Source organism: Streptomyces sp. NPDC048211, from assembly GCF_043202315.1.
In the GTDB taxonomy this organism is placed as follows: Bacteria; Actinomycetota; Actinomycetes; order Streptomycetales; family Streptomycetaceae; genus Streptomyces.
The window spans coordinates 399224-456894 of the sequence record NZ_JBIDAD010000005.1 but is presented as its reverse complement, the minus strand read 5'-3'; the positions used below and the strand labels follow the sequence as shown (position 1 = coordinate 456894).

Genomic DNA, 57671 nt, shown 5'->3' with positions numbered 1-57671 from the left:
TCCGCGTCGGAGCTGTAGCAGACCGACAGGCCGGGAGAGAGGGCGTAGGTGAACTCCACATGCCGCTGGACGGCCCGGTCGGTGAGGTCCTTGATCTGCGCCAACCGGTCGGCCGGGTAGGGGTCGCGCCACTTCTCGCGGAGGTAGGCGTCGTCCTTGGGCGAGTAGACGTAGATGTTCATCTTGTGCTCGCCGTAGTAGTCCAGCTGATCGAGGCGGGCCTCGTGGGACCACGGCGTGCCGTAGAAGCCTTCGATGACGCCGCGCAGCGCGGTGCCGGGCCAGTCACGCACCGCGAGACCGCCGACCTCGGCCCCCGGATGCGCGCGCTGCGGCAGCACCTGGCGCAGGGTCTGCGCCGCGTAGTACGTGCCGGTGGTGTCCTTGCCGGCGAGCACGATGCGGCCCGCCCCGATGCCGAGGACATATCCGTCGGCGGGCAGGGCCGAGGGGTCTTCGAGCTTCTGGGCCGCGAGTGCGGCGGCGTCGCCGACGTGGACGTTGAGCCCGTGCGCGGCGGGCCGTGCGGCACGGACGACCCGCTGCGCACCGGCCTTGCGCAGGGCGGCCGTCACCACGTCGAGCGTCGGCTCGTCGGCCGTCCCGCCGGCGACCAGGGTGACGGTGGGAGTGATGGTGATCCGGTCGGTCCGGTTCTCGACGGACTGCGGGGTGGGGGTGATGGACGGGGTGTCCCGGGCCTTGGCCGGGGTGCCGTCCGGTCTGTGCCCGGCCGCCTGAGCGAGGGGCCCGGTGGTCAGCAGACCGCCGACGAGCAGGGCCGCCGCGGCGGCGATTGCGGTGAGGCGGGGTGGGCGAGGCGTCACAGATCCTCCATCGGTCACTCAAGTCACCAGAGTCGCGCAACACAACGAACCGAATTCAACATCCTGTCGCTTGCATGTCAATGGTCTGGACAACATCAGCGCGTGGACCTGGACTTTTGTCTCGGAGACCTGGATTTTCGTCTCGCCTGAGCACGATCTTTCGCTGGCAAGGCCTAGCCTTGTGAGGGCGGAAGCGGTACTGATGCGTCCATGACCGAGAGCATGCGCACTCCCGGAATCGCCTCTCCTCCCCCGCTGGGCGCAAGCGCCCTGCCGGCCGGCACGTACGACGGCCGCGTGGTCCTGGTGACCGGCGGCGGTTCGGGCCTCGGCAAGGCCGTCGCGGCCGAGTTCGCCCGGCTGGGGGCGGACCTGGTGCTCATCGGCCGGAACGCCGAACGGCTGAGGGCCGCCCGGCAGGAGCTGGCACCCCTGACCGGCGGCCGGGTGCTGGCCGTCCCGGGCGACATCCGTGACCCCGAGAGGATCACGGAGGTGTTCGACACGGTCGAAGCGGAACTGGGGCCGCCCGACGTGCTCGTCAACAACGCGGCGGCCAACTTCCCGTCACCCGCCGAGGACCTGTCCCCGAACGCCTGGCGGGCCGTCCTCGACATCACCCTGACCGGAACCTGGTTCATGACCCGGGAGTTCGGGCGCCGCCACCTCGCCGCCGCGACCGGCGGATCGGTCCTGTGCGTCGGCGCCTCGTACGCCTGGACGGGCGGGCCCGGATACGCGCACTCCGCGGCGGCCAAGGCCGGGGTGAAGAACCTGGTCGAGACCCTTGCCGTGGAGTGGGGACCGTACGGAATCCGCGTCAACGGGCTGGTTCCGGGGCTGATGCCGCACGACGACATGACCGGTGACATCCGCGCCCACCTCGACCGCGACGGGGCGGCAGCGGGGAGCGGAGCCCGGGAGCTCGACGCGCGGCAGCCCGCGCTGCGGGTGGGGCTGCCGCGCGAACTCGGCTGGGCGGCCACGTTCCTGGCCTCGCCGTACGCCGCGTTCGTCTCGGGCCATTCACTGGTGGTCGACGGGGCGAACTGGCAACGGCGGTCACTGGTCGCGCCGCCCGTGGTGCCGGTGCGCGAACAACTGGGACGCGGGCCCTTCACCCTGCCCGGTGGCGAAACAACGTGAACCGGGCCGCGCAGGCACACGGAGACCGGCGGATCAGGTCCCGTCGAAACCCGGCGGGCGGCGGGCCGCCTTCGCGGCATATCCCTCGGCGGCGTCCCGCGAGGTGAGGGTCAGCGCCGCGGCGAGAGCCGTACGGTCCAGCGCCCCCGCGAGGCCGGCGTCCGCGTACGCATCGACGGAGCGCTTGATGTGGCGCACGGCGAGGGGCGCGTTCGCCGCCACGGCCTCGGCCACGGACCACGCGGTGCGCTCCAGCTCGGCGAGGGGCGCGACGGTCTGGAGCAGCCCGATCCGCTCCGCCGTCGCCGCGTCGATCCGGCGGCCGGTGAGCGCGAGGTACTTCGCCCAGCCCGCTCCCGCCTCGCGGGCGATCCGCATGTCGCCTCCGGCGTCGACCGCCACCCCGATACCGGCCTCGGGCAGCGCGAACACGGCGTCGTCGGCGGCGATCCGGATGTCCGCCATGAGGGCGAGTTCGAAGCCGAAGCCGAGGCAGTAGCCCTGCACGGCGGCGATCACCGGCTGCGGAAGACCGGCGAACGCGGCGAAGCGCTCGTGCACCCAGCGGATGCCCTCGTAGTAGCGCTGGGTGCGTTCGGCGGGAGAACGCCCCGTGATGCCGCCGCCGGGCGCGGTCACGTCGATCCCCGCGCAGAAGGCCCGGCCCTCGCCCCGCAGCAGGACGGCCCGGACCGAGTCGTCGAAGCGGATCCGGTCGGCCATGATGCCGAGCTGCCTGCTGGACTCCCAGCTCCAGCCGTTGAGCTGCTCCGGCCTGCACAGTGTCAGCAGGCCGACGCCGTTCTCGATCCGGAGCGACATCCGCTCCTGGCCGTGCGGGATGTCGTGGTCCAGAGTGTCGAGCACGGCCACCCCTCCCCCTTGACTGACACACCGTCATATCCGGTGTCGGGCCCAGCGTACGGCGGCGCGTCCGCAGGAAGCCAGGGCCCGTCCGGGCTCAGCGCGCGAAGAGCTCGAAGGCGACCGCCGGGCGTCCCCCGAAGCGCTCGGCGGTCGCCTGTGCACTACCGGTGAGGAAGGTGCGGCAGTACGCCTCGGGGTCCTCGTCCGTGAGGACCTCGATGTACGTGCGGTGCGCGAGGAGCGACTGCACGGACCGTTCGAGGCCGGGCGTCGCGTCGACGGCATGCGTGGGCGTGGACGATCCGGCCACGGCCACCCAGCGCACGCCGTCCCAGGGCTCGAGCCCCTGCCCGGTCAGCTCGGGAAAGATCCAGCGGTTGCCTGCGTCGGCCACCGCGTCCAGCGTGGCGCGCCCGACGGCACGATGGTCGGGGGTGTTCCAGGCCACGCCTCCCCAGGTGTCACGGTGGTTGAGCGTGATCACCAGTTCCGGCCGGTGCCGGCGGACGGCCGCCGCGATGTCGCGGCGCAGGCCGATGCCGTACTCGATCACCCCGTCGCGGTGGTCGAGGAACTCGACGCGGGAGACCCCGACGACCGCGGCGCTCGCGCGCTGCTCCTGCTCGCGCAGCGGCGCGCACCTCTCCGGTTCGAGCGTGTCGATCCCGGCCTCGCCCCGCGTGGCCAGGAGGTAGGTGATGTCACGCCCGCCGTCGGTCCATCCGGCGACGGCCGCCGCGCAGCCGTACTCCAGATCATCGGGGTGAGCGACGACCGCCAGGGCGCGCTGCCAGTCCGTGGGCATGGGTTCCAGCTGCTCCGTCATGTCGGCAGGCTAACCGGCCCGGCCGCCCCGGGCACCGTGTCGCGTACGCCTCACCCACCCCGTCAATTGCCCCTCGGGTATCAGTGCCGGCCCCGGGAGGAATTACCCCCGGGGGGTAATTCCTCCCTTGCTGCGCAAGAAGCGTGTCGTGTTCGTCGTCGACACCACCGCGACCGCGGGCCTCGGCACCCGCGGCTGTCCGGAAGGAGGGCCCCGGTACGCCGTGGTGGTGGACCCGTCACGCGACATCGGCCAGATCATCGCGGCAGGCGCGGTGCGCGGGGTACGGATCGCCGCGGTGGCCGGGACACATCCGCACAGCGCCTGCGTGCCGGGCGGGCTGGGACCGGCTCGCCTCACCGGCGCCGCCTACGTGGTACACACTGCCGCGGCGGGGCCCTTCGCCCGGACCCCGGTGGCCGACGGCCGCACCGCACCGGTCGACACGGGTCCCGCACTGCGGGCTGTCCGGCGAACCTGTCCGGGACTCCGTCGCACGAACCCGTGCGGGGTGCGCCGCGCCCTCTCAGGCCAGCGAGAGGAAGAGCTTCTCCAGCCGGGCGCGCATCTGGTCGCGGTCCGCCGGCTCGCTGCCCCCATCGGCCATGCAATGCTGAAGTCCCGTGGCGATGATCGCGAAGCCCGCCCGGTCGAGCGCCCGCGAGACGGCCGCCATCTGCGTGATGACGTCCTCGCAGTCGCGCCCTTCCTCGATCATCCTGATGATTCCGGTGAGCTGACCCTGTGCGCGGCGCAGACGATTGAGCACCGATTTGAGTTCATCGGCCGCCATGTCGAGTTCCACACATCCTCCTCTTTCATACCCCGAGGGGTATTCTAGCCCGTCCGGGGCAGGAGAGACCGAGTCTCTGCCTCACACCCGGTGAACGAAAGGAAACACTGCTCGTGACCAGCCCCGTATCCCTCTCCCCCGCCCAGGCCGCCGCCCGTCTCGCGGAGTTCACCGTGATCGATGTGCGCGCCCCGGGCGAGTACGCCTCGGGACACGTCCCCGGTGCCCTGAACATCCCCCTCGACCGTCTCTCCGAGGCGGTGCCCGCCCTCAAGTCGGCCTCTGCCCGCGGTGCCCTCCTGGTCGTGTGCGCCTCAGGCGTACGGTCCACCCGGGCCTGCGACATCCTCTCGGCGGCTGACATCGACGCCGCGACGCTCTCCGGCGGCACCTCCGCCTGGGAGGGTGAGGGCCATGGCCTCGACCGTCCGGAGGGCGGCCGGGGCACCTGGCCGATGGAGCGCCAGGTGCGGCTCGCCGCCGGCTCGCTCGTCGTGGCCGGCCTGCTCGCGGGGGTGCGCCTCCCGGCCGCCCGCTGGCTGTCGGCCGGCGTCGGGGCCGGTCTCGTCTTCTCCGCCGTGACGAACACCTGCGGCATGGCGGCGGTGCTGTCGAGGCTCCCGCACAACCGCGCCCCGCGCTCGGCCGCGAACCTGGACGCCACGCTGGACGCGCTTCAGGGCTGAACCCGGACAGGACAGGAGCCGGTCGCACCCGAGGTGCGACCGGCTCCTGTCGTGCACGGCGGGCGGCTCCCACCCGGACCGGGGAGCGGCTCCCATCCGTACCGGTGGCTTGTGCCCGTACCGGTGGCTTGCGCCCGTGCCGGTGGCTTGTGCACGTACCGGTGGCTTGTGCCCGTGCCGGAACTCAGACCTCGTCCCGGACGAGAGCGAGCAGTCGGTCCAGCACACGAGGACCGCCGGCGCGCAGTCCGTCGTGCTCGAACTCGTCGGTCACCCAGGTGCGCAGCCCGCGGATCGCGCCGGCGGTACGCAGCGCGTGCGCGGTGTCCACGTACATGTCGTCGTGGTAGACCGCGGCGGCCACCGGCACCTCGTTGGCGGCCAGGCGCTCGGCGTCGTACAGCGGCTCCCAGTCGCCACGGGTGGCGAGCAGCTCGGCCGTCTCGCGCAGCGGGCGCAGCGCCGGGTCGACGTCGAAGTGCCAGGGGTGGATGCTCTCGCCCGTGAACAGGACCGGACCGTCGCCCTTGAGCGCGGCGGCCGCGTCGAACTGCGGGAACTCCGCACGGACCCGTTCGGCGGACCAGCCGGTGGGACGCTCGTCCTGTCCGTAGATGCTCTCGTGCAGGAGCGCGTACAGCGGGTGCCCGGCGAACGAGCCGGCCGTACGCATGGCCTCCTGGAAGGTGTCGGAGAGCTCGCGGCCGTACGGGGTGGTGACGAAGGCGTTCTCCAGCAGATAGTGCAGCTGGTGACTGCCGCTGCCCCCGCCGAGCATGATGCCGAGGGACTGGAACCCCTCGGGTGTCAGCCGGTGTCCGGCACTCTCCGGGCGGTGCTCCGCGAGGTGAGCGGTGATCTCGCGGGCGCGCTCGACGTCCTGCGGGTAGCGGGCGTAGTGCGCGGCGACCTTTCGCTCGATCCTCGGATACGCGGCCCGGTAGACGTCGTCCGCGTGGGCGTCGAGCGAGGGCAGGCCGCCGGTGATCAGGGCGGCACCGAGGCCTTCCGGCGCGGCCGAGAGGTAGCGGACGGCGCAGAATCCGCCGAAGGACTGTCCGAGGACCGTCCAGGGCGCGCCGCCCGTCAGCTGCGGGCGGATCAGCTCGCAGTCACGCACGATGCTGTCGGACCGGAAGTGCGCCAGGTAGTCGGCCTGCTCGCGCGGCCCGCCGCGCAGTGGCAGGGTCTGCCGGTTGGCCGGGGTGGACAGCCCGGTGCCGCGCTGGTCCAGGAGCAGCACCCGGAATTCCTTCACCGCCCGCCCCAGCCAGGCCTCCGCACCGGTGAAGCGCCGGGCCCCGAAGCCGGGTCCCCCCTCCAGATAGAGCAGCCACGGCAGTTCCTCGCCGGCCCGGGAGGCGGCCACCACCTCGCGGCCGAACACCTCGATCTGCTCACCGCCGGGGTCGGTGTGGTCGAGCGGCACGGTGAAGTGACGGTCGGTGAGGACGAGGCCGGGCTGACGGTAGCTGTTCAAGAGGGCTCCAGGATCGATGGTTCACGGACAGTTCAGCACATAGCCGTTCCCCGGACGGTCCCGGCCCGTGTGCGGCGGCCCCGTCCGGCTCCTACGGTGCATTCATGATCAGGTTCGAGCAGGTCGGCAAGGTCTACCCGGACGGGACGACCGCGGTCGACGACCTGTCCTTCGAGGTCGCCGAGGGGGAGCTGGTCACCTTGGTCGGCCCCTCGGGCTGCGGCAAGACCACCACGATGATGATGGTGAACCGGCTGATCGAACCGACCTCGGGCCGGATCCTGGTCGACGGCGAGGACATCGCGAAGGTCGACCCGGTGAAGCTGCGCCGCCGGATCGGCTACGTCATCCAGCAGGTGGGGCTCTTTCCGCACCGGACCGTCCTCGACAACACCGCGACGGTCCCCGCCCTGGTCGGCTGGAAGCGGTCCAGGGCCCGGGCCCGCGCGGCCGAACTGCTCGACCTGGTGGGTCTCGACCCCGGTACGTACGGCTCGCGGTATCCCGCCCAGCTCTCCGGGGGCCAGCGTCAGCGAGTGGGCGTGGCACGGGCGCTGGCCGCGGACCCGCCGGTGCTGCTGATGGACGAACCCTTCGGCGCGGTGGACCCGGTGGTGCGGGAGCGGCTGCAGAACGAGTTCCTGAGCCTGCAGGCCACGGTCAGGAAGACGGTGCTGATGGTCACCCATGACATCGAGGAGGCGGTGCGGATGGGCGACCGGATCGCGGTGTACGGGGAAGGACGCATCGAGCAGTTCGACAGCCCGGGGGCGGTGCTCGGGTCGCCCGCCACGCCGTACGTGGCGCGGTTCGTCGGCGCCGACCGCGGGCTGAAGCGGCTGTCGGTCACCACGATCGAACCGCACGACCTGGAGGAACCGCCGGTTGCCCGGCTGGACGAGGGTGCCGCGGTGGCGGCGGCCCGGCTCGGCGCGTCCGGATCACGGTGGGCGGTGGTGCTGAACGGCGCCGGTGAGCTGCACGGCTGGGTATCCGCCGACGTGTTGCGGAGCGCGGGGGAACGGGGGACGGTGGCTCAACTGGCCCGCCGGATGGATGCGTGGGTTCCGGTGGGCGCCCCGCTCAAGCAGGCGTTCAGCGAGATGCTCCAGCACGACGCCGGGTGGGTGGCGGTGCTGGACGGGGCACGCTTCCTCGGTGTGCTGACACCGGCAAAACTGCACGAGGCACTCCGGCGTTCGGTGGACGCGGACGCGCAGGGCGTGCGACGTGACGAGGTGCGCTTCGACTCGGTGGCGGACGCCTGACGTCCGCCACCGGTCTCACGTCGTGCACGCTCCGGCCACATGACGCCAGAAGTCACGCATCGTCAGAGGCGGTCGGGGGCCGGTCATCTCCACCTGGGTGAGCATGACCGCGACCGTGCCGGTGGCCGGGACGATGTGTGCCGTGGTGCCGGTGCCGCCGACCCAGCCGTAGCGGCCCGGTACGTTCCAGGGATCGGTCCTCTCGACGTCCACCGAACCGCCGAACCCCCACCCCTGCCCCTCGGTGAACAGCCCGCTGGCCTTGCGCTGGGCGGGTGTCAGATGGTCGGTCGTCATCTGCCGCACCGATTCGGGCGTCAGCAGAGCGCGGCCGCCCGCGGTCCCGCCGGCCAGCATCATCCGGCCGAAGGCACACCAGTCGCCGACGGTGGAGACCAGGCCGCCGGCCGCGGACGGGAAGTCCGGCATGCTGCCCCACTGTCCGTCGGGAGCATCGACGAGTTCGAGGTCCCCCGCCTCACCGGCCCGGTAGTAGCTGGTGAACCGGTCACGCTTCTGCGCGGGTACCGCGAACCCGGTGTCCGTCATGCCGAGCGGCTCGAAAAGCCGCTCGGCCAGGAACTCCGGCAGCGACAGCCCGGACGCCCGGGCGATCAGGACACCCAGGATGTCCGAGCAGGTGTTGTACAGCCACGCCTCCCCCGGCTGGTACAGCAGCGGGAGTCGCGACAGCGCCGCCATCCAGGCGTCCGGAGCGGGAACGGCCCGTGGCTGCGGTGGAGCCTGCTTCAGCTCGCTGAACAGGGGCACGACGGCGGGAAGCGAGAAGTCGGACGGGAAGCCGTATCCGGCCCGGAAGGTCAGGAGGTCGGACACCGTGATGGGCCTGGCTGCCGGGACCACGTCGTCGACCGGGCTCTCAGGGGTGCGCACGACCATGGGTGATCGCAGTTCGGGCAGCCAGGGCGCGACCGGGTCCTCCAGCCCGACCCGGCCGTCCTGGATCAGCATCATGGCCGCCGCCGCGGTGACCGGTTTGGTGAGGGAGGCGATCCGGAAGATCGAGTCCGGGGCCATCGGAGTACCGCCGCCGGTGTCGGCGGTGCCGACGGCCTGCACGTCCACCCGGTCGCCCCGGGCCACCAGGCCCACGGCTCCCGGCACCGATCCGTCGCGTACGTGCGCCGCCAGTACTTCGCGCAGGGTGCTCATCGCTCCGCCTTCCCGCTTCGAGGGTCAACACCATGACTCACGCGACGCCGCGAACTCATCGGACCGCGCCGGGCGGTCCGCCACTCGTGCCCCGGCAACCCGGACTGCGGACCGCCTCCGGCCTGGAGCGGGATCGCGGCCCGGAGAGTGAACCCTTGACCCGGCCCCTGCGCAAAGCCTAGGTTTCCGCTGGGAGAAAGCGCTTGCTATCCGGTGGGCGCCCCTCACCGTGGAGGTGTTTGTCACGCCCAGCCAGGCTTTCCCCAGCAGGCCGATCCGGGTCGCGATCGTCGGCACCGGCGCCATCGCGCGCGTCAGCCATCTACCTGCCCTGCGTGCGCTGGCTGCCGAACAGCCCCTGGAGATCGTCGCGGCGGTCGACGTCGACGCCGCCTCCGCCGAGGAGTTCTGCGCCGAGGCGGGCGCCGGCCGGCCGTACACGGATCTCGACCGGATGCTCGCCGAGGAGCGCCCCGATCTCGTCACGCTCGGCACCCCGCCCCGCTTCCACCGCGATCAGACCATCGCCGCACTGCGCGCCGGGGCCTGGGTGTGGTGCGAGAAGCCTCCCTGCCCCTCGCTGGAGGACTTCGACGCCATCGAGGCGGCGGAGGGCCCCGACACCGGTGGTCCGTATGCCGCCATCGTGTTCCAGCACCGCTTCGGTTCCGGCTCGGACCATGTCAGGACGCTGCTGGCCGAGCAGGCGATGGGGCGTCCCCTGGTCGCCCACTGCCAGACCACCTGGTACCGCGACGAGGCCTACTACTCCGCGCCCTGGCGCGGGCGTTGGAGCACCGAGGGCGGCGGCCCCGCGATGGGCCACGGCATCCACCAGATGGATCTGCTGCTCGATCTGCTGGGGCCCTGGTCGGAGATCCGCGCGATGGCGGGACGGCTGGTGCACGACGTGGAGACGGAGGACGTCTCCACCGCGCTCGTCCGCTTCGGGAACGGCACCATGGCCACCGTCGTCAACAGCGTGCTCAGTCCGGACGAGGTCAGCCGGATCCGCATCGACTGCGAACGGGCCACGGTCGAGCTCACCCATCTGTACGGCCACCGCAACGCCGACTGGCGGATCACCCCCGCTCCGGGGGTGGCCCCCGAACAGGTCGCTGCCTGGCGGGACTTCGGCGTCGATGTGCCGAGCTCCCACGAGGCGCAGCTGCGCGGCCTGCTGCGCGATCTGCGGGCCGGCCGACGGCCGCGCAGCAGCGGCGCCGACGGGCGTACCAGCCTGGAACTGGTCGCCGCGCTGTACAAGGCCGCCTTCACGGGGAACACCGTCCGGGCCGGCGAGATCCGCCCCGGCGATCCGTACTACAGCGCCCTGCACGGAAACGCCCCCGGCTGGGCGCCGGGGCCGGCGGCGGTGAACGCATGACGGGCCGGCTGCACCTGGTCCACCGGCACGGCGACCACATCGCCGTCTCGGTGGCGGACACCGGGGTCGAACTGCTGCGGTACGTGTACCGGGCGGAAGCGCCCTGGGAGGCGCCGAAGCCGTACATCCATCCGCTGCGCACCCTGCGCGACCGCGTCGTGACGGACTACCGGCCCAACGACCACCGCTGGCACAAGGGTCTCCAGCTGACGGCGTCACACCTGTCGGGGCAGAACCTGTGGGGCGGCAACACCTATGTGCGGGGCGAGGGCTATCAGGCGCTGCCCGAACGGGTGGGATCGATGGCGCACCGCGGGTTCGACGAGGTGTCGGTACGGGAGGACGGGGCCAGGGTCACCGAGCGGCTGAGCTGGCATCCGTACAGCGGCGAGCTGTGGGCCGAGGAGGTGCGCGGGATCGAGGTGCACGACGTCGATCCGGCATCCGGCAGCTGGGTGCTCACGTGGTCGTCCGCCGTCACCAACCGCCGCGACGAACCCCTGCGGTTCGGCAGTCCGGCCACACACGGACGGGACGGCGCGGGCTACACGGGGCTGTTCTGGCGCGGCCCGCGCGCCTTCCGCGACGGCCGGATCCTCACCCCGGACGGTGAGGGCCCGGAGGCGATGGGGCGGCAGGCGCCCTGGCTGGCGTACAGCGGTGAGCACGACGGAGTGGACGGACACGCCACGCTCGTCTTCGCCCACGCCCCGGAGAACGACCACACGGGCGCCGGCGGTGAGCACCCCGCGCACTGGTTCGTCCGCAACGACCCCTTCGCCGCGGTCGCCCCGTCCTTCGCCTTCCACCAGGAACTGGTACTGGAGCCGGGGGCCACGCTGAGCCGGCGCTACCGGGTGGTGGTCGCGGACGGAGCCTGGGACCGCGACCGGATCGGGGCCCGGCTCGCGGAGCTGACCTGGTAAGGGCCCTTCCGCGGCCGGCCACCGCGGTGGTCAGTCGCCGGGGACGAGGCCGTGCGACCGGAGGTAGGCGCGGGCGACGTCCTCGGGGAGCCGACGCCAGCTGTCCACCTGTTCGTTCAGCCGGGCCAGGTCCTTGGTCGTCAGTACGGTGTTCAGCTTGCCGAGCGCCGCTCGGACGCCTTCGCTGCCCGCCCTGGACCGGTTGACGACGGGGACCAGGTAGTCGGCGTTCTGCAGATGCTTGTCGTCGGCGAGCAGGACGAGGCCGAAGTCGTCCAGGGTGGCGTCCGTGGTGGTGGTCAGCACCATCTGGTCCCGGCCGCTCTGCACGGCCTGCTTGGCCTGAGTCGTGCCGACGCCCTTGGGATCGACCCCGGTGATGTCGATGCCGTACGTCTTCTTCAGCCCTGGTGCGCAGTAGGGGCGCTGGACGCATTCGTCGCCCGCTGCCAGGCGGACCGGAAGTCCCGACCTGCCGAGGTCGCTCAGCGACTTCAGGTGGTGCTTCGTCGCGTAGGCGGAGGTGACCGCGAAGGCGTTCTGGTCGACGGCGCGGCCGGGGTCCAGGACGGTGAGGCCGCGGGGTGCGGCCAGGGCGCGCAGGGCCTTCATGGTGGTGGCGAGGTCGGGCGAGCCGACGGGGGCGGCGTCGGCGCCGTTCTTCTTGGCGTTCAGCCAGTCGGCGAAGGTCGCGGCGTACTCGGGGACGACGTCGATCTGGCCGTTCTCCAGCGCGGGTTCGTAGATCTCCCGGTTGGTCACGGAGATGATCTTCGTGGAGTATCCGGCCCGGTCGAGCAGGAGGGCGTACATCTGGGCGAGCAGATCGCTCTCGGTGAATCCGGCCGACCCGATGGTGAGGTGCTTGCTGTCACCCGGCGGGGCGGTGACCTCACCCTGGTTCTCCAGCGTGGGTCCGGTGGTGCAGGCGGAGACCGGTGCCAGCAGCAGGAGCAGGGTCACGGCGACCGTATGCCGGGCTCTCATCCGGTGTTCCCGCCCCGGACCCGGCCGGGGGCGAGCCGCTGTGCCAGTTCGAAGAGACCTTCCACGATCAGGGCGAACGCGGCGACCAGCACGGCCCCGGCGACCACCTGGGCGGTGGAGGCGAGGTTGAAGCCCGCGGTGATGATGCGGCCCAGTCCACCACCGCCGGCCAGCGCGGCGATGGTGGCGGTGGCGACGAGCTGGACCGCCGCGATCCGTACGCCGGTCATGATGAGCGGCAGCGCGAGCGGCACCTCGACCTGGAAGAGCATCTGCCGGCCCGTCATGCCCATGCCCCGGGCCGCCCGTACGACGTCCTGGTCGACCTCCCGCATGCCGACGTACGCGTTGGTGAGCAGGGGTGGCACGGCGAACAGGACGAGCGCGACCACGGTGGGCCCCTCCCCGAACCGCCCGATCGGGGTGAGCAGCAGCAGGACGAGGACGGCGAAGGTGGGGACGGCCCGGCCGACGTTGGAGAGGTTGACGGCCAGGGCGCCTCCCTTGCCGAGGTGGCCGAGGACCAGAGCGATGGGCAGCGCGATGAGGCAGCTGATCAGCAGACAGACGACGGTGAGCACGAGGTGCTGAACGAGCCGGGTCCAGATGCCGTCCGCGCCGTACCAGTGCGCCGAGGTCGTGAGCCAGCTCCAGGCGTCGGAGAGTGTGCTCACGACTGCCTCCGTGTCCAGGGGGTGAGCAGGCGTTGCGCCAGCAGGAGCAGCAGGTCGGCGGCGACGGCGATGACGACGCACAGGACGGAGGCCGTGAGCACCTGGGCCTTGAAGTAGGTGTTCATCCCGGAGTAGATGAGGTTGCCGAGTCCGCCGTAGCCGACGATCGCGCCGATGGTGACGAGGCTGACGGCGGAGACGGTGGCGATGCGCAGTCCCGCCATCGCCGCGGGCAGGGCGAGCGGGAGTTCCACGGCGACGAGCAGCCGCAGGGGGCCGTACCCCATGCCTCGTGCCGCCTGCCGCGTGTCCTCGGGGACGGCGCGCAGCCCGGCCAGGATGTTCCGCACCAGCAGGGTGAGCGAGTACAGCACGAGGCCCGCCACGACGAGCGAGGCGGAGAGTCCGTACACGGGGAGCAGCAGCGAGAACATGGCGAGCGACGGGACGGTGTAGAGGACCGTCGTCACTCCGAGCACGGGGCCCGCGGCCCAGTGCCAGCGGCGGGCGACGAGGGCGAGCGGCACCGCGATGACGAGTCCGATGAGCACGGAGACCGCGGTCAGCTGGAGATGTTGCAGCACGGCGTCCCAGAGGATGTCCCGACGGCTGCTCAGATAGGCGCCGCAGATCCACTCGTTGCGCGCGAGGCAGTCGTCCGGGGGCGCGGTCACCTGTCCATTGCAGCCCGGAGCCGTGCGCGGGCGCCCGTCCGGATCACCCGTCCGGGGGGACGTGCCCCCGGACGGGTGAGGCGGAAGCGGGGCCGGTCAGAGCGCGGCTGTGCCGTTCAGAACGCTGACCAATTCGTCCGGCCGGGAGAACATCGGCCAGTGTCCGGTGTCCATCGTGATCAGCTCCCACCGCTCACCGGTCAGCAACGCCGCCACGTCGTCGCTCGGCTCGGGGCCGTCGAGAAGGCACTTGACGTACGTCGCCGGGAGCTCGTCCAACGGGCCGCGCAGCACCGCCGGGTCGCGGAGCGAGGCGCCCGGGTGCGGCGTGGCGCCGCTCAGCAGCCGTGCGGTCTGCGCGTCCGTGAGGCCCTGGCCCTCGAATTCGGCGGCAGCCGGAGGCGCCCAGGAGCCGCCGTTCCCCGCGAGCTCGGCCTCCATCGCGGCCGGTCCCTGCCACCAGGTGGAGACGAACGACTCGCCGTCCGACGGGACACTGGCGTCCACGAAGACGACGCGCGCCAGCCGGTCACCGATGCGCTCGGCTGCCTGCCCGACGGGAATGCCCGAGTAACTGTGGCCGACCATGACGACGTCCCGCAGACCGAGGCGGTCCACCTCGTCGACGATGTCGGACACATGCGTCTGCCGTCCGACCGGCCTGTCCCTCTTCTCGCCCACACCGGACAACGTCACCGGGTGCACGCCGTGGCCGGCCGCCCGCAGGCCGGGGACCACGTCGTCCCAGGCCCGCGCTCCGAGCCAGGCGCCCGCCACCAATACGAAATCAGTCATGGGGAAAACGTAGCCGCAGGGTCTGACAACGCCCGGCGAACGGCAGGGCCGGGCCATCGGTGCGACGCGGTGCCCGAGCTCCCGGCCGGAGCGGGAGACCTCTGGACACGGAGACATCGATGCGATTAATCTCATCCGCAATTATTCAATTAATTGACTATGGAGCCGGGATGCACCCTTTCCGCAAGGCCGTCGAAGCGCACGACCTCGGCGCGGTCGAGGCACTGCTGGCCGAGGACGTCGTCTTCACCAGCCCGGTGGCCTTCAAGCCCTACCCCGGCAAGGCCCTCACCGCCGCGATCCTGCGCGCGGTCGACCAGGTCTTCACGGACTTCCGCTACGTCCGGGAGACGGAGAGCGAGGACGGCCGCGACCACGCGCTCGTGTTCGAGGCGAAGGTGGGCGACCTGAAGATCACCGGCTGCGACTTCCTGCATCTGAACGAGGCCGGCGAGATCGACGACCTGATGGTCATGGTCCGGCCCCTTTCGGCCGCCCAGGCGCTGGCCGCGGCCATGGGCGCCAGGTTCGAGCAGATCGGCCGCGAGGCGTCCTCGGGCTGAGCCCGGAACGCCAAGCCACCTGAGCCACCACGGCGGTTGACTCGGTTCACATGGAATTTGCGGGAAGTGTGGTTGATAGGGTCACCACCCTATGGACACCAGCACCGAGATTGCCATGGCCGATGTTCCGCCGGGACGGGTGACCCTGTCGGACCGTCGTACGCAGCGCAGTTGGGCGGTCGATCTCGCGCCGTACCGGCTTGCGGCGTTCCCGGTCACCCAGGCGCAGTACGCGCTGGTCACCGGCGAGCGGCCGAGTACGGCACAGGGCGGACTGCTGCCCGTCGAGGGCGTGTCCTGGCTGGACGCCGTCCGCTTCTGCAACGCCCTGTCCCTGCGTGAGGGAGTGACACCCGTCTACCGCCTCCACGACGACGCCGCCCGGGTCGAGTGGGACACGGCGACCGACGGATACCGGCTGCCGGCCGAGGCCGAGTGGGAGCACGCGTGCCGGGCCGGCACGACGACGGCTCGGTACGGGCCGCTCGACGACATCGCCTGGCATCGCGGCAACGCACAGGACCGGCCGCACGAGGTGGGCGGCCGGCAACCCAACGCATGGGGCCTGTACGACACGTTGGGCAACGTGTGGGAGTGGTGCTGGGACGTCTACGACGCCGAGGTGTACGGCACCTACCGGGTGCTGCGCGGCGGCGGCTGGTTCGACGAGCACTGGAGCTGCCGGGCCTCGGTGCGGCGCCGCAGCCATCCGACGTTCCGGATCGACGACACGGGATTCCGTGTCGCACGCTCCGGTCCACGGTGATCCTGCTCCCGGCAGCCCGGTTCGTCAGTCCACGGCCCTCCCCCGCATCGATCGCGCCGCGGTGGCCAGTTCGGCGGTGAAGGGGTGGCGCGGCGCGGTCAGCACGTCGCGCGCCGCCCCGGCCTCGACGATCTCACCGTCCTCCAGCACGGCGACGCGGTCGGCGAGGGCCGCCGTGTCCAGGTCGTGGGTGATCAGGACCAGAGCGGGCACGAGGCCGGACCGGAGCAGCTCCGCGAGCAGGCCGAGGAGGGAGCGCCGGGCGGACGTGTCGAGGCCGGAGGTGATCTCGTCGCAGATCAGGACCCGCGGGCGCGCGAGCAGGGCGCGGGCCAGGGCGGCGCGCTGGAGTTCGCCTCCCGACAGCCGCGCGGGAACACGCAGTGCCCGCGCGGCCGGGAGGTCCAGCGCGCTCAGTACCTCCCGAGCCTCGGCTCTCGCGGCGACCCGGCCCACGCCGCGCAGCCGTACAGCCGTGCGTGCGATCTGGTCGAGGACGGGGCGGTGGGCGCCGAAGGCCGCCTCCGCGTCCTGGAAGACGTACTGGACGGCGGACAATTGCTCGCGGTCGCGGTCCCGCAGGCTGCGCGGCAGCGGCTTCCCGTCCAGGAGCAGTTCGCCGTCGTGATGCGGGTGAAGGCCGCTCAGACAGCGGGCCAGTGTCGTCTTGCCGCTCCCGGAGCGGCCGACCACGGCGAGGCTCTCACCGGTCCGCAGGGTGAGGGCCACGTGGTGGAGCACCGGCGTCCGGCCGTGGCGGGCGGTGAGGGCCCGGACGTCGAGGACGGCGTCGGTACCGGTGTCCGCGCGTCCCGCGCGCGGACGCATGTCCGGCGGCGCTGCGAGGAGTTCGCGGGTCCACGGATGGCCGGGGGCGCGCAGGACCTGCTCGGCCGGCCCCGCTTCGACGGCCTTTCCGTCACGCAGGACGACGACCTCGTCGGCGAGGGCGTGGACGACGTCCAGGTCATGGCTGAGCAGGAGCACGGCGACGCCCTGCCGGGCCACGGCGGCCAGCCGCTCGACGACGCGCCGTTTCGTCAGGGGGTCCTGCCCGGTGGTGGGCTCGTCCGCGACCACGGCGCGGGCGCCGAGCAGCAGCGCCTGGGCCAGGACCACGCGCTGCTGCTGGCCGCCGGAGAGCTGGTGGGGGTAGCGGCGCAGCAAGGCCCCGTCCGCGGGCAACTGGGCACGGGCCAGGGCGTCGATCACCCGCTCCCGCGCCGCCGCCCGGCGCCGGGGGCGCGGCAGGTGCGCCACCCCGCGCCGCGCGATGTCGCCGAGCAGGGCGCCGGTCCGGCGGGCTGGGTTGAGTACGGCGGCCGGGTGCTGCGGGACGTAGCCGATCAGGCCGTCCGCCACGCGCACTTCCCCGGTCACCCGCGCGCCGGGCGGGTACGCGCCCAGCAACGCGCGCCCCGTGGTCGTCTTGCCGCTGCCCGACGCTCCGAGCAGCGCGATGATCCGCCCGGGCAGCACCCGCAGGGTGACGCCGTCGACGATCGCCCGCCCGCCGACCTCCACCCGGAGTTCCTCGATCACGGCGACGGGTTCCGTCCCGGCAGCCGTCCCGTGCCGTGCGACCGTGTTCATTCGCGTGTCTCCTTGCTGCCGCGGCGTACGAGGGCGGCGTCGACGAGCAGGTTCCCGCCCATGGTGAGCGCGACGATCAGCAGGGCCGGGACCACCACCGCCCACGGCTGGACGAACAGTCCTGCGCGGTTGCGGTCCACCATCACCGCCCAGTCGGCGGCGTCCGGGGCCACTCCGACACCGAGGAACGCCGCCGTGGCCACGAGGTACAACGCCCCCGTCAGACGGACGCCCGCGTCGGCGGCGAGGGTCCGGGCCACCGACCTGCCGACATAGCCGAAGGCGATCCGCGCCCAGCTCTCACCCTGCATGCGCAGCGCCTCGACCGCCGGACGCGAGGCGGCTTCCGCCCCGGCGGCGCGGACGATTCTGGCCGCGTCCGGAAGGGTGACGAGTGCCACCAGGAGGGCGAGGCCGGCCGGTCCCGGTGCGACGGCGGCGGCCACCAGGAGAATCAGCAGGAGCGACGGTACGGAGAGCAGCACGTCCAGCGGACGCATCAGCAGTTCCTCCACCCACCTGCGGCGGGTGAGGGCGCAGACCAACCCGGCGGGCAGCGCCACCGCGTAGGCGAGGGCCGTCGAGGCGAGCGCGACAAGGACCACCGACCGGCCGCCCAGCAGTACCTGCCTCCCCACGTCCCGGCCGGTGAAGTCGGTACCGAACCGGCGCCCGTCACCGGTGGTGAGCGACGTTCCTCGCGGTCCGGCGTCCCCGGCGAACAGCGGTCCTGCCAGGGCGAGTACGAGCGGCCCGCCGACGATGAGCAGACCGGGGAGGAAGCTGCGGGCCCGGGTGCGGGTACGCCCCTGTCCCGGCCCGGCGACCAGCGTCTTCAGGCCGCGCCGGGAGCGGGCGAGCGCGAGGGCCATCACGCCGTAGCTCCCGTGCGCGGCGCGAGGCGGTGGGTGACCAGATCCGCCCCGAGGTTGAGCAGTACGGTGACGAGTCCGAAGACGACCGCGAGTCCCTGCACCACGGGGACGTCCCGTTCCGCGACGGCGTTCATCAGGACCGTGCCGAGCCCGGGGATCACGAACAGCGCCTCCACGACGACCACTCCGCACAGCAGCCAGTCCACCGTGCGGGCCAGTTGCTGCGCGGCCGGGGCGAGCGCGTTGGGCAGGGCGTGGGCGTAACGGACGCGGGCGCCAGGCACGCCGCAGCGGAGCGCCTGGGCGACGTACGGCGAGGCGAGCGCGTCGGTCATCCCGGCCCGGACCAGCCGGGCGAGCGAGCACACCGGACGCGCCAGCAGGACCAGGACGGGGAGCACCAGGGCGGCCGGGTGGGCGAGCAGATCGGTGCCGTATCCGACGGCGGTCGGCGGCAGCCAGCCGAGCCGGAGCGCGAAGACAGTGACCAGCAGCACGCCCAGGGCGAACTCCGGTACGGCGTACAGGCCCAGCGTCACCGCGCTGACGATCCGGTCGGCTGCGCGCCCTTCGTGCCGGGCCGCGAGCACGCCGAGGCCGACCGCTGCGGGTACCAGCAGCAGGAGCGTCGGGACGGCGAGCAGGAGGGTCGGGCCGAAGCCGTCCGCGAGGTAGGTGCTGACCGGTCGCCCCGAGGTCAGCGAGACGCCGAGGTCGCCGTGGAGCAGCCCGGCCGACCAGTCGAGCAGGCGCTCGGCGGGCGGACGGTCGAGGTGCAGGGCGGCTCGCACCGCCTCGATCCGTTCCGGGTCGGGCCGGTCGCCTGCGAGGGCCACGGCGGCATCGCCGGGCAGCGCCTCGGTGAGGGCGAAGACGAGCAGCACCACGGCCGCGGTCTGCGCACCTGCCAGCAGCGTCCGCCGGGCCGCCCAGGGCAGGGGCCGGCTCACGCGAGCCACACCCTGTCGAAGCGGGCCCAGTCCAGGGTGTTGGCGGGGGCCTGCCGCTCGACGCCTCCGACGCGGCGGGCGGTGCCGAGTATCCAGTCGGCGAAGCCCCAGACCAGGAAGGGGCCCGCGGTGTGGAGGCGGCGCTGCATGCGGGCGTAGACGGCGGCGCGCTGCTTCGGGTCGCGGGTCGACTGCGCCTGCCGGTAGAGGGCGTCGAAGTCCTGGTGGCGCCATTTGGTCGCGTTGGTGGTCGAGCCCGTGAGCAGGCGCTGGGAGAGGTGCGACTCGATGGGCATGGCGCCCGAGCGGTAGCAGCACAGGGTGCCGGCGTCGAGGATGTCCTTCCAGTAGGTGTCCTTGCTTCCGGTCCTCACCTCGACCGTGATTCCCGCTGCGGCCGCCTGGTCGCGGAAGACGGCGGCGGCCTCGGTGAACCCTGCGGCGACCGGTGAGGTGTCGAGGGTGATCCGCAGGTCCTCGGCGCCCGCCTGCTTCAACAGGGCGCGCGCCCGGCCGAGGTCCTGTTCGCGCTGGGGCAGACTGCCGGCGTAGTACTCGTACCCCTTGCCGAACAGGTCGTTGCCGATCTCCCCGGCGCCGGAGAGGGCCCCCTTGACGAGTTCCTCGCGGTCGGCGACGAGCATCAGGGCCCGGCGGACGCGCGGGTCGTCGAAGGGAGGGCGGTCGGTCTTCATGGCGAAGGACTGCATCGCGCTGTTGCGGAGCCGCACGATCCGGATCCGGCCGCCGTCCTCGTGGGCGCGAGCGGTCGCCGGGTCGAGCTCGTGGGCGTACTCGACCTGGCCGCCCAGCAGGGCGCTGACGCGGGCGGACTCCTCGTTGGCGACGACGAACTCCAGCTCGTCCAGGTACGGGGCACCGTCCCAGTAGTCGTCGTTGCGGCGCAGGACGGTGGACCGGCCGGGGGCGAAGGACACGAATCGGAAGGGACCGCTGCCGACGGGCCGGTGGTCAAAATCGCCGTCGCGGGCCGAGGCGGGGACGATGTACGCGCCGAACGCCGCCATCACATTGGGGAATTCGGCTGTCGGCCGCTTGAGGACGAACTCGACGGTCCGTTCGTCCAGGGCCCGGCTGGCGGCCAGGTCGATCGGTTCGAGTGATGCCCTGGCGCGGAACGCGCCCCGGGGGTCGGCGATCCGCCGGTAGCTGTACAGCACGTCGTTGGCTGTCACGGGCTTCCCGTCGTGGAACACCGCTTCCCGCAGGGAGACCTTCCACCGGCCGAGGCCGCTGTCGGGTTCCCAGGAGGAGGCGAGGCGTGGCTGCGCCGAGAGGTCGGCGCCGCAGTCGGCCAGCTTGTCGTAGAGGGCCTTGGCACGGGCGGCGTCGGCGAAGAGGTTGCTCAGATGCGGGTCCAGCGTCTCGCTCGCCCCGCCTCCGGCGAAGGCGGCCCTCAGCCGGCCGCCGCGCTTGGGCGTGCCGCCCTCCTCGGTGTCGGCGGGGGCGGTGCCCGGAGTGTCCGCGCAGCCGGTCAGCGCCAGGGCGCCGAGACCGGCGGCGCCCGAGGCGGCGAGGAAGCCGCGACGGCGCAGGCCGGAAAAGGGCTCCGTTGTCGTGAAGAGTCTGTCGCTGTGCATGGAGGTGTCCTCGGTCCGGTGAGTGGGAGTGTGCGGGGGGGCGCGGGTCAGCCGTCGGTGAGCCGGGCGATCACATGAAGGCGGTCGGCGTCGGTCGTTCCGGCGGGCGGATCCCCCTCGCGCCAGGGGGGTTCGGTGCGGGGTCCGGGCCCGTCGTGGAGTGCGAGGACGTCGAATCCGTGCGCGGTGAGCGCCTCGCGGAGTTCCGCGGGGAGGAGCAGACGCCAGGCCGAGCGCTGTTCGACCGGCGGCGATCCGTCGTCGGTGGTCCAGGTGCGGACGCGGTGGAGCAGGCGGGCGGCCGGGTCCACCCGCAGCCGGGTGACGGAGCGGTGGACGAGGCCGCGATGGGTGAACGTGTGGACGGCCGGGGCCTCGGCAAGCGTGGCGCGGCCGAGGAGGTACGCACCGTTGCGCATCTCCGCGACGAGCAGGCCGCCGGGGTGCAGGCAGCTTCGGCAGGAGGTCAGGAAGCCGGCTGTCTCGGCGCCGCTCCGGCAGTACAGCAGTGCGCTGTCCAGGCACACGACGGCGTCGAATCTCCGTGGGCCCAGGTCGAACTCCCTGAGATCGGCTCGGAGATACTCCGGCCCCGGATGCTCGCGGGAGGCGTGCCGGAGCATCGCGTCGGAGAGGTCGGCGCCGGTCACGGTGCGCCCCCGCGACTGGAGGTACGCGGCGTCGCGGCCGGTGCCGCAGCCGAGGTCCAGGACGCGGGGACCTGATCCGTACGTCCTGAGCGTCTCCTCGGCCCAGCGTCCGGCGAGCCGCTGAGGGTCCGGGAAGCGGGCCTCGTACAGCGCCGGGTTGTCGGTGAGCAGATTGGCGTCGTCCACGGCGCTCTCCTCAGGCATGGGCGGAAAGGGGGACCGGCCGGCGGGGCAGCGCTCCGCGGCGGTGCAGCCGGGTGATCCCCGCTGCCGAGACGAGACCGAGCACGAGACAGCAGGCCCAGGGCAGCCAGCCGGCGCCGATGCGCTGCCCGGTGTCCATCGCCCACCCGACGGCGGCGTTGCCGAGGGCGGCGGCGATGCCGGAGACGACGTAGAAGACTCCGAAGTACGTGCCGGTGAGGCCGCCCCTGCCGAATTCTGGGATCAGTTCCATCACGAACGGCTGGGCGACCATGAGTCCGGTCTGGAGCAGCAGCGCGCCGGCCAGAACGGGGACCGCGCGCAGCACGGCCTGGCTCGGGGCGGCGTCCGGCGGGGCACCGGACGTCACCAGCATGGGCGGCAGGAACGCCGCGGCCATCAGGGCGAGGCCCGCTGCGATCCACGTCGACCGGCTGCCCCTCCGCTTCAGCGCGCGGGTGATGCGGAGCTGGAACGCGAGTCCGGCGAGCGTCCCCACCAGGAAGACCGGACCCGCCGCGCCGTCCCACCCGGTGGCCCGGCGCGCGCCGTCGGGGAGCAGCAGATAGAGCTGGCTCTCCAGCGCCACCATGGAGACCATCGCGCAGGCGAAGGCCATGAAGGGGCGGTTGGCGGCCACTTCCCGCCAGTCCGCGAACACACCGTTCGTCGTGCGGGCGACGCGGCCGGGCGGCAGCACCAGGGCCTGGGCGACAGTCAGCACGGCGAAGATCCCGGCCGCCGTGAGAGCGGCCGCCCGGAAGTCGGCCAGGAGCAGGACGCTGCCGAGGAGGGGCCCGACGAGGGCTCCCGTCGTCGCGAAGACGTTGAAGAGCGCGAACGCCTCGGCCTTGCGCTCCCCCGCCTCCTGAGCGAGATGGGCGCGGACGGCGGGGTTGAACAGGGCGCCTGCCATTCCGCTGAGCACGGAGGCGGCGAGCAGGACCACGATCCCGTCGCCGAGTGCGAAGAGCGCGAAGCCGGCTGTCCGCAGCGCGCATCCGGCGATGATCACCCGGCGGGCTCCCAGCCGGTCCGAGGCCGATCCCCCGATGACGAACAGCCCCTGCTGACTGAGGCTGCGCACCCCGAGCACGGTGCCGACGACGGCGGCGGACATGCCGAGGTCCTCGCTGAGATGCACGGCCAGGTAGGGGATGAGCAGGTAGAAGCCGGTGTTGACCCCGAGCTGGTTGACGAGCAGGAGGCGCACGGCCGGGGGCAGGGCGGCTATCTCGCGCCAGATGCTCACGACCACGCCTCCGGCCCGTGGCAGCGTTCGCGGACGGCGCCGTCCGCCACGAGGCGCGACCGGCGCCCGTCGAACGGCGTGCGCGGGCGTACGCCCAGCCCCGGATGGCTGCTCGCCCGCACGGTGCCGTCGGTTCCACCGATCCCCGTCCACGGGTCGTGGGCGAGCAGCAGATGCCCGTCCAGGTCGGCCCACCGAGCACGGTCCGCGAGATGCACGGCCGGGGCGATGCCGAGTGAACTGGCGGTGAGACAGCCGAGCATGAGACCGGTGCCGCTGCCGGCGATCAGCGCGGCAATGCGCAGGGCAGCGCTCACGCCGCCGCACTTGGCGAGTTTGACGTTGATGCCGTGGACCCGCCCGGCGAGCCGCCGGGCGTCCTCGATGCCCACGGCGTCCTCGTCGGCGATCACAGGCAGGGGCGAGCGTGCGGCAAGTCGGGCCAGTGCCTCGGGGTCGCCCGGGGCGACGGGCTGTTCGACGGCCTCGACGCCGAGCTCGGCGAACCGGCCGAGGAGGGCGGGCGCCGCTGTGCCGCTCCAGCCTCCGTTGGGGTCCAGGAGCAGCCGTACGTCCGGGGCTGTGGCGCGCACGGCGCGCACGCATGCGACGTCGTCCTCCGGGTCGGGCGAGCCGGCCTTGACCTTGATGACAGTGAACCCTTGCTCCGCAAGCCGGGCGGCGAGGGCGGCGGCACGGCGGGGAGAGGTGATCCCGATGGTCCTGGCGGTCGCGGCCACGGGCGCGGTCACGGTGCCGAGGAGCCGGTGCACCGGCACGCCGGCGCGCTTGCCGACGAGATCGAGCAGCGCCGACTCGACGGCGGCCGTCACCGCCGGGGGCGCCCCCGCAGCGATCGGCCCGCCGGTGCGCCCGAGGTCGTCGGAGGCCTGCCCGGACAGGGTGGCCAGGGCCGTCTCCGGGTCGGGGAACCGGGCGAGACTCCGGCCGCACCGGTCGAGCCAGTGGATGACGGTCGAGGTGTCGAGGCCGTAGTACACGCTGGTGACGGTTTCGCCGTGGCCGTGCAGCCCCTGATGCTCGATGGACAGCCGGACCGCGTCACGGGCGGTCGTGGTGGAACGGGAGATCCGCAGCGGCTCGGCCAGCCGCAGCCCGACGGTGCGCCGGCCGGCCCTCATCGGGACTCCTCCGGTCCGTACGGCAGTCGGACGGTGTACGGGCGGGCGCGCGGCGGAGTGATTCCTGCGGGCACGCGGGCCGCCGTCGCTCCCCCGGGCCCACGGGACACCGGCTGCCGCACGGGTCCGCGGTCCTCGCGGCGCCCGGCGACAGCGCGGCAGCGCGTCCAGCCGGTCGCCTCCGCGGCCCGTGGATGGCGGATCTCCACCGGACGGGTGGCCGCGGTCTCCGGGCCCAGCCCGTGCAGGGCGTTGAATCCGTCGTCGAAGATGCTGCCGAGATAGCGGTGCGGCCCGTCGGGAAAGACGGTCGCGACGATGGCGCCCGGGTGGACGCGGGCCGCCCAGGCGGCGACGAGCGCGACCGCGCCGGTGCTCCAGCCACCGCTCACGAAGTTGTCCCGGGCCAGCCGCTGGCAGCTGTCCGCGGCCTCCGCGGGTCCGACCCAGTGGACCTCGTCGAACTGGTCGTGGGCCACGTTGCGTGGATGGATGCTGCTGCCCAGGCCGCGCATCAGGCGGGGCCTGGCCGGCTGCCCGAAGATCGTCGAGCCGGTCGCGTCGACGCCGATCAGCCGCAGTCCGGGCCACCGCCGGCGCAGCGGCCCGACCACGCCCGCGCTGTGCCCGCCGGTTCCGACGCTGCACACCAGGACGTCCACATGGTCGAGGCGGCCGGTGATCTCGGCCGCGAGCGACGCGTAACCGGCGGTGTTGTCCGGGTTGTTGTACTGGTCGGGCCAGTAGGCGCCCGGCAGTTCGGCGAGCAGGTCCCGGAGCCTGGCCAGCCGGGCGGCCTGCCAGCCTCCCTCGGGGGCCGGACGGTCCACGAGTTCCAGCCTGGCGCCGTGGGCGTGCAGGAGACCGCGCATCGACGGTTCCAGCTCGGTGTCGCCGACCAGCACGACCGGATGGCCGAGCGCCTGGCCGGCGAAGGCGAGTCCGATGCCGAGGGTGCCGGAGGTGGACTCCACCACCGGGGCGCCGGGGCGCAGTTCGCCGCGCTGCTCGGCGCCCAGCAGCATGGACACGGCGGCGCGGGCCTTCATCCCGCCCACGGCGAAGCCTTCGAGCTTCGCCCAGAATCCGGGGTGCGGGAAGGGCAGATCGGCGGTGATGCGGGCGAGCGGGGTGCCGCCGACGAGCCCGAGGAGTTCCCGGTTGCCTGCGGGGCGCAGGAGTGCGGTGGTCACAGGACGCCTCCGTAGCGGTAAAGGGTTCCGGCGCCGCCGTCGAGCCAGAAGAAGGGGTATGGCTCCGCGGACACGGCGGTGACTCCGGCGCCGATGAGCCGGGGAAGTACGGCGCTGCCGGTCTGGGCGAAGACGACGAGGGGCTTGCCGTGCCGCAGGGCGTGCTCGCGCAGCGGTTCGAAGCTGCCGTTGCCCAGCGTCATCCCGGAGGCCAGGATCGCGTCGCAGTGCTCCTGTTGGGCCGGCGCGTCGCCGCGTACCGGCTCGCCCCACTCCGTCGTACCGCCCTTGAGGTCGCACGGCACGTAGGCGAGGCCTCGCTCCCGCAGCGCCTCCAGCAGCGAGTTGACCACCCCGACGACGAGCACGGTGGAGCCCGGCGGGGTGTGGAGCAGACCGACGACGGCCCGGGCCCGCGCCCGGGACCGCTCCAGCGAGTCACCGGCGGGAAGCGGCCACGGCCGGGCGCCGGATCCGGGGCCGTGGGGCAGCGCGTCCATCAGGTACGCGTCGAGTGCGGCGACCCGGACCGGGAGCAGCCGGTGGCCGAGCAGTGCGGCCACATCCGCGCCGACGCAGTCGTCGACGACCCCGGCGGGCAGCTCCCCCGGCTCGACCGCGCAGGAGCCGACCGCCGCGCCGAGACGCAGGCTGAGCACCTCGTTGCGGTATCCGCTCCCGCGGCCCGGGTGTCGTACGGACTGGCGGGTGGTGAAGGCCATGGCGATGCGGCGGGTTCGCGGGTCGGGCCCGAAGCGGCCGGCCAGGACTCCGGCGACGAGACCCTCGTAGGAGGCAACGGCGGGAACGGTACGTGCGGGAGCGGTCATCGGTTCACCAGCCGGGGGCGCAGCCGGGCAAGGAGCGCCTCGGCGCCGGCCCGGGCGCCCGGACCTCCGGCGTCGCCGGTCATGACGTGGCCCAGGTAGGCGTTGTTGCTGTTCGCCGCGCCGACGCGGGTGCCGGGTTGCGCGGTGCTGAGTTCCAGGACGTCGGCCGCCTCGCCCACCTCGTCGACGCCCTCGACCCTCTCCAGCACTCCTGCGGCCCCGGGCACCAGGAAGGCGATGGCCGCGCTGCGGAGTCCGGTGGATCGTGGCCGCAGGTCCGGTGCGCACCCGAGAGCCACGTTCACGCAGGCGGCGGCGAGGTCGATGCCCGTGACATGGCGGACCAGTTCGGTGATGCGGTTGCCGGCCGGGCGGGGGTTGACCTCGACCACGCGCGGGCCGTCCGGGGTCAGCTTGACCTCGGTGTGTGCCACCAGGGCGTCGAGACCGAGCGCCTCGACGGCCCGCACGGCGGTCTCCCGCGCCGCGTGGTCGTCCTCGTCGGTGAGTGCCGCCGGGAACATGTGGCCGGTCTCCACGAAGGCCGGTGCTCCGCCGGTGCTCTTGTCCGTCACCCCGACCACCTGGGTCCGGCCGGCGAACGTCACCGTCTCCACGCTGACTTCGGGTCCGTGGAGGAACTCTTCGAGCAGCACCACCGGCGCGCGGGCCTGGCCTCGCGCGTTGACGGGGAAGTCCATGAGCGCCCGGTGGGCCTCGTCGAGGGCGGCCTCGTCGTCGACGCGCCGCACGAACATCCCGGCGCACAGGTCCACGGGTTTGAGGACCAGCGGCAGGCCGGTCTCCCGGGCGGCGCGGACCGTCTCGGCGTGATCCCGGCAGACGGCGAACCGCGGTCCGGGCACCCCCGCTTCGGCGAGGACCCGCCGGGTGAGGTCCTTCCGGCACGCGTTCTCCACGGCGGCGGGTGCGGGCCCCGGCAGGTTCAGCCGGGCGGCGATCCTTGCGGCGGCCGGGAGGTAGTAGTCGCAGGACGTGATCACTCCGTCGAACCGCAGGGACGCGTGGGCCCGTTCGGCGAACGGCAGCAGCAGCGCCTCGTCGTTGGTGTCGGCCGTCAGCACGTGACGGGCCGAGAGCAGCGGGTGCGCGACGCCTTCGGGTGCGGCACGCAGGTAGTGGTGCAGGTCGCGGGTGAGGAAGGTGAACTCGTGCCCCCCTTCCCGGATCGCCCGTGGCAGAAGCCTGCTCATCGATCCGACCCAGCTCTCGACCATCAGCAGATGTGCCACGACTACCCCTCTTCGCCATGCAGTTCAGGACTCGGGCAGGCGGCAGCACCCGTCCGGGGACTCGCGCCTGACTCGCCACACGTTATCGACAATAGTTTTCATTGTCATCTAGCGTGGGATGCTCCCCCGGCCTCCGGACCGCCGGCACATCGCACGGCGGGCAGCCCCTGACGCGCCGCTCCGGCTCGGATCACGGCGGCCGGAGGACCCCCGGCGGTTGCGGGCCCGCGGCGCACGGTGTTGATTCGGAGTAGGTGTACGGGCGGGCCGCCGGCTCGCTTCCCTGACCCGGGGGTGATCCCCTGTGCTGTTCACCGACCGTGCCGACGCCGGACAACGGCTGGCCGCGGCACTCCGTCCGTTGGCGTCGAGCGATCCCGTCGTCCTGGGACTGCCGCGTGGCGGTGTACCTGTCGCTTTCCGGGTCGCCGAGGAGCTGGGCGCCGCCCTCGATGTGATCGTGGTGCGCAAACTCGGCGTCCCGTACCACCCGGAGCTGGGGTTCGGCGCCATCGGCGAGGGCGGCGTACGGGTCATCAGCGAGGACATCGTGCGCCGCGGCGGGGTGTCGCAGGCGGATGTCGCCGCAGTCGAAGGGGCGGAGGAGGCAGAGCTGCTGCGGCGGGCACGGGCGTTCCGGGGCGACCGGCCCCGCATTCCGCTGACGGGGCGCACGGTGATCGTCGTCGACGACGGCATCGCGACCGGGGCGACCGCCCTGGCCGCGTGCGAGGTGGCCCGCGCCCAGGGTGCGGCGCGCGTGGTGCTGGCCGTTCCGGTGGCGCCGCCGGACGCCGCCGAACGGCTGCGCGGCGAGGTCGACGAGCTGGTGTGCCTGTCGACGCCGCACGGCTTCTCCGCCGTGGGCGAGTGGTACCGGGACTTCGGCCAGACCCCGGACGGCGAAGTCGTCTCGCTGCTGGCCCGGGCAGCGGGAACGGACTCAACCGGGACCACCGTCGAGGTGGCGGTGGAAGCGGGTGGTGTCGTCCTGCCGGGTGAGCTGGGCGGCCCCGGGGACGCCGGAGCGCTCGTCGTCTTCGCGCACGGCTCCGGCAGCAGCCGGCACAGCCCGCGCAACCGTTCGGTGGCGGCCGCTCTGAACCGGGCCGGCCTCGGCACCCTGCTCTTCGACCTCCTCACCCCCGCCGAGGAGGCCGACCGCGCCAACGTCTTCGACATCGCGACTCTGGCCGGGCGGCTGGTCGACACCACCGCGTGGGTGCGGCGGCGCGCCAACGTGCCCGTCGGCGTGTTCGGGGCCAGCACCGGCGCCGCGGCGGCGCTGCGGGCCGCCGCGGCCGTCGGCACGGAACGCGGCGCGGGGATCGGCGCGGTCGTCTCCCGGGGCGGCCGGCCCGACCTCGCGGGCGACTGCCTCGGTGACGTACGGGCCCCGACCCTGCTCATCGTGGGCGGCGACGACACCCACGTACTGGAGCTGAACCGGCAGGCCCAGGCGCGACTGCGCTGCGAGAACCGGCTCGACGTCATCGCCGGCGCGACGCACCTCTTCGAGGAGCCGGGCACTCTGGACGAGGTCGCCGAGCTGGCCCGGGAGTGGTTCACCGGCCATCTGGGCGTGCGACCCGGCTGACGCACGGCCGGCCTCCCACCTGTCCGTACTCCACGCGGCACAGGGCGGCGCACACGATGCCGGAATCGGCTCCCCCAGGGTTTCCCCGATCACGAAGCAACCCTCCACGCGCATCTGCCGTCTTGATCCACAACAACGCGGCACGCCGCACACAACCGACTTCGTCCCACCCCCACGAGCGCAGGGGTCCGAGCACCGCGCATCTATACGCACAATGTATACACAGGGCGCATAGAAGTGGCCGGGCCGTCCCGTTCGCGCGCGAAAGGCTCCCATGCACAGCAAAGCACTGGCGCCCGAGTACCAGGGCGCCCTCACCAAGATGTCCGTGAACGCATCCCTCACGGACGTACTGGCCGAGGGCATACGCCACTTGAAGGAGGCCGAACTCGCCGGCTCCCCGCAGGAAGTGGCCCGCACCGGGCTCGCGGTGGCCGAGGCGCACCGCAGACTGGGCCACGTGCAGGAAGCCGACCGCGCATGGAAGGCCAGCTACCGGGCCGCCCGGTCGGCCGGTGACGCGGGCGCCATGGCCTGGGCCCTGTGGAGCGGCGGAACACTCGCCCGGCAGCGCGGCGGGCTGCGGCTCGCGTTCCGTCTGCTGCGACTGGCCGCGGACATGGGGAAGACCGGCGGGGATGTGGTCGCACGCGGCTACTCGCTGGCCGGTCTCGCGGAGACCGGCCGGATCCAGGGCGACTACCGGACCGTCGCCGCCCTGCACGAGCAGCTCCTCGCCGAGGCACGCGCCCGCGGCGAGGCCCGCCACACCGTCTGGGCCCTGGAGGGCATCGCCCAGATCCACCGCAACACCGGGTCCTTCGACACCGCGCTGGAGATGTTCGAGGAGGCGGCCCAGATCGCCGGGGACGCGGACGACCGGCGCGGCCGGGCCTGGGCGCTGCGCGGGATGGCCGACATCGTCTCCGTACGGGACAACGACCCGGAGCGCGCACTCGGCCTGCTCTCCGAGGCCGAACTCACCTGCCGTGCGATGAAGTTGTCGAGCGCCCTCGCCTACAACCACAAGATGCGCGCCAATGTCCTCTACCGTGCCGGACGGTACGAGGAGTCCCGGGAGGTCTACGAGGAGGCACTGGGAGAGTTCCGCGCGATGACGGAGCCCCGGGGCGAGGCGCTGGCACGGCTCGGACTGGTGAAGTCCCTGGCCCGGCTGGGCCGCGACCGTGCCGAGACCGCGGCGGAACTGGACGTGCTGCGCGGCACACTCGACCGGATCGGACTGCTCAACGCCCGCGACATGGTCGACAAGGCGTACGCGGAGTTGGGTGTGACCCCGGCCGACGGTGCGGCGGCCGCAGCGGACGGTCAGCGATGACGCCGCCCCTGGCCCAGCGGACCGACGCACCCCGCGTACTCGCGCGATGCCGCGAGCTCGTCCGTCCGGCGCTCGGCCGGGCGGTCCGGCGGCTGCACCCGTGGCATGCCGAGATCACCGCGTTCTCCCTCGGCTGGGACGGGCCCGACGGCCGTGCCACCCCCGGTGCGCAGGGCAAGGGCGTGCGGCAGGCCCTTGCCGTCCTCGGTGCGGAGGCCGTCGGCGCGCAGGCGGAGAGCGCGGTCCTCGGCGCGGTCGCGGTCGAGCTGATCCACACGTTCTCCCTGCTCCACGACGACATCATGGACGGCGACGAGACCCGCAGGCAGCGGGCCACCGCGTGGAAGGCCTACGGGACCGGGCCCGCGGTCCTCGCCGGGGACGCGCTCTTCGCCCAGGCCGTGCAGACGCTGGCCGGGGCTCCCGGCGGCGTCTGCGTTCCGGCCGTCCGGCTGCTGGCGGGCACGCTCGACGACCTGGTGCGCGGCCAGGCCGACGACCTGCTGTTCGAGTCGCGGCCCTGGACCGGGCCCGATGCCGTGCGGCCGCACGAGTACCGGCTGATGGCCGAGCAGAAGACCGGCGCGCTGCTGGGCTGCGCGGCCGGTCTGGGTGCCGTCCTCGGCGGCGCCGGGCGCTCGGAGAGCGATGCCCTCACGGCGGCGGGGCGCCACCTCGGTGTGGCGTTCCAGGCCGTGGACGACGTGCTCGGGATCTGGGGCGACCCGGCGGTCACCGGCAAGCCGGTGCACAGCGATCTGCGCCGCCGGAAGAAGACGTACCCCGTCCTCGCCGCCCTGGCCGCCGGCGGCCCTGCCGCTCTGCGGCTGGGTGCGCTGCTGCGCACCGGAGAAGCGCTGGACGACCACGCCGTCCGGCGGGCGGCCGGGCTGATCGAGGAGGCCGGCGGCCGCGCGGAGGCCCTGGCCGAGGCGGACCGGCATCTGGAGAGTGCACGCGCCTGCCTGGAAAGCGTGGACCTGGCCCCGGTCCCCCTTGCCGACCTGCTCTCCCTGCTGCCGTACTTCGTCGAACGCACCGTGTGACACACCTGTCGGCCGACGGGCCTCCGCCCGCCGGCCGCCACGGTGTCCCACACGCGGGCAGCCGTGCTCAGGGATGCATGGACGCACCCTTCATGATCTTGTCCACGGCGTTGCGGGGTCCGTACACGGCCAGCCCGACCAGATCCATGCCGTCCCGCCGCACCGCACGGACAGCGGCCCGGTTGTCCCGGTCGTTGCCCGTCGCGAAGAGGTCGGAGGTGAAGACGGACAGGGTGACGCCCCGGCCGACCGCGCGGGTGTGCGCCGTGGTCAGCAGTTCCTTCGGGCCTTCGAAGACCATGACCGGCTGCCGGAACATCGGCAGGTAGGGAGTGTCGTCGGCGTCGGTGTACGGCTCGCCGATCACTTCGGGAACGGCCGTACCGAGCCCACTGACCAGGAAGGCCGTCACGTTCAGCCGCTGCCAGTTCTCCAGGTCCTCCCTGAGCAGTACGGCGATCTTGGTGTCGAAGCGGACGGGGGCGAGTTCGTCTGTCATGGTCACGAGCCTGCCGGGCCGTGCGCCGCCCCGTCTTGTACGAACTTTGCACGGCCCCCCTCCCCGGCACCCCGGCCGGACCGGCGGCACCGCCGTCGGGCGTACGATCGGCTCATGGCTGCACGTCCGGACATCACCGCGTGGCGTCCGGACGTGGCGGGAATCGAAGAGGTCTTCCACGCCCGGTTCACCGACCACACCTACCCGATGCACACGCACGACGCCTGGACGCTGCTCCTCGTGGACGAGGGCATGGTCCGCTACGACCTGGACCACCACGAGCACGGAGTCCTCACCGATGTGGTGACACTGCTGCCACCGCACGTTCCGCACAACGGTGGCGCTGCCACCGCAGCGGGATTCCGCAAGCGCGTGCTGTACCTCGACGTCGCTCAGGTCGACGAATCCCTCGTCGGCATGGCGGTGGACCGGCCCGTCCTGCACGATCCCGCTCTGCGCCGCCGGATCGACCGCCTCCACACGACGCTCGCCGGACCGGGTGACGAACTGGAGGCGGCGAGCCGTCTCGCTCTCGTCGCCGAACGCCTCGACCAGCATCTGCGCAGTCGTCCGGAGCCCGTGCGATACGTCCACGACCGCAGGATCGCGCACCGGCTGCGGGACCTGCTCGACGAACGGTTCGTGGAAGGCATCGCGCTCCAGGAGGCGGCGCTGCGGCTGCACGCCCATCACGCGCATCTGGTGCGGGCCTTCAGCCGCGAGTTCGGAATGGCACCGCACCAGTACGTGACGGGGCGCCGCGTCGATCTCGCCCGCCGGCTGCTGCTCCAGGGGCTGCCGGCGTCGGAGGTGGCGAGCGCGGTGGGGTTCTACGACCAGTCCCATCTGACGCGCCACTTCAAGCGCGTCGTGGGGACCGGTCCGGGCCACTACGCCCGCACGCGCGGTGCGCCCCGTCCGCCGGCCGCATAACGGAACCCGGATCCGGTGCCGAGGCCGGCCCCGGCACCGGACCCAACTCCGGCCCGCCGGATCGCGGTTGCCCGTACCCCGTGACATTGCTCGATCGGCGGGGACGATGTTACGTTGCCTTTGAGCCCCGTATGGGCCTACGCATGGAGGTAGCGGCTACTCAGCCATTACAGAGATCGGCATGGTCCGTCTCTCGCAGCTCGTCCATCCCTTTCCTGGGATTACTGCGCCCATATTCACTGCGTAAGCATGCGGGGTACTTCTGTGTCGATTTCCGGTGGCGTGGCCCTCCTTCGCGGTCGATCGACGCGGAAGGCAACGCATGAGCAAGGAACAGGCCGAGGCCTGGGAAGCACGCACCGAGACCTGGGCAGGCGTCGACGTCAATGAGTTCCAGCGTCAGGTCATCTCCGAGTTCCGGGCGAACAGCGGCAAGATGAGCGGCATGTTCGAGGGCTGGAAACTGGCCGTGCTGACAACCGTCGGAGCCAGGAGCGGCCTGCACAGGGAGAGCATCCTGGGGTATCTCGAATTCGACGGGAAAGGGATCGTCGTCGCGTCCGCGAATGGCGCCGACAAGCATCCCGCGTGGTACCACAACATCCGCAGGAACCCGATCGTGACGGTCGAGACGGGCACCGACACCTACCGGGCGATCGCCGCCACCCCGCCGGGCCGGGAGCGGGACACGCTCTTCGACCGGGTGATCGCCGAGGCGCCGGGGTACGCCGGCCACCAGGCCAGGACGACCCGGGCCATCCCGGTCGTCGTACTGCACCGGATCGGTCCCCGGCCCGGCGAGGAGCGGGTCAAGGGCATGGGCGACTGGATCGTCGAGGTGCACGACTGGCTGCGCCAGGAGCTCAGGACGCTCCGCACCCAGGCGGACCGGATGATCGAGGGAGGCACAGACCCGATCGACCGGACGCGGCCGGACCTCGCCCAGCAGATGCGCGCCCACTGCCGCGACTTCTGCGGAGCGCTGACGAAGCATCACGGCGGCGAGGACATGGCCGTGTTCCCGATGCTCGCCAAGCAGTTCCCGGCCCTCGCCCCGGCACTGGCACAGCTCGGCGAGGAGCACACGGTGGTGGCGCGGCTGCAGGACGACATCCAGCGGCTCGTCGACGGCTTCGTACCCGGCGAAACCGATCCCGTGCGGCTGCGCGCCGACCTGGAGCAGCTGGCGGAACGGCTGGAGTCCCACTTCGGATACGAGGAGGAGACGATCGTGACGGCCCTCAACGCCACCGCCCCGGCTCCCGGCTTCGGCTGACCGTGCGCCGGCGCCCCCGGGCCGGTTCCCTCCTCGGCCCGGGGGTGTCCGTTGTCGTCCGGCGATGAGGATGCACCGGCCCGTCGGACGCGGCGGGGCGACCGTGGCGGCACGCTCCCGCCGCGTCTCTCGGACCGGCCGCCCCGCCGCGTCCGGGCAGGTCCGGTCCTACCGGCGTTCCAGGCAGCCGCGCACGAAGGCCGCCTGCCCGGCGTGCTGGAGGTCGTCCGACAGGACGCTGACCAGCCGGACGCCGAGGGTGACGGGCGGTGACCACGCCTCGTCGACGATACGGTCGAGCGCCTTGCCGTCGAGTCCCCGGATGAAGCCGGCCGACCGTTCGTACACGGCGTCGTGGTAGCCGAGCAGCAGGTCGGCGGAGTCCACCCGGACGGTGCCGACCTGTTTGCTGCTGTGTCCGTAGCCGGTCGCGCCCTTGGCGACGGGGAGATCGAAACGTGTGGCCCAGTCCTCGGTGAACCAGACCTGCTCGGACCCCGCCGCGTCCGCGAGGTGGTCGTCCTGGACGCGGGTCAGGTGCCAGACCAGCCAGGCGATCGAGTTCGCCCCGTCGTCGAGGCGGGCGTTGAGGTCGTCCGGTTCGAGACCCTCGACGGCGGCGTGCACGGTCTCCCTGATGCGGGTGTATCCATCGGTCAGGATGTCTGCGACGTTCATGTCCTCACCTTGGCCGCTGCCCCGCCCGTGCCCCGCCATCGACACGCACCGCGGCGGACCGCGCCGGTGAGGGGGCCACCCCCGCCCTCACCGGCGCTGCCCCTCGGTCAGGTGTAGATGCCGAGCTCCCACAGGGAGTAGCCCCAACCCGTGCCCCGTTGCGTGAGGTTGAGCTTCACGTAGCGGGCGGTCTGCGCGAGGTCGATGTCGTCGGCGTCGCCATTGCCGCTGGTGGTGGAGTACACCGAGCGCCAGTTGCTGCCGTCGTCCGAGACCAGAACCTCGTACGCCTTCGCATAGGCCGGGTCCCAGACCAGCTGGAGGTGGCGGAAGGACTTGCGCTCACCGAGGTCGACCTGGATCGACTGCGGGTCGCTCCAGTCACTGGCCCAGCGGGTGTCCATCCTGCCGTCGACCGCCATCGCGGCGGTGCAGGGGCAGCCGGTGCTGCCGGCCTGGGCGGAGCTGGCGGTGGCCGGCCGTCCCAGGGCAAGGTTGGTACCCGTGACCGGGGGCACCACGACCTTCACCGACTTGGTCTCGATACCGGCGTTGCCGTGTCCGTCCTCGGCCTGGATGTAGACCTTCCACACCCCGAGCCGCTCCGGCGCCTTCACCGCGAAGGTGCCGTTGCCCGTGGACCGCCAGGCCGCCTCGACCAGGGCCTTGTCACCGGTCGCGTAGTTGCCGCTCAGATAGATCTTGTACGTCAGCGTGTCGTTGTCCGGGTCACGGACGTCGGCACGCACGGTGAACTCCTTGCCGGCAGGGGCGCCGTTGGCGTTCTGCACGGTCATGTTGCTGATGACCGGCGGGGTGTTGTCCCCGGCCGTGGAGCCCGCGTACGCCTTCTTCAGGGCGTAGTACGAGAGCCTCTTCTTGCCGTCCGGCACCACGTTGAACCACACGCCGCCGAAGTCGTGCTCCGTGCCGTAGTGGAAGAGCGTGGCACCCAGCGCGACGCCCTGGTGGGCGGTGATGCAGTTCCAGGCCTTGGTGTAGCCCTCGGCCTTCTGGACGTCGGTGGGCTCGTCCGGGACGCCGTTGGCGTCGTCGGCCACCTCCCACTCACCGGCCGGGCCGCCCTCGGTGATGATGTAGGGCTTGGTGTAGCCGCCGGCATCCCAGGCGCCGCGGACCCCGCAGATGTCGCCGTAGGAGTTGACCGAGTACAGGTCGAGGTCGGGGGCGTTGCGCTTGTAGTAGGGCCAGGCGCCCGTCCAGGCGTCGGTCGAGGTCACCGGGTGGTTCGGGTCGATGGTGTGGATCTTCTTCGCCACGTCGTTGACGAAGGTGGTGTAGGCGTTGCGCTGCTTCTCCAGTTCGTCACCGCTGTAGCAGTTCTGGAGGCCGAGGACCGACTCGTTGCCGACGTTCCACATGAGGACGCCGGGGTGGTTCTTGTAGGTGTCGACCCACTTGGCGAACTCGGTGAGCGACGACGACTTGTAGGCGTCGTCGGTGAGGTAGTTGACGCACCCTCCGCTGCCCGGACCGCCGCCCGGCTGGAGCCAGAAACCGCTGACGACCCGGATGCCGTTGGCCGCGGCCTCGTCCAGCAGCGGCTTCGAGGAACCGTCGGTACCCCAGGTACGGATCGTGTTGACGCCCATCGACTTCAGGTCCGGCAGATAGCGCGCCGCATCGGCAACGGACGGGCCCCAGGTCAGGCCCTTGACCTGGTAGGGCTTGCCGTCGACGGTCAGCTGCCAGTTGCCCTGCGATCCGGTGACGCGGACGGCGCCGCCCGTGCCGGGAGGCGTGCCGGTGGTGCCGCCGTACACCTGGAACTCCCACAGGGAGTAGCCGTAGCCGCCGGCGCGGGCGGTGCCGTACATGCGGACGTACCGGCCCGACCCGGAGACGGCGAGGTCGTCCGTGCCGCCGTCGCCGTCGGTCACGGTCTTCAGGGTGCGCCAGTCCGATCCGTTGTCGGACGCCTGGATCTGGTAGGCCTTGCCGTAGGCGGACTCCCAGGTCAGTACGACCCTGCTGAGGTCGGCGGTGGCGCCCAGGTCCACCTGGATCCACTGCGGGTCGCGCCATTCACTGGCCCAGCGGGTGCCGCTCAGATTTCCGTCCACGGCGGCGGAGGCCGCGTAGCCGTCCCCCTCCTGGGATGAGGCGGTGGCGCTCTTTCCTTGCGAGAGGAGCGACTCCGCGGCTCGCGCGGGGGGCGCCGTCAGCATCACGAGCGACGACGCGAGAAGGGCGAGAAGAGTGATCAACAGCGTGCCCGGACGCGGTCTCGCGGGCAGGGCTGCGCAAGCTCTGTGCACATTCTCTCCTGGCAGAAGAGTGCGGGATCAATGTCCCTAAACGAATGGGAGAGCGCTCTCCCAGGAGAGTGACGTGTGCCCGTTCCGGTGTCAACGAGCGGGACGGGATCGATTCCACGGGGTCGCGCGAACGCCCGGAATCCGGACCTCGCTCCCCCGCCTGCGGTGCGGCCCGCTGCCTTACGGCACCAGGCTCCGGGACTCCACCGGCTGCTCCCGGCGCCTGCCCGTCCCCACCCCGGCCGCCCGTGCGGCGGAGTGCAGGGAACGCAGGGCGAGCAGCAGGAAGCCGATGTCGTCGAGGTAGACGGGGTCCGGCAGCAGGTCGACGGGCGACACGGTGTAGAGCACCGCCGCCCAGAACAGCGCCTTGCTGTGCAGCGGGATCCCGGCGTCGGTCAGCAGTTTCCGGGCCCGCAGGACCCGCACCAGAAGGACGGCCGCGACGCCCATGGTGAGCAGCACGAGAACCGCGGCGATGACGATCCAGGTCGTGGTGTCCATATCTCACGTGTACCCGCAGGACGTGGAATCACCAAGCGGAAGCGCGGTCCACCCGGTGTGACGATGCCCTCGCGGTCAGCCCTGTTCCTTGGTCCGCCTGCGCGAGCGGCGCTTCAGCGCGCGGCGCTCGACCTCGTCGAGGCCACCCCACACACCGGCGTCCTGGCCGTTCTCCAGGGCCCACCGCAGGCATTCCTCCCGTACGGGACAGCCTCGGCACACCCCCTTGGCGTCCTCGGTCTGCACCAGCGCCGGCCCGGTGCTTCCGATGGGGAAGAACAGGTCGGGGTCCTCGTCGCGGCAGGCCGCGTGTGTGCGCCAGTTCTCCATGGGATCTCACTCTCCTGACGGTCGTGTGGGTGCGTTCGGCTCCGTACGCTGCGGGTGACCGCCTTCGGGCTTTCGAAACCCCCTGCGGCACACGCTCCGCGGCCGTCGAAGCTGCGGGGGCAGTGGCTCCGGGGCGACCATGGGAGACAGCGGGCCTGCGTCCGGGCGCGGTGACGGCATGGGAAGGATGGTCCGTGGGCGGCACTGATGACATGCGGACCGGCTGGGGAGACGCCCGCCGGGAGGGTGTGCACCGCTCCCCCGAGGGGGGTCTGCTGGACGTCCTCGGGGTCGCCGCGATGGTGCTGGACACCGAGGGGCGCATCGTGCTGTGGAGTCCGCAGGCGGAGCAGCTGCTCGGTTACGCGCCCGACGAGGCGCTGGGCCGGTTCGCCGCCCAGGTGCTGGTCGACGAGGAACACTTCGAGCTGGTGCTGAGGCTGTTCGCGGAGGTGATGAGCAGCGGAGAAGTGTGGGCGGGCGTCTTTCCCGTACGGCACAAGAACGGCACCGCCAGGCTCCTGGAGTTCCGCAACATGCGGCTTCAGGACGACCGCGGTGACTTCTACGCGCTGGGGCTGGCCGCGGACGGGGCGACGCTGCGCGAGGTCGAACGCGGCCTGGCCCTGTCCGTGCGCCTGGTCGACCAGTCACCGATCGGCCTGGCGGTCCTGGACAGCGACCTGCGCTGTCTGGCCGCCAATCCCGCGGTGGAGGAGTTGGACGGGCTGACTTCCACCGAGCACCTGGGCCGCCGGGTGGGCGAGGTGCTGCCGTTCCTGGGCTCCGATGTCATCGAGGCGGCGATGCGTGAGGTCCTCGCGAGCGGTGTACCGCAGGTGTCGCACGAGGTGGCGGGCCGTACCCCGGCCGATCCGGAAACCGACCGTGCCTGGAGGGTGTCGCTGTACCGGCTGGACGATTCCGGCGGCCGGGTGCTCGGGATCGCCGTATCGCTCATCGATGTGACCGACCGCTACCGGGCGGCTGCCGAGGCGGAACGCGCCCGGCACCGCCTGGCGCTGATCGCCGACGCCTCGGTCCGGATCGGCACCACGCTGGATCTGGAGCAGACGGCCCGGGAGCTGGCGGAGGTCACGGTGCCGGAGCTCGCCGACGTGGCCGCGGTCGATGTCCTGGACAGTGTGCTGAAGGGCCGCCCCGGCGTGACCGAGGGGCCGCTCCTCATCCAGGCGCTGGCGATCGTCGCCGCGCGGCCGAACCCCGTCGTGGAGGCGGCCGATCCGCCGGGCCACGCCGCGCAGTACGGTGCCGACCGGCTGATCACCCGGTGTGTGCGGACGGCCCGGCCGGTCCGGGAGCCGTACCTCGACGCGGGGATACTCTCGCGCATCGCCCGCGACAGCCGCTCGGCCGCGCTGCTCGCCCGTGCGGGGGCGCACTCCTACCTGGCGGTGCCGCTGATCGCCCGGGGCGAGGTCCTGGGCGCGATCGACCTCATCCGGACGGACAATCCGCTGCCGTTCACCGAGGACGACGAGGTGCTGGCGTGCGAGCTGGCTGCCCGTGCGGCCATCGGGATCGACAACGCGCGGCTGTACCGGCAGCAGCGGGAGGTTGCGCTGACCCTCCAGCGCAGCATGCTGCCGCGCGACCACCACGATCCGGTGGGTCTGGAAGTGGCGTCCCGCTACCAGCCGGCCGCTTCGCGGTACGAGGTCGGCGGGGACTGGTTCGACGTCACCGGGCTCCGGCACGGGCGGACCGCGCTGGTGGTGGGTGATGTGATGGGCAGCGGCATCAACGCGGCCACCACCATGGGGCGGCTGCGTACCGCCACCCAGACGCTGTCCAGGCTCGGCCTGCAGCCCGCCGAGGTGCTGGGGCACCTCGACGAGATCACCGCCGATCTGGACCCGCCGTTCGCCACCTGCCTGTACGCGGTGTACGACCCGGCCGCCGGGCTGTGCCGGATGAGTACCGCGGGCCACCTTCCGCCGGTGCTGATCCCCAGGGGCGGGGCGCCGCGTCTGCTCGAACTGCCGGCCGGGGCGCCGCTCGGTGTGGGCGGCGTGCCGTTCAGCGACGTCACCGTGCCGCTCGCGCCCGGCGACCGGCTCGTGCTGTACACGGACGGCCTGGTGGAGACCCGGAACACCGACATCGACGGCCGGCTGGACGTCCTGCTCGGGCTGTTGCGCGATCCGGATCCGTCGCTGGAGGAGTCCTGCGACCGCTTGCTGCGCGAGCTGCGCGACCCCCGGGGCCATGACGACGTGGCGCTGCTGGTGGCCCGGGTGCGTGACTGAGACCGGCTGGGTCAGCGTGCGCGACCGCGGTGCCGGCGACAACGGTGCGAAGCCGCGCTTCCCCGGTGCGGGCCCGCCCCGAGGAAGCCCAGGCCGATGCCGAACATCCAGGAGTCCTTGGCCAGCGGTACGCCGTCCTGGCTCGGACGCAGGCTGCCGGGTTCACGCATCCCGGGTACTCGCAGGTACAGGCCGAGCAGGCCGCCCGAGAATCCGGTGAGGGCCAGCCCGGCGAGCCTGGTCGGCACGAAGGGGACCAGCAGAGTGCTGCCGACCGCGATCTCCGACCAGGCGAGCAACCGGGTGAACCGGTCGGGCTCGATCTTCTTGAGGAAGGGGTAGGCCGTGCAGGCCATGCCGTGCAACCCCTGCTGGGTCGCTTCGTCGGCCTTGAGCTTGCCCAGGCCGGAGTTGAGGATGAACGCGCCGGTGGCGATGCGCGGCGGGATGTCGCGCGGTTCGGGCAGCGGGAACATGAGGGTCCTCCACGGTTCGGGTCGATGGCCCCTGATCGACCATAGCCAGCGGAGGTCCGGGCCGCGCGCAGAGAATGCCGGCCGGGGCCGCGTCCCGCGCGGCCCCCTCTTCCCACCGGACCGCCCGCCCGGAGGCCGGGGCCTGCCCGGAGGCCTGCCTGCGGGCCGGGACCGGGGTCCGCCGGGTGGCGGTTGCCCCGGCCCCGGCACCGGTCAGGCGGTACCGCCGGTGGACACCTCCGCCCGGACCGTGCGAGCCGCCGCGACGAGGTTCACCAGCGAGGCGCGGGTCTCCGGCCAGCCCCGGGTCTTGAGCCCGCAGTCGGGGTTGGCCCACAGCCGGTCCACGCCCAGGGCGTCGAGTCCGGTACGCAGCAGGGCGGCCGCCTCCTCGGCGCTCGGCACCCGCGGCGAGTGGATGTCGTAGACACCGGGTCCCGCCTCGCGCGGGTAGCCGTGATCGGCGAGCTCCCGGGCGACCTCCATGTGGGAGCGGGCCGCTTCCAGGCTGATGACGTCGGCGTCGAGGTCGTCGATGGCGCGGATGATGTCGCCGAACTCGGCGTAGCACATGTGGGTATGGATCTGGGTCTGTGGCCGTACGCCGCCCGTGGTCAGGCGGAACGCCTCGGTGGCCCACGCCAGGTAGGCGGCGTGTTCGGCAGCCCGCAGCGGCAGGGTCTCGCGCAGGGCGGGTTCGTCGACCTGGATGACCGAGGTGCCGCCCGCCTCCAGGTCGGCTACCTCGTCGCGGAGGGCCAGGGCCACCTGGCGGGCGGTCTCGGCGAGCGGCTGGTCGTCGCGGACGAACGACCAGGCGAGCATGGTGACGGGCCCGGTGAGCATGCCCTTGACGGGGCGCGTGGTCAGGGACTGCGCGTACGAGGTCCAGCGGACGGTCATCGGGTCCGGCCGTGAGATGTCGCCGGCCAGCACCGGAGGGCGGACATAGCGGGTGCCGTAGGACTGGACCCAGCCGTGCCGGGTGGCGAGGTAGCCGGTGAGCTGCTCGGCGAAGTACTGGACCATGTCGTTGCGTTCGGGCTCACCGTGCACCAGGACGTCGAGTCCGGTCTCCTCCTGGAAGGAGATCACCTCCCGGATCTCGGCCTCGATCCGCTTGTCGTAGCCGGGGCCGTCGAGCCGGCCGGCCCGCAGGTCGGCCCGCGCGGTGCGCAGGTCGTCCGTCTGCGGAAAGGATCCGATCGTGGTGGTCGGCAGCAGGGGGAGCCCGAGATGCGCACGCTGGAGACCGGTCCGCTCGGCGTACGGCTGCGAGCGGCGCCCGTCCGCGTCGGTGACGGCGGCGGCGCGGGCCCGCACGGCCGGGTCGCGGGTCAGCGTGGACCCTGCGCGGGAGGCCAGGGCCGCCCGGTTCGTGGCGAGTTCGGCCGCGACGGCACCCGTGCCCCGGGTGAGACCGCGGGCGAGGACGGCCAGTTCGGCGGTCTTCTGGCGGGCGAAGGCGAGCCATCGCCCGATCCGGGGGTCGATGCCGCGCTCGGCATCGGCGTCCAGGGGGACGTGCAGCAGTGAGCAGGAGGCCGAGACGTCGACCCGGCCGGCGAGACCGAGCAGGGTTCCCAGCGTCGCGAGTGACTTCTCCAGGTCGTTGATCCAGATATTGCGGCCGCTGACGACGCCCGCGACCAGCCGCTTGCCCGGCAGCCCGCCGGCGGCTGCGAGATCGGCGAGGTTGGCGGCGCCGGATTCGGTGAAGTCGAGGGCCAGTCCCTCGACCGGAGTCCGGGCCAGGACGGGCAGGGCGGTGCCGAGGCGCCCGAAGTAGGAGGCGACCAAGAGCTTCGGCCGGTCGTCCGACCCGCCCAGCCGGTCGTAGGCGCGGGCGACGGCGTCCAGCTCCGCCGGCGTGCGGTCCTGGACGAGGGCGGGCTCGTCGAGCTGCGCCCAAGCGGCTCCCGCCGCCCTGAGGTCGGCGAGTACCTCGGCGTACACGGGCAGCAGCCGGTCCAGGAGGGACAGCGGGTCGAAGTCCGCTGGGGCGCCGGGGGCCGCCTTGGCCAGCAGGAGGTAGGTGACGGGGCCGACGAGGACGGGCCGGCCCGTCATGCCGAGGCGGGCGGCTTCGCGGAACTCGGCGACCTGCTTGCCGGAGTCGGCGGTGAACACCGTTTCGGGGCCCAGTTCGGGGACCAGGTAGTGGTAGTTGGTGTCGAACCACTTGGTCATCTCCAGCGGGGCCGCCTCCCGGCTGCCGCGGGCCATCGCGAAGTACCCGTCCAGGGGATCGGCCTCCACGGCGGTCCGGTGGCGGTCCGGGATCGCACCGACCATGACGCTGGTGTCCAGGACGTGGTCGTAGAGGGAGAAGTCACCGGTGGGGAGTTCACCGATTCCGGCGGCCGCGAGTTCCTCCCAGTTCGCCCGGCGCAGGGCGGCGGCCGACTCCCGGAGGGATTCGGCGGTGACGCCGCCCTTCCAGTAGCCCTCGACGGCTTTCTTCAGTTCGCGGTGATGGCCCTGGCGGGGGTAGCCGAACACGGTGGCCGCTGCCGTCGCCGTGGTGGGTTCGGATGTCACGTAGCTCTCCTTCGCGAGCGTGTCTCCTGCGGATCCCGGATCGGGTCGAGGGCGCGAAGGGGTGACGGACCGGGCGGATCGCCGCACCGTCCCGGTGCCCGTCCACCCGCTGTCTGCCGCCGACCCGCCCACGAGGTCACCGAGATCTCCGCATCCGAGGGTTCGGTTGCGGGCAACGGGCAGGTCTTCGGACTCGCGGGCACGTCTGCCGAGGCAGACACCTACTGGCCGTCGCTTCCCGGACCCTTCGGATCCAGTGCGTATGACGGCGGTCGTTCCCGCTCACCGCTGCGGGGCAGTCCCGGATTCCCACCGGGTTCCCTCTTGCGACGCACCTGCCTGGCGGACAGGGGCGAACCAGCTGCACCACCCACCCTAAGGCCTCGCACGGCACGGTGTTGTTCACATTCCGGACCCGCGGGTGGGACGGATATGTGTGACGGGCCCTCGGTCATACTGGCCACGGCGGGAACAGAGAGGCGGCACAGTGGTTCGACAACTCACGGAATACGACGTCTTGGTGGTCGGCGGCAGCGGGGTGGACACCATCGTCCGCGTCGACGCCCTGCCGGTCCCGCTCGCCGACTCGGTCATGGTCGGCCCGATCGAGGAGTGGCCCGGCCATACCGGGGGCAATGTGGCGCTCGGCGCCCGTGCGCTGGGGCTGGACGTCGCGCTGCTCGACTGCATCGGCGACGACTGGACCGGTGTGCAGGTGCGCGAGCGACTGGCCAAGGGCGATGTGGAGTTCCATCCGCTGATCTCGGCGGCGGGCACCCGTCGTGCGGTGAACCTGGTGGACGCGACCGGGCGTCGGATGTCGTTCTACGATGCCCGCGACCCGGAGGATCTGCGGATGCCGCAGGACTTCTATCTCCCCCGGCTGCGGCGGGCCCGCCACGTCCATCTGTCCATCATGAACTTCACGCGCTTCCTCTACGACGACATCGAGGCCCTCGGCATCCCGGTCTCCACCGATCTGCACGACTGGGACGGGCTGAACGACCATCAGCGGGAGTTCGCCCTCCGGTCCGATCTCGTCTTCTTCAGCGCGGCTGCGACGGGCGACCGCGCCCCCTCGGTGATGCGGGAGATCGTGCGTGAGGGCCGTGCCGGCACGGTCGTCGCCACGGACGGCGCGGCGGGGTCCTACATCCTCACCCGAGACGGAGGCCCTGATCCGGTCCACGTTCCGGCGACGGTTCCGCCGGCGCCGGTGGTGGACAGCAACGGCGCGGGCGACGCGTTCGTCACCGGGTTCCTGTACGGACGGCTCGACGGCCGGGACGCCCTCGGGTCCGCCCGTCTGGGCGCGGTGGCGGGCGCCTTCGCCTGTACGGCTCCCGGCTCGAGCGCCATGATCGGCCGCGAAGCCCTGCTGGCGGCGGACGGCGGCGGTTCGTAGCCGTCGCGGCGTGCGCGCGTGCCCCGGCGGTCCGGACTCACCGGCCCGCCGGGGCACGTACTGCGCGGCTGGAGCGCCGCTGTTTCCCGCCTGCTCCTACTTCAGATACGGGCCCGCTGTACCGATCCTGCCCGGCCCGTTCAGCACGTAGACGCGCATGTTGCCCTTGCCGGGGGCGGCGACGGTGAGCTTTCCGTCGGTGACGACCTGCGTGTCACCGGTGACGGCGTCCTTGTAGGTGCCGTTGGGGATCCCGGTGTACGAGGCCCCGCCGGTGACGGTGACGAGTGCGAAGCTGTCCGTCGTCCCGCTGGTGTAGCGGCGCTTGTACGCCATCTGTCCGGTGATGCCCTCGGTGGAGTACTGGCCCATCTGCAGGGCGGGGACGGCCCTGCGGATCTCGTTGAGCCGCTGGACGTGCTTGACCAGGGGCTTGGCCAGGGTGTTGGCGACCTCACCGGTGGCGGAGTCGACCTTGGAGAACTCGGAGGACGTGACGTCGCCCGCGAGGTGGTCGCCGTAGTAGGCGCGGCCGGTGGTGGCCAGCGGACAGGTGGGACCGCAGTCGATCTTCTTGCCGGCCTGGAACTCGATCTCCGATCCGTAGTAGAGGGTCGGGATGCCGCGGAAGGTCCACATCAGGGCCATGTTCTCGGCCCAGGCGTCGGTGCCGCCCGCGTAGCGTTCGCTGCTCTTGTTGGGGCCGTAGTCGTGGCTGTCGACGTAGACGACGTTGTACGTGGCGTCGTTCGTCGAGTCGTCGGAGTCCTTGCCGTTGTTGAACGCGTTCGGGGCATCACCGAAGTTCATGTGCATGCGCATGTCGATGATGTTCATGCCGGAGAACTGGCTGTGGTCGGGGGTGTGGTAGCTGTTCCCGTCCAGGAACGCGTTGGTGGAGGTCGGCTGTGCCCCGGTGCCGAGCTTCTCCTCGTAGTCGTACATCTCGAGCGCGGCCTTGGCGTCGTCGGCGTCGTACTCCTTGCGCTCCTTCCAGGTGAAGAACTGTGCGGAGTGGTTGACCGAGCCGCGGTTCCACTTGTCGTTGACGAACGCGCCGACCTCGCCGAAGACCATGAAGTTCTTCGCGGCCTCGGCTCCGAACTGCTGGGTGACGCGCTCCAGGATGGCGGGCAGGAAGCGGCGGTTCCAGGTGGTGCGCGGGATGTGGACCGCCGTGTCGATCCGGAAGCCGTCGACGCCCATGTCGATGTACTTGTCGTAGGCGCCGATCAGGTAGTTCTGGACGGGCGCGGACTCGGTGTTGAAGTCGGCCAGGTCGTCGTGAAGCCAGCAGGAACGGGAGTCCTCGCCCTCCCAGTTGCCCAGCCAGCAGTTGTGGTAGTACTGCTTCGGGAACATGCCCGACGTCGGGTTCGGCCACTGGCAGTTGTAGATCCGGTAGCCCTCCGGAGAGGTGTACTGCGTGGGCTTGCCCCAGTCCACACAGGTGTTGCCGGCCGGTTCCGCGGTCGACCACAGGTCGCCGTTGTAGTACGACTTGCCCGTCTTGGGGTCGATGGTCAGGCCGTCGTACTCGAAGCCGTCCTGCTTCTCGTCGTAGTACCAGCTCCACTGGCTGTCCCGCACGCCGTAGACGGTCGGGGTGAAAAGGCCCTTGGCGCCCCAGCGCGAGGAGTGGTTGTAGACGACGTCCTGGTAGATCTTGATGCCCTTGGCGTGGGCGGCGTTGATGAGGTCCTGGTACGAGGCACCGGCGGACTCCAGGCGCGGGTCGACCTTGTAGAAGTCGTACCCGTGGTAGCCGTGGTAGTCGTAGTCCGACCGGTTGAGGACGACCGGGGTGATCCAGATGGCCGAGAAGCCGAGACCCTTGATGTAGTCGAGCTTCTTGACCAGCCCCTTGAAGTCCCCGCGGAACATGGGGTCGTTATTGGCCGCGTTGCCGGACTTCACGTCCTGGTTGCCGCCCCGGTTGTTGCTCGAGTCGCCGTCGTTGAAGCGGGCGGTCAGGACGAAGTAGATCGGGTCCTTGCGCGGATCGGTGCCCAGCGGCTTGCCCTGGGCCGCGGCCGGCGGCTTGTCCCCCGTGGTCGCCTTCGCCGGCGCGGAGGCGGCGGAGGTGTTGCCCGCCGCGTCGGCCGCCTTGACGGTGTAGGTGTAGGCGGTGTTCTCCTCCAGGTTCGCCTCGGAGAACACGGTCGAGGTCACGTCCGTGACGACGCTGCCCTTCGTGCCACCGGTCCGGGTGACCTGGTACGTGGTCACCTTCTTGTTGTCGGTGGAGGGTTCCCAGGTCACCACGGTCCCGACCCCGTCGGCCTTGGCCGTCACGCCCGTGGGTACGGTCGGCGCCTCGGTGTCCGCCGGTTCGGCCACGCACGGGTCCTTGGCGTCCTTGACGACGGCCCGGTCCTTCACAGTGCTGACGCCGGACGGGATCGTGTAGTTGCCGCCGTTGTTGTTGTCCCAGACGCCGTTGCCGTTGTTGAACGCCGCCTGCATCGAGGCGGCGGTTGCGAGATCGACCGTCTTCTTCACCCAGCCGGTGCAGGCGGGTTCCATCCCGACGCCGGGCACCGCGGTCCAGGAGCCGCCCGCGGGCTGGTAGTGCAGGTTGGTGGTGGTCCATCCGACGGTGGCGGTCGAGTAGTACACCGTGGCGGTGGTGGCGGCGCTGTCGGTGGGACTCGGGCTCGGCTCCGGGTCGGTGCCGCCCGCGCACGGATCGCTGTGGGCCACGACCCCGTCCTTGACGGTGATGTTCCCGGTGCCCAGGTCGTAGTTCTTGCCGGCGTTGTTGTCCCAGACGCCCGAGCCGTTGTTGAAGGTCGCATCGAGCCCCGCGGCGGTCCCGAGCGGCACGGTCTTCTTGACCCAGTCGGTGCAGGCGGCTTCCATCGCGACACCGGGCACGGTGGTCCAGGAACCGCCGTCCGGTGCGTAATGCAGCTTGTACGCGGCCCAGTTCTTCGTCTTCGTGTAGTAGAAGACGGTGGTGGAGTTCTCGGCTGCGGCGACGGGCCGCGCGTCGAGGCCACGGCTCGCGGGCAGCGCGGTCAGCAGACCGAGCACCGCGGCCGCGGCCGTGGCTGCCGCGAGCGGGCGTCTCAGCAGCCGGTGAGGGGTGCGTTTCATCGGTGTCTCCAGGGAAGGGCCACGACAGCGGCACAGCCGTGGCGTCCAGGGCACAGGGATCGGGGACCTGCGCCGTCCCGCCGGAAACCCTGACGCGCCTCAAGGTCCGAGCGATGGGAGTGCGTTCCGCCTGAAAATTCAGCCGGAATTTTGCTGCAATCTCTTGCAGGCAGGAAGTTACCGGCACATGACAAGGCCGTAAAGAGGCCCGGCACCGCCCGGCACGCTCTCCTCAAGCGGAGGGTCGCATTCCCCCTCCGGACGGCCGCCCTCGGCCCGCCCGGCGGACCGCCGCCCGCTCAGAGCGGCACGGTCAGCTGCGCCCGCAGATGGGCGCGCAACACCCCTGCCATGTCCGTCGTGCAGCCACTGAGGAGCCACTGCGTCTGGAGCCCGTCCATCAGCGCGACCAGCTGCTGCGCCGCCTCTGCGGGGTCGATCCCGTCCCGCAGGGCCCCCGCGTCGCGCGCCTCCCCGTACGAGACCGCGGTGGTCCGCACCAGATCGCGGTACCGCTCGACGAAATAGGCGTGCGCCGGGTGCTCGGCGGAGGTGGCCTCGGCGGCGAGTACGGAGAACAGCTCGACGATCCCCCGCCGTTCCGTGTTCAGCACGGCGAGGTCGACCAGCCGGCGCAGGCAGTCCACACCGCTGGGTTCGCCGACGGAGAACCACTCCCCGTCCACCTCGTCCCGGTGTTCGAGAACCGCGAGGAGAAGCGACCCCTTCGTGGGGAAATGGTGCAGCAAGCCCGGGTGCGAGATGCCGCAACGCGTCGCGATCACACGCAGCGAGGCACCGCGGTAGCCGACCTCACCGAACATGGCCATCGCCTGGTCGAGGATCTCCTCGCGCTTGGCGCGGCCCTTCGCGTAGCCACGACGCGCCTCACCCGTCACTCGCCACTCTCCCGGTCCGTCGGACGGCACCCCTGCGTACCGTCTCGCCCTCATATACTTACCACCCGGTCGGGATTCAGCGTACGGTGGCTACCTGCGGCTGAGTTGTGCCCGTGCCGCGCCATCCCGCCGACGCTGTGAAAGGAACTCCCGTGGGCTCCTCCCTGCCCTACCTCGACCCCGCACTGTCCGTCCCGGAGCGCGTCGCCGACCTCGTCGGCCGGATGACGCTGCCGGAGAAGGTCGGCCAGATGCTCCAACTGAACGCGAAGGACGGGGTGCGCAGCCTCATCGAGGAGATGCACGCGGGTTCGATCCTCCACGCCTCGCCCGACCGGGTCCTGGAGGCGGCCGCGCTCACCGAACGGACCCGGTTGCGGATCCCCCTGCTCGTCGCGGAGGACTGCATCCACGGCCACTCCTTCTGGGAGGGGGCCACGATCTTTCCCACCCAGCTCGGCATGGCGGCGACCTGGGACCCGGAGCTGGTGGAGCGCATCGGCCGGGCGACGGCCGTCGAGGTGGCCGCCACCGGCGTGCACTGGACGTTCTCGCCGGTCCTGTGCATCACCCGGGACCTGCGCTGGGGCCGGGTCAGCGAGACGTTCGGCGAGGACCCCTTCCTCATCGGCGAGCTCGCCTCCGCGATGGTGCGCGGCTACCAGGGCGACGGACTGGACGACCCGACGGCGATCCTCGCGTGCGCCAAGCACTTCGCGGGGTACTCCGAGACCCAGGGCGGCCGGGACGCCAGCGAGGCGGACATCTCGCGGCGCAAGCTGCGTTCATGGTTCCTGCCGCCGTTCGAGCGGGTCGCCCGCGAGGGCTGCCGGACGTTCATGCTCGGCTACCAGTCCATGGACGGTGTACCGGTCACGGTCAACAACTGGCTGCTGAACGAGGTGCTGCGCGGCGAGTGGGGTTACACCGGAACCCTGGTGACCGACTGGGACAACGTCGGCCGCATGGTGTGGGAGCAGCATGTGTACGCCGACCACACGCAGGCGGCCGCCGCGGCGGTCCGCGCGGGCAACGACGTGGTGATGACGACACCCGCCTTCTTCGGCGGGGCGCAGGAGGCGGTGGCGGCGGGCACGCTCGACGAGGCGGAGATCGACGCCGCGGTCCGGCGCATCCTCACGCTCAAGTTCGAGCTGGGTCTGTTCGAGAATCCCCGCCACCCCGACCGTGAGCGCCAGGCCGCGGTCATCGGCAGCGCCGCCCACGCCGGGCTGAACCTCGAGGCGGCGCGCCGCTCGCTGGTGCTGCTGGCCAATGACGGCACGCTGCCGCTGGCCGGCGGGTTCGATGCCGGTCCCGGCGGCCGCGCGGTCGCGGGTGCCGGATCCGCGCCGCGCACGGTCGCGGTCATCGGGCCCAACGCCGACGACGCGCAGACCCAGCTCGGCGACTGGGCGGGCTCGTCGGGGCAGGCGGACTGGCTGCCGGACGGTCATCCGCGCGCCATGATCCGTACCGTGCTGGACGGGTTCCGCGAGCAGGTGCCGGACGGCTGGACCGTCACGCACGCCAGGGGCGCCGACATCCTCACCGTAGGCCCGGACCCGGAGGGCGCCTTCTTCCCCGACGGGCAGCCGCGGCCGGAGATCGTCGTCCCGGCGGAGCCGTCCGAGACCATGATCGCCGAGGCCGTCGCGGCGGCGGAGGCCGCCGACTACGTCGTCGCGGTCGTGGGTGACCGCATCGAACTCATCGGCGAGGGCCGCTCCACGGCGACCCTGGAGCTGATCGGCGGCCAGGTCGCGCTGCTCGACGCGCTCGTCGCGACGGGCAAGCCGGTCGTCGTGGTCGTCATCAGTTCCAAGCCGCTCGTCCTGCCGCCGTCCGCCCACAGCGCCGCGGCGATCGTGCACGCCTTCAACCCGGGCATGCAAGGCGGCACGGCCGTGGCCGAACTGGCCCTCGGCCTCATCGAACCGTCGGGGCGGCTGCCCATCTCCTTCGCCCGTCATGCGGGGCAGCAGCCGACGTACTACAACCAGGTACGCGGCCAGCACGGCACCCGCTACGCCGACCTGACGCAGCGTCCGGCGTTCGTCTTCGGCGAGGGTCTCAGCTACACGACGGTCACGTACACGGACCTGGAGGTGCTCACCGACGTTCTCGGCCGGGGTGACACGCTGCGGGCACGCGTCGTCGTCCGCAACGCCGGTGAGCGTCCCGTACGGGAGACCGTGCAGGCCTACATCAGCGACACGGTGACCTCGGTGACCTGGGCGGAGAAGGAGCTCAAGGCGTACCGCCAGGTGTCGCTGGCACCCGGTGAGTCCCGGGAGGTCGTCATCGAACTGCCGGTCGCCGACTGCACGCTCGTGGATGCCGAGGGCAGGCGGATCGTCGAGCCCGGCGCTTTCGAGCTCCTCGTCGGCCCGTCGTCGCGCGACGACGCGCTGCTGCGGGCGGGCTTCACGGTCAAGGGCTGAGGCCCACGTGCACCGGGCGTCCGGTGGCGGCTGCACACCGGCACGTCCGCGTGCGGCCGCCACCGGATAGTCCAACCGGGGCCCGGCAGCGCCCCGGCGGCATGTCGCCGGGGCACCCCGCCGCATGCCGTCTACTGTCACCGGCACGGAACCTGGGAGCGGGTGACGTTGCGGTATCGGCGCTGTGCGGGCCTCTCCGGCGCCGCTCTCCCCCTCGATGACGACGTCGCTCATGACGAAGTACGGGGAGTGGCATGCCGGACGTAGAACAGCGCCGACGGCCGGGGGTGGCCGCCCTCATCTGCGGCCGGCGCACCAAATGGCTGGTCGTGGCGTTGTGGCTGATCGTCCTCGTCGTGGCGGCGCCGCTCGCGCAGAAACTCACCGACGCCCAGGACAACGACGCCACGTCCTGGCTGCCGAGCAGCGCGGAGTCCACCCAGGTCCTGGAGAGTTCGAAGGACTTCCGGCCCGAGGTCATCACCGCCATCGTCGTGTACGCCCGCGAAGGCGGCCTGACCGGGGCGGACCGTTCCCGGATCACCGAGGACACCCGGCAGTTGCGTGCGCTGCACGCGCACGGCGTGCGGGGTGCGCAGACCCGTGGGCCCGTCTACGACCAGCAGACCGCGCCCTCGGCCGCGCAGGTCTTCGTGCCCGTCACGATGGGCGAGGAGGGCTGGGAACAGATCGGCCCGGCGGTCGACGACATCCGGGAGATCGTGGGGAAGAGCGGCGGTGGTCTCGCCGTGCACGTGACCGGCCCCGGCGGGGTCACGGCCGACTCCGCGGAGGCCTTCTCGGGCATCGACTCGACGCTGCTGTTCGCCGCACTGGCCGTGGTGATCGTGATGCTGCTGATCACCTACCGCAGCCCCACCCTGCTTGTGCTGCCCGTGATCGCGGTCGTGGCCGCGCTGTTCAGCGCGCAGGCGGTGATCTACCTGCTCGCCGCGCACGCGGGTCTCACCGTGAACGGCCAGAGCGCGGGCATCCTCACAGTGCTGGTGTTCGGCGCGGGCACGGACTACGCCCTGCTCCTCGTGGCCCGCTACCGGGAGGAACTGCGCCGTCACGAGGACCGGCACGAGGCGATGGCCCGGGCGCTGCACCGGGCCGGGCCGGCCGTGCTGGCGAGCAGCGGCACCGTGGTGCTCGGCATGCTGGTGCTGCTGGTCGCGGAGATGAACTCGACGCGGGGGCTCGGGCCGGTGGCCGCGATCGGTGTGGCGGTCGCCCTGGTCGCCATGCTCACGCTCCTGCCGGCGCTGCTGGTGATCTTCGGCCGGTGGGTCTTCTGGCCGGTGATCCCGCACTTCGGCTCGGCCGAGCCGACCGAGCGCGGCTTCTGGGCGCGGATGGGCAAACGGCAGGCGCGCCGCCCCCGCACGATCTGGATCATCACCGCGCTGGTGCTGGCCGCCCTGTCGCTGGGGCTGACGCAGCTGCGCGCCTCCGGTCTCAGCAATGCCGACTCGTTCACCGGCAAGCCGGACTCGATCACCGGCCAGGAGGTCCAGGACCGGTACTTCCCCGGGGGCAGCGGCGATCCCCTGGTGATCGTCGCCGCCGCCGACCGAGCCGCCGCGGTACGGGCCGTGGTGGCGACGACCCCGGGCGTGGTACCCGGTTCGGTCGGCACGCCGCCCGGAGCCCGGCCCGAGGCGAACGGCCAGGTCATCTTCGAGGCGACGATGACGGATCCGGGCGACAGCGACGCGGCCAAGGACACGGTGGAACGGGTCCGCGACGCGGTGCACCGGGTGCCGGGGGCCGAGGCCCAGGTGGGCGGCAGCACCGCCGCCCTGGTCGACATGGACGCCGCCACCCGGCACGACAACCTGCTGATCATTCCGCTGGTGCTGCTGGTGGTGCTGATCATCCTGGGACTGCTGCTGCGCGCGGTGGTGGCGCCTGTGCTGCTGGTCGCGACGGTGGTGCTGTCCTTCGCCGCCGCACTCGGCATCAGCGCGCTGGCCTTCCGCCACGTCTTCGACTACGCGGGCGAATCCACGGACTTCCCGCTCTTCGTCTTCGTCTTTCTCGTGGCTCTCGGTATCGACTACAACATCTTCCTGTCGACGAGGATCCGCGAGGAGGCCGTCCACCAGGGCACCCGTGCGGGCGTGGTGGCAGGTCTCGCGGCCACCGGTGCGGTCATCACCTCCGCCGGGCTGGTGCTCGCGGGCACCTTCGCGGCGCTGGGCACCCTGCCGGTCGTGGTCTTCGCGGAGATCGGTTTCGCGGTGGCCCTGGGAGTGCTGCTGGACACGTTCGTCGTCCGGTCCGTCCTCGTCACGTCGCTCTTCCTCGACATCGGTCCCCGTGTGTGGTGGCCGAACCGCCTGGCCCGCGAGGACGGAGAGGCTCGGGCGGAGGGGGCCCCGACGACGAAGGCGTAGGCGAGGGCCGACCGGATTCCCGGGGCACGGACAGGGCCGTCAACTCCGCGGACCGGGGCCTTCGCGGTCGTCCCTGCCCGGCGGCTGCGCGTCCCGCACCGGAGCGGTGCCCGCGGCCTCTGCCGCCGGCTCCCCCACCGGTCCCGCACCGGGCATCGCCCCGTCTCCGCGCAGGCGTTCCAGGTCCGAGGGGCGCACCTGGATGACGATCAGGGCGATCAGCGCGGCGACGACGGCGAAGATCGCGGCGACGACGAACGCCTGGGAGACACCGGACGCCAGGACCTGGTCGCCCCACTGCCCCGGAAGCTCTCCCGTCCTGCGGAACTCCGCCAGCTGGGCCGGTGACGCCTCCGCCAGGAACTTGGGGACCTGGTCGGTCGCCTCGTTGCGGCTCGCCGTACCGAAGACCGTGACGAGGATGGACAGGCCGAGCGATCCGCCCACCTGCTGCGTGGTGTTGAGGATGCCGGAGGCTGCACCGGCCTCCTTCGGCTCCACCCCGGAGACGGCCATCAGCGTCAGCGACACGAACTGCAGGCCCATGCCGAGGCCGAAGACCAGCACCGGTCCCAGGAGACTGCCCAGGTACGAACTGTGGACATCCGTCTGCGTCAGCCATCCCAGGCCCAGGGCGGCGAGAACCGCGCCGGTCACCATGAAGGGCTTGGGTCCCCACTTGGGAAGCAGCTGGGAGGCGATGCCCGCGCCGATCGCGATGATGGCGCTGATCGGCAGAAAGGCGAGACCCGCCTTGAGCGGGCTGAAGTTCAGGATGTTCTGCACGAACAGGGTCAGGAAGAAGAACATGCCGAACATGGCCGCGGCGAGGCTCAGCATCATTCCGTACGTGCCGGCACGGTTGCGGTCGCGGAACATCCACAGCGGCGTGATGGGCTGCCGGGACCGGCTCTCGATCGCGATGAACAGGCCGAGCAGCACCACGGCCGCGGCGAAGGCAGCGAGGGTGAGGGTGTCGCCCCAGCCCTCCTCGGAGGCCCGGATGAAGCCGTAGACGAGGCACACCATGCCCAGGGTCGCGGTGAGCGCGCCCACGAGGTCGAAGTGTCCGGGATGGCGTTCGGACTCCCGGATGTAGCGGGGGGTGGCCAGCACGATCAGCAGACCGATGGGGATGTTGACGAAGAAGATCCACCGCCAGTCGAGCCACTCCACCAGCACCCCGCCCGCCAGCAGGCCGATGGCGCTGCCGCCCGCCGATACGGCCGCGAACACGCCGAACGCCCTGTTGCGTTCCGGGCCTTCGCGGAAGGTGGTGGTGATGAGCGAGAGTGCCGTCGGCGAGGCGATCGCGCCTCCGACGCCCTGGAGGGAACGCGCGGCGAGCAGTTGCCATGACTCCTGGGAGAGGCCGCCGAGCAGGGAGGCGAAGACGAAGAGGGAGACGCCGAACATGAAGACTCTGCGGCGGCCCAGAATGTCGCCGAGGCGCCCGCCCAGCAGGAGCAGCCCGCCGAACGTCAGCGTGTACGCGTTGATGACCCAGCTCAGGTTCTCGGTCGAGAAGCCCAGCGAGGTCTGGATGTGCGGGAGGGCGATGTTCACGATGGTGATGTCGAGCACCACCATCAGCTGGCACGAGCAGATGACGAGAAGGGCGATCCCGCTGCCTCGTCCCTTCTTCGGGGACTCGGCAGCCCGTTGGGGTGTCGCGTGGGAGCCCGTCATGGGTTTGCTAGTCGCTCAAGCCGTCAGTGAACGCGATCGTTCACTCCCCCGACGGTAGCCCTGCCCGTGGGCCGCCGCCAATCGGGCTACGCGAACCGCCGGCCGACACCGCTCGCCGCACCGGCCACCCAGCAGCAGGCAGCCGCCCCGGTATGCGGCAGGTGCTGCTACGCCCGCGACCGGCAGCACACCACCGCCCACGCCGCCCGTCGCCCTTCGCTTGGCGCACGCCACGTCACCACGCGTGACAACGATGTCGGAAAGAGGTCTCAGGCAGCTGAAAACGCGCGGCCGCTGCCCCTGCCACCGGCCGGCCCCGTGGCGGGCGGCCGGGGCAGCCGATGCGGCCCCGGCCGCCCGGGACTCACTCGAAGGCCGCCGCTGCTTCCCTGAGCGCTGCCGCCACCGCCTCCGGGGAGTCCGGCCCCGGGCCCCCCGGGTGATAGGTCACCGATCGCAGCCGGCCCCGGAAGCGGAAGGAACGATGGCGCTCGAACAGCGGCCACGAGACGGGCGACTTGCGGTCGATCCCGACGCTGATGCCCTGGAACGGGGCCATGCCGATGAGCTGGTGCACACTCGGCGGGGTGGCCCGCACCTCTCCGTCGGCCTCCACCGTGAAGCTCCAGCGCAGGCCCCGCTCCGCCGCGGCCACGAGACGGAGCACGTGCCCGCCCTGTGCCAGGGGGCCCGCGTCGCTCTCGTGGAGCACGCCGTACTCGTTGTACGCGAACCGAAGCCGGCCGTCCTCGACGTACAGGCTGTAGCCACCGCCCTGGTCACCGTGCGAGACGAGTACCCCGTCCCCCGTCTCGTCGATCACGACGGAGATCGCGAACGAGCGGAGCGCGACCAGCCGGGAGGAGCGGTAGCGCTCCAGTTCCGGGGTGCCGGGCAGCAGGGTCAGCGGACGGGTCAGACGCTGCTCGGCTGGGTTGCGCCGGGCGAGGGCCCCGCTGCCGTCGGGCAGCGGGAAGACGCCGTTGCGCCAGGCGGCTTCCTCCCAGGCGGCGGCCAGCTCCTTGACGAGGCCGGGGCGTTCGGCGGCCAGGTCGTGGATCTCGGTCGGGTCGGTCCGTATGTCGTACAGCGCCCATTCGGAGTCGTCGTAAGGCGTGCCGGGGCGGTGGAGGGTGACGAGCTTGTGGCCGTCCCGGTAGAAGCTGCGGTTGCCGGTCATCTCGCAGTACTGCTCGGAGTGTGTGGAGCCGTGTGCCGCGTCGGCGAGCACCGGGGCGAAGCTCGCTCCGTCCGGCTCCTGGAGGGTGACGCCCCGCCGGGTGACGGGCCGCTCCAGACCTGCGAGCCGCAGCAGTGTGGGGGCGATGTCGGTGACGTACTGGTACTGCGTCCGCAGGCCGGGAGCGAGCCGTCCCTCTCGGGCCCCCTTCGGCCACGACAGCACGAAGGGGACGCGGACACCGCCGGCGTAGGTGTGGCCCTTGTAGAGACGGAAAGGGGTGTTGGAGGCCATGCCCCAGCCGCGCGGGTAGTGCACCAGGCTGCGCGGGCCACCGATGAGTTCCGGGTCGCGGTCGACGTCCGGGGTCCAGTCGCCGGGGAGCGCGGGGTGGTGGACGAAACGGCTGAAGTAGGAGCGGGTGCCTTCCGCGCCGCCCTCGCCCGTGCCACCGTTGTCGGAGGTGAAGACGATGACGGTGTTGTCGAGCTCGCCGAGCGCTTCGAGGGTCCCGGTGAGGCGGCCCAGGTTCCGGTCGATGTTGTCGACGAGCGCCGCGTACACCTCCATGTAGCGGGCGTAGAGCTTCTGCTGCTCCTCGGTGAGGCTCGCCCAGGCCGGCACGTCGAGTCCGGCCTCGCTGTTGCGGTCGGGCAGTTCGGTGCCCGGCGGCAGGAGACCGTCGGCGAGCTGCGCGGCGAAGCGACGCTCGCGCAGCACGTCCCAGCCCTCGTCGTAGCGGCCCCGGTGGCGGGCGATGTCCTCCTGCTTGGCCTGGAGCGGGCCGTGGACGGCGTTGTGCGCCAGGTAGAGGAAGAACGGCTTGTCGGGGTCGTGGGCACGCAGCGACTTCACCATGGAGATCGCCTGGTCGGTGATGTCGTCGGTGTAGTAGTAGTCGTCGGGGAACTCGTCGATGTCCAGCGGGCTGTTGTCGCGGACCAGCTGGTGCGGGTGGAAGAGGCTGGTGAGCCCTTCCAGGACGCCGTAGTACTGGTCGAAGCCCTTGCGCAGCGGCCAGTTGTCCCGGTCGTCGGCCGCGTTGGACGCCGAGTCGCGGACGAGATGCCACTTGCCGACGGCGTACGTGGCGTACCCGGAGTCATGGAGCAGTTCCGCGAGGGTGGGGATGTCGTCCGCGATCTCCATGCCGTAGCCCGGGAAGCCCGGGTCGGAGTTGGCGACCATGGCGTAGCCGACGCGATGCGGGTTGAGGCCGGTGAGGAGCGCGGCGCGGGCCGGCGAGCACAGCGGCATGGTGTGGTAGTTGCTCAGCCGTACGCCCGCCTCGGCCAGAGCGGTGAGCGTGGGGGTGGCGATCTCGGAGCCGAACGGGGCGATGTCGCTGTAGCCCATGTCGTCGACGAGGACGACGACGATGTTGGGCGCCTTGTGCCCCGGGCT

General features: G+C 71.9%; 47 protein-coding genes and 1 riboswitch (2 of these 48 running past the window's edge). Of the genes, 16 read left to right on the top strand and 31 right to left on the bottom strand.

Annotation, left to right across the window (positions count from 1 at the left end):
• Positions 1 to 827, bottom strand: the beginning of a protein-coding gene (locus tag ACGFZA_RS21610) for a beta-N-acetylglucosaminidase domain-containing protein (RefSeq protein WP_393681148.1). It extends 1843 nt beyond the left edge of the window; only the first 827 of its 2670 coding nucleotides appear in the window; the start codon lies at positions 825 to 827; its stop codon lies off the left edge, out of view.
• 210 nt (positions 828 to 1037) lie between these two features.
• On the opposite strand from ACGFZA_RS21610, the gene ACGFZA_RS21605 reads away from it, so the two are divergent.
• Positions 1038 to 1973, top strand: coding sequence for an SDR family oxidoreductase (locus ACGFZA_RS21605; protein ID WP_393681146.1), 936 nt, complete (start codon positions 1038 to 1040; stop codon positions 1971 to 1973).
• A gap of 33 nt (positions 1974 to 2006) precedes the next feature.
• On the opposite strand, the gene ACGFZA_RS21600 is transcribed toward ACGFZA_RS21605, so the two are convergent.
• From ACGFZA_RS21600 to ACGFZA_RS21590, 3 genes are all read right to left on the bottom strand, one after another.
• On the bottom strand, positions 2007 to 2840 hold the full coding sequence (locus ACGFZA_RS21600; protein ID WP_385273856.1) for an enoyl-CoA hydratase/isomerase family protein: 834 nt from the start codon (positions 2838 to 2840) through the stop codon (positions 2007 to 2009).
• A gap of 94 nt (positions 2841 to 2934) precedes the next feature.
• A complete protein-coding gene (locus ACGFZA_RS21595) occupies positions 2935 to 3666 on the bottom strand; it encodes a PIG-L deacetylase family protein (protein WP_385273859.1) in 732 nt (243 codons plus the stop codon).
• A gap of 526 nt (positions 3667 to 4192) precedes the next feature.
• The gene (locus ACGFZA_RS21590) at positions 4193 to 4471 is read right to left on the bottom strand and encodes a metal-sensitive transcriptional regulator (RefSeq protein ID WP_148015298.1); all 279 of its coding nucleotides are present in this window, start codon (positions 4469 to 4471) and stop codon (positions 4193 to 4195) included.
• A 101-nt stretch (positions 4472 to 4572) separates the two neighbouring features.
• On the opposite strand from ACGFZA_RS21590, the gene ACGFZA_RS21585 reads away from it, so the two are divergent.
• Positions 4573 to 5145 (top strand): rhodanese-like domain-containing protein, encoded by a 573-nt coding sequence (locus ACGFZA_RS21585; protein WP_385273862.1) that lies wholly within the window; start codon positions 4573 to 4575, stop codon positions 5143 to 5145.
• Between the two features lie 184 nt (positions 5146 to 5329).
• Here ACGFZA_RS21585 and ACGFZA_RS21580 read toward each other — a convergent pair whose 3' ends face one another.
• Entirely contained in the window at positions 5330 to 6625 is a 1296-nt protein-coding gene (locus ACGFZA_RS21580; RefSeq protein WP_393681142.1) for an alpha/beta fold hydrolase, read from the bottom strand.
• Positions 6626 to 6729: 104 nt separating this feature from the next.
• On the opposite strand from ACGFZA_RS21580, the gene ACGFZA_RS21575 reads away from it, so the two are divergent.
• Positions 6730 to 7893, top strand: coding sequence for a betaine/proline/choline family ABC transporter ATP-binding protein (locus ACGFZA_RS21575; protein ID WP_393681140.1), 1164 nt, complete (start codon positions 6730 to 6732; stop codon positions 7891 to 7893).
• Between the two features lie 15 nt (positions 7894 to 7908).
• On the opposite strand, the gene ACGFZA_RS21570 is transcribed toward ACGFZA_RS21575, so the two are convergent.
• A complete protein-coding gene (locus ACGFZA_RS21570) occupies positions 7909 to 9066 on the bottom strand; it encodes a serine hydrolase domain-containing protein (RefSeq protein WP_393681138.1) in 1158 nt (385 codons plus the stop codon).
• 229 nt (positions 9067 to 9295) lie between these two features.
• Between ACGFZA_RS21570 and ACGFZA_RS21565 the strand changes: the two genes are divergently transcribed.
• Positions 9296 to 10453, top strand: coding sequence for a Gfo/Idh/MocA family protein (locus ACGFZA_RS21565; RefSeq protein WP_385273874.1), 1158 nt, complete (start codon positions 9296 to 9298; stop codon positions 10451 to 10453).
• Positions 10450 to 11379 (top strand): PmoA family protein, encoded by a 930-nt coding sequence (locus ACGFZA_RS21560; RefSeq protein ID WP_393681135.1) that lies wholly within the window; start codon positions 10450 to 10452, stop codon positions 11377 to 11379. The genes ACGFZA_RS21565 and ACGFZA_RS21560 overlap by 4 nt, the downstream gene beginning before the upstream one ends.
• Positions 11380 to 11409: 30 nt before the next feature.
• On the opposite strand, the gene ACGFZA_RS21555 is transcribed toward ACGFZA_RS21560, so the two are convergent.
• From ACGFZA_RS21555 to ACGFZA_RS21540, 4 genes are all read right to left on the bottom strand, one after another.
• Complete coding sequence (locus ACGFZA_RS21555) at positions 11410 to 12366, bottom strand: ABC transporter substrate-binding protein (protein WP_393681133.1); 957 nt, start codon at positions 12364 to 12366, stop codon at positions 11410 to 11412.
• On the bottom strand, positions 12363 to 13040 hold the full coding sequence (locus ACGFZA_RS21550) for an ABC transporter permease (RefSeq protein WP_385273882.1): 678 nt from the start codon (positions 13038 to 13040) through the stop codon (positions 12363 to 12365). The genes ACGFZA_RS21555 and ACGFZA_RS21550 overlap by 4 nt, the downstream gene beginning before the upstream one ends.
• Entirely contained in the window at positions 13037 to 13714 is a 678-nt protein-coding gene (locus tag ACGFZA_RS21545; RefSeq protein WP_393681131.1) for an ABC transporter permease, read from the bottom strand. Before ACGFZA_RS21545 ends, ACGFZA_RS21550 begins: the two co-directional genes overlap by 4 nt.
• Before the next feature lie 96 nt (positions 13715 to 13810).
• On the bottom strand, positions 13811 to 14509 hold the full coding sequence (locus ACGFZA_RS21540) for an alpha/beta fold hydrolase (RefSeq protein WP_393681129.1): 699 nt from the start codon (positions 14507 to 14509) through the stop codon (positions 13811 to 13813).
• Between the two features lie 170 nt (positions 14510 to 14679).
• On the opposite strand from ACGFZA_RS21540, the gene ACGFZA_RS21535 reads away from it, so the two are divergent.
• Together ACGFZA_RS21535 and ACGFZA_RS21530 are read left to right on the top strand one after the other, a co-directional pair.
• Complete coding sequence (locus tag ACGFZA_RS21535; protein WP_393681127.1) at positions 14680 to 15072, top strand: nuclear transport factor 2 family protein; 393 nt, start codon at positions 14680 to 14682, stop codon at positions 15070 to 15072.
• Between the two features lie 91 nt (positions 15073 to 15163).
• Positions 15164 to 15838, top strand: coding sequence for a formylglycine-generating enzyme family protein (locus ACGFZA_RS21530; protein WP_385273894.1), 675 nt, complete (start codon positions 15164 to 15166; stop codon positions 15836 to 15838).
• A gap of 24 nt (positions 15839 to 15862) precedes the next feature.
• On the opposite strand, the gene ACGFZA_RS21525 is transcribed toward ACGFZA_RS21530, so the two are convergent.
• From ACGFZA_RS21525 to ACGFZA_RS21480, 10 genes are read right to left on the bottom strand one after another with little or no spacing between them, the layout of a single operon-like run.
• Positions 15863 to 17431, bottom strand: a complete 1569-nt coding sequence (locus ACGFZA_RS21525; protein ID WP_393681124.1) for an ABC transporter ATP-binding protein — start codon at positions 17429 to 17431, stop codon at positions 15863 to 15865.
• The gene (locus ACGFZA_RS21520; protein WP_393681357.1) at positions 17428 to 18303 is read right to left on the bottom strand and encodes an ABC transporter permease subunit; all 876 of its coding nucleotides are present in this window, start codon (positions 18301 to 18303) and stop codon (positions 17428 to 17430) included. Before ACGFZA_RS21520 ends, ACGFZA_RS21525 begins: the two co-directional genes overlap by 4 nt.
• Complete coding sequence (locus ACGFZA_RS21515) at positions 18303 to 19256, bottom strand: ABC transporter permease (protein WP_385273903.1); 954 nt, start codon at positions 19254 to 19256, stop codon at positions 18303 to 18305. Before ACGFZA_RS21515 ends, ACGFZA_RS21520 begins: the two co-directional genes overlap by 1 nt.
• Positions 19253 to 20857 (bottom strand): ABC transporter substrate-binding protein, encoded by a 1605-nt coding sequence (locus ACGFZA_RS21510; protein WP_393681121.1) that lies wholly within the window; start codon positions 20855 to 20857, stop codon positions 19253 to 19255. Before ACGFZA_RS21510 ends, ACGFZA_RS21515 begins: the two co-directional genes overlap by 4 nt.
• A 47-nt stretch (positions 20858 to 20904) precedes the next feature.
• Positions 20905 to 21693, bottom strand: coding sequence for a class I SAM-dependent DNA methyltransferase (locus tag ACGFZA_RS21505; protein ID WP_393681119.1), 789 nt, complete (start codon positions 21691 to 21693; stop codon positions 20905 to 20907).
• A gap of 10 nt (positions 21694 to 21703) precedes the next feature.
• Positions 21704 to 22963: an MFS transporter gene (locus tag ACGFZA_RS21500; RefSeq protein ID WP_393681117.1), complete on the bottom strand. Its 1260-nt coding sequence runs from the start codon at positions 22961 to 22963 to the stop codon at positions 21704 to 21706.
• The gene (locus tag ACGFZA_RS21495; RefSeq protein WP_385273914.1) at positions 22960 to 24105 is read right to left on the bottom strand and encodes an enolase C-terminal domain-like protein; all 1146 of its coding nucleotides are present in this window, start codon (positions 24103 to 24105) and stop codon (positions 22960 to 22962) included. The genes ACGFZA_RS21500 and ACGFZA_RS21495 overlap by 4 nt, the downstream gene beginning before the upstream one ends.
• Entirely contained in the window at positions 24102 to 25298 is a 1197-nt protein-coding gene (locus tag ACGFZA_RS21490) for a PLP-dependent cysteine synthase family protein (protein WP_393681115.1), read from the bottom strand. The genes ACGFZA_RS21495 and ACGFZA_RS21490 overlap by 4 nt, the downstream gene beginning before the upstream one ends.
• Positions 25295 to 26128, bottom strand: a complete 834-nt coding sequence (locus ACGFZA_RS21485) for a hypothetical protein (protein ID WP_393681113.1) — start codon at positions 26126 to 26128, stop codon at positions 25295 to 25297. Before ACGFZA_RS21485 ends, ACGFZA_RS21490 begins: the two co-directional genes overlap by 4 nt.
• On the bottom strand, positions 26125 to 27381 hold the full coding sequence (locus tag ACGFZA_RS21480) for an ATP-grasp domain-containing protein (protein ID WP_393681111.1): 1257 nt from the start codon (positions 27379 to 27381) through the stop codon (positions 26125 to 26127). The genes ACGFZA_RS21485 and ACGFZA_RS21480 overlap by 4 nt, the downstream gene beginning before the upstream one ends.
• A 304-nt stretch (positions 27382 to 27685) precedes the next feature.
• Between ACGFZA_RS21480 and ACGFZA_RS21475 the strand changes: the two genes are divergently transcribed.
• The 3 genes from ACGFZA_RS21475 to ACGFZA_RS21465 all read left to right on the top strand — a co-directional run bounded on the left by ACGFZA_RS21475 (position 27686) and on the right by ACGFZA_RS21465 (position 31363).
• The gene (locus ACGFZA_RS21475; protein WP_393681109.1) at positions 27686 to 28978 is read left to right on the top strand and encodes a phosphoribosyltransferase family protein; all 1293 of its coding nucleotides are present in this window, start codon (positions 27686 to 27688) and stop codon (positions 28976 to 28978) included.
• Between the two features lie 274 nt (positions 28979 to 29252).
• Positions 29253 to 30317, top strand: a complete 1065-nt coding sequence (locus ACGFZA_RS21470) for a tetratricopeptide repeat protein (RefSeq protein ID WP_393681107.1) — start codon at positions 29253 to 29255, stop codon at positions 30315 to 30317.
• Positions 30314 to 31363: a polyprenyl synthetase family protein gene (locus ACGFZA_RS21465; protein WP_393681105.1), complete on the top strand. Its 1050-nt coding sequence runs from the start codon at positions 30314 to 30316 to the stop codon at positions 31361 to 31363. Before ACGFZA_RS21470 ends, ACGFZA_RS21465 begins: the two co-directional genes overlap by 4 nt.
• A 67-nt stretch (positions 31364 to 31430) precedes the next feature.
• Here the strand turns inward: ACGFZA_RS21465 and ACGFZA_RS21460 are convergent, their stop codons facing one another.
• The gene (locus ACGFZA_RS21460; RefSeq protein WP_385273935.1) at positions 31431 to 31862 is read right to left on the bottom strand and encodes a DUF2000 family protein; all 432 of its coding nucleotides are present in this window, start codon (positions 31860 to 31862) and stop codon (positions 31431 to 31433) included.
• Positions 31863 to 31976: 114 nt separating this feature from the next.
• Here ACGFZA_RS21460 and ACGFZA_RS21455 point away from each other — a divergent pair, with 114 nt between their 5' ends.
• Positions 31977 to 32795 (top strand): AraC family transcriptional regulator, encoded by an 819-nt coding sequence (locus tag ACGFZA_RS21455; RefSeq protein ID WP_385273938.1) that lies wholly within the window; start codon positions 31977 to 31979, stop codon positions 32793 to 32795.
• Positions 32796 to 33117: 322 nt separating this feature from the next.
• Positions 33118 to 34071 carry a nitroreductase/quinone reductase family protein gene (locus ACGFZA_RS21450; RefSeq protein ID WP_393681101.1) on the top strand — a complete coding sequence of 318 codons (954 nt, stop codon included), beginning with the start codon at positions 33118 to 33120 and terminating at the stop codon, positions 34069 to 34071.
• A gap of 168 nt (positions 34072 to 34239) precedes the next feature.
• On the opposite strand, the gene ACGFZA_RS21445 is transcribed toward ACGFZA_RS21450, so the two are convergent.
• The 4 genes from ACGFZA_RS21445 to ACGFZA_RS21430 form a co-directional block, all read right to left on the bottom strand.
• Positions 34240 to 34749, bottom strand: a complete 510-nt coding sequence (locus ACGFZA_RS21445) for a DUF664 domain-containing protein (RefSeq protein WP_393681099.1) — start codon at positions 34747 to 34749, stop codon at positions 34240 to 34242.
• 107 nt (positions 34750 to 34856) lie between these two features.
• Positions 34857 to 37028: a discoidin domain-containing protein gene (locus tag ACGFZA_RS21440; protein ID WP_385273947.1), complete on the bottom strand. Its 2172-nt coding sequence runs from the start codon at positions 37026 to 37028 to the stop codon at positions 34857 to 34859.
• 180 nt (positions 37029 to 37208) lie between these two features.
• Positions 37209 to 37532: a YkvA family protein gene (locus ACGFZA_RS21435; protein ID WP_385273950.1), complete on the bottom strand. Its 324-nt coding sequence runs from the start codon at positions 37530 to 37532 to the stop codon at positions 37209 to 37211.
• Positions 37533 to 37607: 75 nt separating this feature from the next.
• Positions 37608 to 37862, bottom strand: coding sequence for a WhiB family transcriptional regulator (locus ACGFZA_RS21430; protein WP_385273953.1), 255 nt, complete (start codon positions 37860 to 37862; stop codon positions 37608 to 37610).
• Positions 37863 to 38074: 212 nt separating this feature from the next.
• Between ACGFZA_RS21430 and ACGFZA_RS21425 the strand changes: the two genes are divergently transcribed.
• The gene (locus ACGFZA_RS21425; protein ID WP_393681355.1) at positions 38075 to 40132 is read left to right on the top strand and encodes a SpoIIE family protein phosphatase; all 2058 of its coding nucleotides are present in this window, start codon (positions 38075 to 38077) and stop codon (positions 40130 to 40132) included.
• Positions 40133 to 40143: 11 nt separating this feature from the next.
• On the opposite strand, the gene ACGFZA_RS21420 is transcribed toward ACGFZA_RS21425, so the two are convergent.
• Together ACGFZA_RS21420 and metE are read right to left on the bottom strand one after the other, a co-directional pair.
• Positions 40144 to 40608 (bottom strand): hypothetical protein, encoded by a 465-nt coding sequence (locus tag ACGFZA_RS21420; RefSeq protein ID WP_385273956.1) that lies wholly within the window; start codon positions 40606 to 40608, stop codon positions 40144 to 40146.
• Between the two features lie 213 nt (positions 40609 to 40821).
• Positions 40822 to 43149 carry a 5-methyltetrahydropteroyltriglutamate--homocysteine S-methyltransferase gene (gene metE, locus ACGFZA_RS21415; RefSeq protein ID WP_385273958.1) on the bottom strand — a complete coding sequence of 776 codons (2328 nt, stop codon included), beginning with the start codon at positions 43147 to 43149 and terminating at the stop codon, positions 40822 to 40824.
• Between the two features lie 160 nt (positions 43150 to 43309).
• Positions 43310 to 43526: riboswitch (cobalamin riboswitch) on the bottom strand.
• A 110-nt stretch (positions 43527 to 43636) separates the two neighbouring features.
• Between metE and ACGFZA_RS21410 the strand changes: the two genes are divergently transcribed.
• Entirely contained in the window at positions 43637 to 44554 is a 918-nt protein-coding gene (locus tag ACGFZA_RS21410; RefSeq protein WP_393681095.1) for a carbohydrate kinase family protein, read from the top strand.
• Between the two features lie 96 nt (positions 44555 to 44650).
• On the opposite strand, the gene ACGFZA_RS21405 is transcribed toward ACGFZA_RS21410, so the two are convergent.
• Together ACGFZA_RS21405 and ACGFZA_RS21400 are read right to left on the bottom strand one after the other, a co-directional pair.
• Positions 44651 to 47653, bottom strand: a complete 3003-nt coding sequence (locus ACGFZA_RS21405; RefSeq protein ID WP_393681093.1) for a carbohydrate binding domain-containing protein — start codon at positions 47651 to 47653, stop codon at positions 44651 to 44653.
• Positions 47654 to 47952: 299 nt separating this feature from the next.
• On the bottom strand, positions 47953 to 48552 hold the full coding sequence (locus ACGFZA_RS21400; RefSeq protein WP_393681091.1) for a TetR/AcrR family transcriptional regulator: 600 nt from the start codon (positions 48550 to 48552) through the stop codon (positions 47953 to 47955).
• 152 nt (positions 48553 to 48704) lie between these two features.
• Here ACGFZA_RS21400 and ACGFZA_RS21395 point away from each other — a divergent pair, with 152 nt between their 5' ends.
• Positions 48705 to 50996 carry a glycoside hydrolase family 3 N-terminal domain-containing protein gene (locus ACGFZA_RS21395; protein WP_393681089.1) on the top strand — a complete coding sequence of 764 codons (2292 nt, stop codon included), beginning with the start codon at positions 48705 to 48707 and terminating at the stop codon, positions 50994 to 50996.
• Positions 50997 to 51250: 254 nt separating this feature from the next.
• Entirely contained in the window at positions 51251 to 53398 is a 2148-nt protein-coding gene (locus tag ACGFZA_RS21390) for an MMPL family transporter (protein ID WP_393681087.1), read from the top strand.
• 39 nt (positions 53399 to 53437) lie between these two features.
• Here ACGFZA_RS21390 and ACGFZA_RS21385 read toward each other — a convergent pair whose 3' ends face one another.
• Together ACGFZA_RS21385 and ACGFZA_RS21380 are read right to left on the bottom strand one after the other, a co-directional pair.
• Positions 53438 to 55087 (bottom strand): MFS transporter, encoded by a 1650-nt coding sequence (locus ACGFZA_RS21385; protein ID WP_385273976.1) that lies wholly within the window; start codon positions 55085 to 55087, stop codon positions 53438 to 53440.
• A 364-nt stretch (positions 55088 to 55451) separates the two neighbouring features.
• Positions 55452 to 57671, bottom strand: the 3' portion of a protein-coding gene (locus ACGFZA_RS21380) for an arylsulfatase (protein WP_393681084.1). The gene runs 96 nt beyond the window's last position; only the last 2220 of its 2316 coding nucleotides appear in the window; its start codon lies beyond the right edge, outside the window; it ends in the stop codon at positions 55452 to 55454.

Bases quoted from the DNA above. Each gene is read 5' to 3' on its own strand.
- ACGFZA_RS21485 (WP_393681113.1), bottom strand. From the start codon at position 26,128: ATGACCGCTCCCGCACGTACCGTTCCCGCCGTTGCCTCCTACGAGGGT.
- ACGFZA_RS21605 (WP_393681146.1), top strand. From the start codon at position 1,038: ATGACCGAGAGCATGCGCACTCCCGGAATCGCCTCTCCTCCCCCGCTG.
- ACGFZA_RS21555 (WP_393681133.1), bottom strand. From the start codon at position 12,366: ATGAGAGCCCGGCATACGGTCGCCGTGACCCTGCTCCTGCTGCTGGCA.
- ACGFZA_RS21385 (WP_385273976.1), bottom strand. From the start codon at position 55,087: ATGACGGGCTCCCACGCGACACCCCAACGGGCTGCCGAGTCCCCGAAG.
- ACGFZA_RS21405 (WP_393681093.1), bottom strand. From the start codon at position 47,653: ATGAAACGCACCCCTCACCGGCTGCTGAGACGCCCGCTCGCGGCAGCC.
- ACGFZA_RS21530 (WP_385273894.1), top strand. From the start codon at position 15,164: ATGGACACCAGCACCGAGATTGCCATGGCCGATGTTCCGCCGGGACGG.
- ACGFZA_RS21390 (WP_393681087.1), top strand. From the start codon at position 51,251: ATGCCGGACGTAGAACAGCGCCGACGGCCGGGGGTGGCCGCCCTCATC.
- ACGFZA_RS21595 (WP_385273859.1), bottom strand. From the start codon at position 3,666: ATGACGGAGCAGCTGGAACCCATGCCCACGGACTGGCAGCGCGCCCTG.
- ACGFZA_RS21430 (WP_385273953.1), bottom strand. From the start codon at position 37,862: ATGGAGAACTGGCGCACACACGCGGCCTGCCGCGACGAGGACCCCGAC.
- ACGFZA_RS21435 (WP_385273950.1), bottom strand. From the start codon at position 37,532: ATGGACACCACGACCTGGATCGTCATCGCCGCGGTTCTCGTGCTGCTC.
- ACGFZA_RS21465 (WP_393681105.1), top strand. From the start codon at position 30,314: ATGACGCCGCCCCTGGCCCAGCGGACCGACGCACCCCGCGTACTCGCG.
- ACGFZA_RS21445 (WP_393681099.1), bottom strand. From the start codon at position 34,749: ATGAACGTCGCAGACATCCTGACCGATGGATACACCCGCATCAGGGAG.
- ACGFZA_RS21540 (WP_393681129.1), bottom strand. From the start codon at position 14,509: ATGACTGATTTCGTATTGGTGGCGGGCGCCTGGCTCGGAGCGCGGGCC.
- ACGFZA_RS21455 (WP_385273938.1), top strand. From the start codon at position 31,977: ATGGCTGCACGTCCGGACATCACCGCGTGGCGTCCGGACGTGGCGGGA.
- ACGFZA_RS21470 (WP_393681107.1), top strand. From the start codon at position 29,253: ATGCACAGCAAAGCACTGGCGCCCGAGTACCAGGGCGCCCTCACCAAG.
- ACGFZA_RS21450 (WP_393681101.1), top strand. From the start codon at position 33,118: ATGAGCAAGGAACAGGCCGAGGCCTGGGAAGCACGCACCGAGACCTGG.
- ACGFZA_RS21570 (WP_393681138.1), bottom strand. From the start codon at position 9,066: ATGAGCACCCTGCGCGAAGTACTGGCGGCGCACGTACGCGACGGATCG.
- ACGFZA_RS21460 (WP_385273935.1), bottom strand. From the start codon at position 31,862: ATGACAGACGAACTCGCCCCCGTCCGCTTCGACACCAAGATCGCCGTA.
- ACGFZA_RS21425 (WP_393681355.1), top strand. From the start codon at position 38,075: ATGCGGACCGGCTGGGGAGACGCCCGCCGGGAGGGTGTGCACCGCTCC.
- ACGFZA_RS21575 (WP_393681140.1), top strand. From the start codon at position 6,730: ATGATCAGGTTCGAGCAGGTCGGCAAGGTCTACCCGGACGGGACGACC.
- ACGFZA_RS21520 (WP_393681357.1), bottom strand. From the start codon at position 18,303: ATGGCCCTCGCGCTCGCCCGCTCCCGGCGCGGCCTGAAGACGCTGGTC.
- ACGFZA_RS21510 (WP_393681121.1), bottom strand. From the start codon at position 20,857: ATGCACAGCGACAGACTCTTCACGACAACGGAGCCCTTTTCCGGCCTG.
- ACGFZA_RS21420 (WP_385273956.1), bottom strand. From the start codon at position 40,608: ATGTTCCCGCTGCCCGAACCGCGCGACATCCCGCCGCGCATCGCCACC.
- ACGFZA_RS21560 (WP_393681135.1), top strand. From the start codon at position 10,450: ATGACGGGCCGGCTGCACCTGGTCCACCGGCACGGCGACCACATCGCC.
- ACGFZA_RS21525 (WP_393681124.1), bottom strand. From the start codon at position 17,431: ATGAACACGGTCGCACGGCACGGGACGGCTGCCGGGACGGAACCCGTC.
- ACGFZA_RS21495 (WP_385273914.1), bottom strand. From the start codon at position 24,105: ATGAGGGCCGGCCGGCGCACCGTCGGGCTGCGGCTGGCCGAGCCGCTG.
- ACGFZA_RS21535 (WP_393681127.1), top strand. From the start codon at position 14,680: ATGCACCCTTTCCGCAAGGCCGTCGAAGCGCACGACCTCGGCGCGGTC.